Below are 57,671 nucleotides of genomic sequence, written 5' to 3'. Positions count from 1 at the left end.
TTCGATGCCGGCCGCCGTTTCGGTGCGGTGGTGCCCGACAACGCGATCCTGGGGGCGATCCTCGCGCTGAAGGAGGGCGAACCCGACACGCCGGTGGTGTTCGTATCGAAGGACATCAACCTGCGGATCAAGGCGTCGATCGCCGGCATCGCGTCGGAAGACTACGAGAACGACCGCGCCCTCGACGACTTCGCCCTGCTCTACTCGGGTGCGACCGCGCTGCCGGAGGATTTCTGGCAGGCGCATGGCAAGGACCTCAAGTCCTGGACCGAGAAGGGCCGGACCTACTACGAGATCAGCCGCCACGAAGACGAGGACTGGTACCCGAACCAGTTCCTCTACCTGCCGGGCGACGAGCAGTCGGAAATGAAGGTCGCGCGCGTCGATGGCGACAAGGTCGTGCTGCAGATCGTCGACGACTACCGGCACGGCCAGCACGCGGTATGGGGCATCACCGCACGCAACCGCGAGCAGAACTTCGCGCTGAACGCGCTGATGGACCCGGAGATCGACTTCGTCACCCTGCTCGGCACCGCGGGTACCGGCAAGACCCTGCTGGCGCTGGCCGCCGGCCTGGCGCAGACCATGGACCAGCAGCGCTACCGCGAGATCATCATGACCCGCGCGACCGTCAGCGTCGGCGAGGACATCGGCTTCCTGCCCGGTACGGAAGAGGAGAAGATGACCCCGTGGATGGGCGCCCTGACGGACAACCTGGAAGTGCTGACGCACAACCAGGAAGGCGGCAGCTGGGGCCGCGCGGCGACCAACGACCTGCTCGCCAGCCGGATCAAGATCCGTTCGATGAACTTCATGCGCGGCCGCACGTTCCTGAGCCGCTGGCTGATCCTGGACGAGGCACAGAATCTCACGCCCAAGCAGATGAAGACACTGATCACCCGTGCCGGGCCGGGCACCAAGATCGTCTGCCTGGGCAATGTCGAACAGATCGACACGCCCTACCTGACCGAAACGACGTCCGGCCTGACCTACGCCGTCGACCGCTTCAAGAACTGGGCGCACAGCGCCAGTGTCACCCTGCGACGCGGCGAGCGCTCGCGACTGGCCGACCATGCCTCGGAGGTGCTCTGAGCCTTGGATGCGGACATGCGAGTGCCCAGCGCCCTGACCATCGCCGGCTCCGATTCCGGCGGCGGTGCGGGCATCCAGGCCGACCTCAAGACCTTCGCGGCCCATGGCGTACATGGCCTCAGCGCGATCGCCGCGCTGACGGCCCAGCACACGCGCGGCGTGACGGCGGTGGAGATCCCGCCACCGGATTTCCTGCAGGCCCAGATCGACGCCTGTTTCGATGATTTCCGGATCACGGCGGTGAAGCTGGGCATGCTGGGCACCGGGACGGTGATCGATACCGTGGCGGACGCACTCGCCACCCGCGACGTGCCGGTCGTCGTCGATCCGGTGATGGTCGCGACGTCCGGCGCACGACTGCTGGCCGAGGAGGCGCTGGTCGCCATGCGGACCCGCCTGCTGCCGCGCGCCGACCTGTTGACCCCGAACCTGCCCGAGGCCGAACTCCTGCTGGGCCACCCGATCGGATCGCTCGACGGGATGCGCGCCGCCTGCAACGACCTGCTTGCACTCGGGGCACATGCCATCCTGCTGAAGGGCGGCCATCTCGCCGATGGCGCCGACACCGTGATCGACCTGCTGGCCGATGCCCGTGGCATCGTCGAGCTCCCGCATCCCCGCCTGCGGATCGAAGCGCACGGCACCGGATGCACGCTCGCGTCCTCGGTCGCGGCGCGGCTCGCGCTGGGCCATCCCCTCCGCGAGGCCTGCGAGGTGGCCGGCGACTACGTCCATCGCGCGCTGGCCGGTGGCTATCGACCGGGCCGCGGCGACGTGCGGGTGCTCGACCATTTCGGCGCGGCCACGGCGTGAGTGGGGACGTCGTGCCCGGCGGCAGCCACGCGGCGGCCTTGGAAACCGCCTGCGTGGCCGCCGATGGCCATGCATGGCACCTCATCGTGCGCTCGCCGCCACGGCCGCGCGCGTGCCTGCTGTGGCTGCCGGCGCTGGGCGTGGCCGCACGCCACTACATTCCGTTCGCCGAGGCGCTCGCGAAGGAGGGCATCGCCACCTGCCTGCACGAGTGGCGCGGCAACGGCAGCAGTTCGTGGCGGGCCTCCCGCATGCAGGACTGGGGCTACCGGGAGATCCTCGAGCTCGATATCCCCGCCAGCGAAGCCGCCCTCCCCGCGCCACTGGGCGGGCTGCCGCGCATCGTCGGGGGGCACAGCCTGGGCGGGCAGTTGGCGTGCTGCCGGATCGCGCTTGCGTCCGGGCGCACGCCGCGCCTGTGGCTGGTCGCCAGCGGGGCCCCGTACTGGCGGGCGTTCCCGGCACCGGCGCGCTGGCTGCTGCCGATGGCCTACCGCTTCCTCCCCTGGCTCGCCCGGCATAACGGTGCCCTGCCCGGGCGCCGTCTCGGCTTCGGCGGAAACGAGGCGCGGGGACTGATCCAGGACTGGGCCCGCACCGCCCTCAGCGGCCGCTATGCCGTCGCAGGCCTGGGCGAGGACGTGGATGCCGCACTGGCACGCAGCGTGCCGGCGACGGATGCGGTGTTGCTTGCCCGCGACTGGCTGGCTCCGCCGTCCTCGCTTGATTACCTGCTGTCGAGGATGCCCGGCGCCCACGCCACCCGGACCGTGCTGGACGACCAGGCGCTCGGCGGCAGCGCGGACCATTTCACGTGGATGAAGCAACCGGGCGTCGTGGCGCGTTGGCTCGCGGTCCGGCTGCCCGGCTGATCCGGGACTGCATCGCCAAGTGGCCTTGCCAGAGGCTTTAGGCTCTCAGCGTACGGGGGGCTGATCGGGCACTGCGTCTCCCGTTCCCGTGTACCCGTCGGGGTTACGGGACTGCCAGTTCCAGGCATCCCGGCACATGGCATCCACGTCGTACTCCGCGCGCCAGCCCAGCAGCGCCTGCGCCTGGCCTGGATCGGCGTAGACCTCCGCCACGTCGCCTGCGCGACGCCCCACGATGCGGTACGGCACGGCCTGGCCAGACGCCCTCTCGAACGCGTGCACCAGTTCCAGGACGCTGATCCCCCGACCGGTGCCGAGATTCACGGTCAGGCTCTGGCGCTCCCGCTCCAGGTAATCGATCGCATCGGCGTGCGCGCGCGCGAGGTCGACCACGTGGATGTAGTCGCGTACGCCGCTGCCATCGACCGTGGGGTAGTCGCCGCCGAACACGCTGAGATGGTCGCGGCGCCCCGCTGCCACCTGGCAGACGTAGGGCATCAGGTTGTTGGGGGTATCGCTGGGGTCTTCGCCTATCAGTCCCGAGGGATGCGCGCCCACCGGGTTGAAATAGCGCAGGTTGGCGACGTGGAAACCGGGATCACTCGCCTGCACGTCCGCCAGCAGCTGCTCCACGACCAGCTTGGTCCGCCCGTACGGGTTGGTCACCCGCAAAGGCGCATCCTCCCGCACCGGCACGGCATCCGGCGCCCCGTAGACGGTCGCCGACGAGCTGAACACGAGACGCCCGACGCCCGCCTGCTTCATCGCCTGCAGCAACGTGATCGTGCCGCTGATGTTGTTGTCGAAGTAGGCAAGGGGCTGTTCGCAGGACTCGCCCACCGCCTTGAGGGCGGCGAAATGCACCACCGCGTCGATCGCATGACGCGCGAACAGCGCATCCATGCCGGCACGGTCGCGCAGGTCGACCTCTTCGCAGGCGAACGGCCGGCCTGCCAGATGCGCCAGGCGCGGCAGGACCGCCGCGGAGCTGTTGCTGAAATTGTCGACGATGACCACCTCGTGGCCGCGCTCGGCCAGTACCAGGCAGGTGTGGGCACCGATATAGCCGGCGCCGCCGGTCACGAGGATCCGCATGGTGAGCATCCCGGGCGTTGGTGTCCGGGACCCCGGACATCTGAGGAAACGGCGAATTATAGCCACCCCATTCACATGTTGCCGGTTCCCGGCGCGTTTCGCGTTCCATCAGGTCGAACAGGCGGGGAAGCCGGTGGGAATCGCCACGCAGGCCAGGCCCGTCGCGCCTCATCCCATCGGAGATCTGCACAGGAATGAATGCCCCGCTGCCGCACCGGGACTCGACCCGGCTGGCCATCATCGGACTGGGCTACGTCGGCCTGCCGTTGGCCGTCGCCTTCGGCCGGCAACGCCCGACCCTTGGCTTCGACATCAATCCTGCGCGCGTTTCGGAACTGCAACGCCACGAGGACCAGACGCTGGAGGTCACCCCGGACCAGTTGCGTGCCGCGGCGGGCCTCGCCTTCACGGCCGACCCGGAGCGCCTGTCGGACTGCAACGTATTCATCGTGACGGTGCCGACGCCGATCGATGCCTATAAGCGCCCCGACCTGACGCCGCTGGAATCCGCCAGCCGCACCGCCGGCAGGGCGCTAAAGCGTGGTGACGTGGTGGTGTACGAATCAACCGTCTATCCCGGTGCCACCGAGGAAGTCTGCGTACCGATCCTGGAGCGCGAGTCCGGCCTGGTGTTCAACCGGGACTTCCATGTCGGCTACAGCCCGGAGCGGATCAACCCGGGGGATCGCGAGCACCGCCTTGAAACGATCACCAAGGTCACCTCGGGCTCCAGTCCCGCCGCCGCCGATTTCGTCGACGCCCTGTACAAGTCGATCATCACCGCCGGTACGCACCAGGCGTCCAGCATCCGCGTCGCGGAGGGGGCGAAGGTCATCGAGAACATCCAGCGCGACGTCAACATCGCCCTGGTGAACGAACTGGCGCTGCTGTTCGACCGCCTCGGCATGGACACGCAGGAAGTGCTGGCCGCGGCCGGCACCAAGTGGAACTTCCTGCCGTTCCGCCCGGGACTGGTGGGCGGGCACTGCATCGGCGTCGATCCCTACTACCTGACCCACAAGGCGCAGCAGGTGGGTTTCCACACCGACGTGATCCTGGCCGGACGCCGCACCAACGACGGGATGGGGCCGCACGTGGCCCGTCGCGTGGTCCGCCTGATCCAGCAGCGCGAGGCGCATCCCGCCCATTGCAGGGTCCTCGTGCTCGGCCTGGCATTCAAGGAGAACTGCCCGGACCTTCGCAACACCCGGGTCGTGGACGTGGTCGAAGAGCTCAGGGCCTATGGCGCCGACGTCGACGTGCACGATCCCTGGGTCGACGCCGACCAGGCCATGCACGAGTACGGCCTGCGCCTCGTGGACGCCCCCGAAGCGGGCGACTACGACGCGATCATCCTGGCCGTGGCCCACGACCGCTTCGTTTCACTCGGTGCCAGCGGCCTGCGACGCTGGGGCCGCGAGGGCGCCACCCTGTTCGACGTCAAGGGCGTGCTGCCGCGCGCGGACGTCGACGGACGCCTTTGAGGACACCCGCATGCGCATCCTGGTCACCGGCGCGGCCGGCTTCATCGGTTCCCACCTCAGCACGCGCCTGCTCGAGCGCGGCGACGAGGTGCTGGGCTACGACAACGTCAACGATTACTACGACCCCACGCTGAAGGAGGCCCGCCTCGCACGCCTGCAGGCACACGAGGGTTTCCGGTTCGTGCGCGCCGCACTCGAAGACCGCGAGGCGATGGACGCCGCGTTCAGGGATTTCAAGCCCGATCGCGTGGTCAACCTGGCGGCCCAGGCCGGCGTGCGGTATTCGCTGGAGAACCCACAGGCGTACATCGACAGCAACGTGGTGGGCTTCGTCAACATCCTCGAGGCCTGCCGGCACCACGCCGTGGAGCACCTGGTGTACGCGTCGTCCAGTTCGGTCTACGGGGCCAACGTGAAGCTCCCGTTCTCGGTGGAGGACAACGTCGACCATCCGGTCAGCCTGTACGCAGCGACGAAGAAGTCCAACGAACTGATGGCCCACACCTACAGCCATCTGTTCGGGCTGCCGACCACCGGGCTCCGCTTCTTCACCGTGTACGGCCCCTGGGGCCGCCCCGACATGGCGCTGTTCCTGTTCACGCGGAACATCCTGGCGGGCAAGCCGATCGACGTGTTCAACCACGGCCACCACCGGCGCGACTTCACCTATATCGACGACATCGTCGAAGGCATCGTACGCACCCTGGACCACGTGCCACGGGCGGATCCGGACTACGACTTCGCCCATGCCACCCCGGCCGCCTCCGCCGCGCCCTACCGGCTTTACAACATCGGCAGCAACCGGCCGATCGAACTGATGCGCTATATCGAGCTCATCGAGGAAAACCTCGGGCGCAAGGCCGAACGCCGGCTCCTTCCGCTGCAACCGGGTGACGTACCCGAGTCGCACGCGGACGTGCAGGCGCTCCAGTCCGACGTGGGCTACGCGCCGGAAACGCCGGTGGAGGAAGGCATCCGCCGTTTCGTCGCCTGGTACCGCGATTACTACGGCGCCTGAGTGCCCCGTCCCGGCTCGCCGACGTGGCCGGGGCTTCCATTCATCTGCGTTGTTCTCTGCTGACACCCTGGGGATACCCGCCATGTACCGCACACCCATGCTCCCGACCCGGACGGCCCTCACCCGGACCTTCGCCCTGCTCGCACTGGCCGGTTCACTCGCCCTCGCCGGCTGCGCCAGCAGCGGCGGCGCCTCCACCACGCCACCGCCGGACACCGAGGCGCAGACGGCCGTCGATGCGTACCAGATCGGCGTGGACGACATCGTCCAGGTCACCGTATGGCGCAACCCGGACCTGGGCATCACCGTGCCGGTGCGCCCGGACGGAATGATCTCGGTCCCCCTCGTCGGCGACGTCCGCGCCGGAGGCCTGACCCCGACCCAGGTCGCCGACGACATCCGCGAAAAGCTGTCCGTGTACGTGCGCGACCCGCAGGTCGCGGTGATCCTGACCGACCTGCGCAGCCACGAGTACCTCTCCCGCGTGCGCGTCACCGGTGCGGTGCGCCAGCCCGTCTCGATTCCCTACCGCCAGGGCATGACGGTGCTCGACGCCATCCTTGCCGCAGGCGGCGTGACGGAATTTGCCGCACCGGCGCGTTCGGAGCTGTACCGCAGCGGGGACGAAGGGACCCGCAACTACGCCGTCGAACTCGACCGCATCCTGGATGAGGGCGACCTGTCCACCAACTTCAAGGTCGCCCCCGGCGACGTCATCACCGTTCCCGAGCGTACCCTGTGACATACCCAGCCCTCGAGTGGTCGGGCCAGGAACAGCCGACCTCCATATCCGCGCTGATCCCCGTCGCCATCGAGGAGCTGAAGCGCCGCCAACTGCTCCTGGTCGCCCTCTTCGCCGCCATCGCCCTGCTTGCACTGGCGGTGGGCATCATCCTGCCGAAGAAGTACACCTCCTCCGCCACCATCCTCGTCGAGGACTCCAACATCATCCGGCCCCTGATGGAGGGGCGCGCGGTGCCGACCGGGGTCTCCAACCGCGCCAGCATCACCCGCCAGGTCGCCTTCAGCCAGAAGGTGATGGGGGAGATCCTGCAGACCGGCGGCTGGATGGACGATGCCCCCAGTGCGCTCGAGCAGGACCGGCTGGCCGAAGAGATCGCCAAGCGCACGCGCATCGACAATCCGCGCGAGAACCTGATCCAGATCTCGTACACCGACTCCAATCCGCGCCGCGCCTATGACGTCACCAACCGTTTCGCGGAACTGGTGATGTCGGAGAGCCTGGCCACCAAGGAACGCGAAAGCCGCGACGCGTACGACTTCATCGACTCACAGGTGCGCCAGTACCACCAGAAGCTGACCGACGCGGAAGCCAAGCTCGAGGCCTACCGCCGCTCCAACCCCGATGCGCGGCCCGGCATCGAGACCGACGTGAACTCCCGCATCGCCGAGCTGCGCCGCATGGTGGAGACCTCGCGGATGGACCTGCAGGACCTGCGCTCGCAGGAGGCCGCCCTGCAATCACAACTGTCCGGCGAGAACGAAGTCACCGTGCTCCAGACCCGCACCGGGCAACTGGTCGCCCGCCTCGCGGAACTGGAGGACGAGCAGGATCGCCTGCTCCTCACCTACACCCGGCAGCATCCCGACGTGGTCCGCATCCAGCACCAGCTGGACGACCTCCAGGCGCAACTGCGCGAGGAAGAGTCGCTGGACCGCGCCCGCAGCGCCAACAGCGACGGAGCCATCAACCGCTCGGCGAGCTTCAACCCGCTGTATGGCGAGCTCAAGAGCAAGCTGGCGCAGGTGCGTCGGCAGGCCGCTGCGACCGGTACCCGGATCGGGACGGCGCAGGACCTGCTCGATCAGGAGCTGGAACGCAGCCGGCGCATCGCATCTTCGGAAAGCAGCCTGGCCGAACTGACCCGCGATTACGAAGTCAATCGCGACCTCTACCAGGACCTGTTGAAGCGCCGCGAGAACGCACGGGTATCCATGAGCCTCGATGCCGAGCAACGCGGCCTCAGCTTCCGCATCCAGGAGCCCGCCCGCATCCCGTTGCGCAGCAACGGCCTGCGCCTGCTCCATGTGGCCGGCGGGGGGCTGGGCATGGCGCTGGCCACCCCGATGCTGTTGCTGCTCGTGCTGGTGAAGTTCGACCCGCGCATCCGCTCGCCGCAGCAGATCGAGCGCCAGGCAGGCCTGCCGGTGCTGGGCGCGGTACCCCATTACTACACGCAGGCGCGCCGCAGCGCCTACCGGCGCCGGGTGATGATGGCGGCAGGCCTCTTCCTGCTGGTCCCGATCGTCTACGGCATCGTTCTCCTCATCAAGGTCGCAGGCTCATGAACACGGTCGTCCAGCACCCCAGCCACGACGAGCTCGCGCGACGTGGAAGGGGACGCTCGCTCTCCCTGCGCCACGCCGCACCGTCCCTGACCCCGGCCCAGATGGAGGAGCGCGCACTGATCCGGCGCTCGGCGGTCGCGCGACCGGAGGTCGATGCCTTCCGCGAGATCCGCACCCGCCTGCTGGCGATGACCACCAACAACTTCGTCGCGCTGGTGGCTCCGGTCAGCGCGGGCTGCGGCGGCAGCTTCGTCGCCCGCAACCTGGCCGCTGCGATGGCCTTCGACGAGACCCGCAGCGCGCTGCTGATCGACTGCGACCTGCGCCACCCTTCGCAGCATGCGACCCTGCAGATCGACTGCGCCCAAGGGGGCCTCACCGACTACCTGGAAGACCCGGACGGCCAGATCGAGGACGTCCTGTACGACACGGGCATGCCCGGCCTGTCGGTCCTGCCTGCGGGCGGCGTGCGGGAAGCGGGCGCCGAGTACTTCAGCTCGATGCGCATGCGGCTGATGCTCGACTCCATCCGCAGCCAGCATCCCGACTGCTACATGTTCCTGGACAGCCCCCCGGTCAGGGGCGCCCCGGAGGCCCGGATCCTGGCCGACCTCGCCGACGTGGTGATCCTCGTTGCGGGCTATGGACAGGACTCGCCCGAAGCGATCGCCCAGGCCGCCGCGAATTTCGATCCGGAGAAATTCGCCGGCGTGGTCTTCAACCAGGGCGTCTGAGGAGGCCCGGATGCAGACCCGCCCCCGCATGCAGGCCCCGCGCCACACGTTGCTTTCGCTCGCCATCGTCGGTGCCGCACTGCTGCCCGGCAGGGTGGGTGCCATCGACCTCGACTACGAACTCAGCGTGGGCGTGACCCACAACTCCAACATCATCCTCAGCGAATACGACGAGATCAGCGAAACCACGCTGGCGCCCGGCATCGACTTCAGCTTCGTACACGAGGGCCGCAGCGTCGATGCCACCGCACGCGGCAATGTCCGTTACCTGCACTACACGAGCGGGACGTTCGATGACGAGGTGCGGAGCGGGTTCAGCGGCCACCTGCGCTGGCGCGCGCTGCCCGAGCGCCTCGACTTCATGGTCGACGATTACCTGAGCCAGCAGCCGGTCAACATCCTGTCGCCGTTGACCCCCAGCAATACGCAACGGGTCAACGTGCTGGTCGGCGGGCCGACGCTCTACCTGCGCTTCGGCGACCGCACGCGCGGCCAGCTGGACCTGCGCTACACCCGCAACGAGGCAGAGGAGACGGCTGACTTCGACGGCCATCGCCTCAACGGCGCGTTCCGCGTGCTGCACGATTTGACGCCCACCTCGCGGGCTTCCTTCAATGTCGAAGCGAACCAGGTCGAGTTCGACGACACCACCGTGAGCAGCGACTACGACCGCTGGGATGTCTACGGCAACTATCAAAGGAACCTCAACGACTTCGACGCCAGCCTCGACCTGGGCTATTCCCGCCTGGACGTGGTGGATGGCGCGGGCCATGACGCTCCCCTGGCCCGCCTTGCGCTCGACTGGCGTCTTTCGGCAGAAACCTCGCTGAGCGCGAGCCTCGACTACCAGTTCTCCGATACGGCGCGAAGCCTGGTCGCCACGCCGATCGGACCCGACCTGCCGGTCGGCACCGACATCGACGTGAGCGGCACCATCGTCTCCTCCGACCCCTATCGGCAGAAGCGCGCCGAGATCGGCTTCCAGCACGCCACGCCGCGCTACGCGTTCGACGCGACGGTGTTCCACGAGCAAGCCGAGTACATCGAGGCCGATGACTTCGACAACCGGTTCAGCGGTGCCTATGTCGGGTACACGCACCGCTTCAATGCCCTGACCGACCTGAACCTGACCGCGGACTATCAACGCCGTGAGTACGAGACGCTCGACCGTCTCGACCGCGACCTGACGCTGGGAATCGGGATCGAGCGGCGATTCACGCGCCACCTGACCGGGCGCTTCAACCTGTTGCGCCGCACCCGCGACAGTTCCGTGCAAGGTTTCAGCTATGACGACAATGCCGCCCTGGTCAGCATCGCTTATCGCCGCTGAGCCGGTCGCGCCTGAAGCCGTCCAGCCCGCGCCGGTCCGCCTGCTGCTGCTGACGGACACCACGCTGGAGAACACCGGCGGCAGCGAGCGTTTCCTCCGCAATCTCATCGAGCGCTTGCCGGTCGATCGTTACGACGTGACGGTGGTGCAGTTGGGCGCTCGCGAGGAGAGCGATGTCCAGGCTTCGCTGGGTGCCAGCGGGCGCCCGCTGCGCCTGCTGGGCTGGCCGACCGCGGCGATCTACGGGCGCAGCGGTCGTCGCACCCTGCGGCGCCTGCGGGACTTCGTACGCGAGGGACGCTTCGACATCATCCAGTCCCAGCACGAGAAGTCCGACCTCGCGAACGCAGCGGCACGCGGTGCCGGGGCCTGCCGGCATGTCTCGAACCGGCGCGACATGGGATTCATGAAGAACGCGCGGCTGCGCCTGGCGTTCCGCCTGCTCAATGGCCGTTACGACGCGGTGGTCGCGCCCGCGCACGAGATCCTCGGTGCGCTCGCCCGGCATGAACGCCTGGGTCCTGGCCGGATGGTGTGGATCCCCAACGGCGTGGATACCGCGAAGTTCCGGCCCGCGGCATCCGCGGGTCAACGGCAGGCAATGCGCGCATCGTTGGGGCTTGGGCCTGACGAGATCGCGTTCGGATGCGTCGCCAGCCTGTACCCCGTGAAAGGCCACGCCGTCCTGCTGGATGCCTTCGCCCGCGTGCATGCGCGGAACCCGCGGTGTCGGCTGCTGCTGGTGGGCAGTGGCGAGCTCGCGGGACCGCTCGAGCGGCAGGCTCAGGCACTCGGCCTGGGCGCAGCAGTCACCCAGCTGGGAATCCGCGCGGACATCGACAGGATTCTCCCGGCACTGGATGTCTCGGTCCTCGCCTCGCACAGCGAAGGCATGTCCAATGCCGTGCTGGAAGCCATGGCCAGCGGCCTGCCCGTGCTCGCCACCGCGGTCGGGGGCAACCTGCAACTGGTCCGCGACGGTGTCACCGGCTGCCTGGTTCCCGCCGCCGACGTCACGGAGATGGCAACCGCGATGGACCGGCTCGCCGGCGACGCGGGATTGCGCGAACAGCTGGGTGCCGCGGGACGCCGTCGGATCGAAGCCGAGTTCTCGCTCGAAACGATGGTGCGTGCCTACGAGCGCCTGTACCAGCGCCTGCTGGAGGGCCCATGTCACTGAGCACGCCCACGGACGCACGCCCGCGCGTGATGCAACTGCGATCCAGTGCCGGCCTGTTCGGCGCGGATCGCATGGTGCTGGCACTGAACGGCGCCCTCCCTGGCGTGGGCGTGGACAGTCGACTAGCCAGCATCAACAACTACCTCACCCCGGAACAGGCGCTGCACCGTTCGGCCATCGCCCGTGGCCAGGCGTGCGAACTGTTGCCGTGCAGGAGCCGCGTGGACATGACCACGCTGTCCCGTCTGCGCGAACAGGTCCGCGGTCATCGCATCGACGTCCTGCACGCGCACGACTACAAGAGCGCCACCTACGCGTGGCTGGCCACCCGGGGACTCGCCGTCCGGCGCGTCGCCACCTTGCATGGACAGGTCGAAGCGACCCGTTCCCTGCGTCTTTACAACCGGATCGAACGGGCCGTCCTGCGCGGGTTCGACGCGCTCGCGGTCGTCGCGCACTGCCAGGTCGACGGCCTCTCCGCGGCGGGCATCCCCCGCGACAGGATCCAGGTCATCGACAATGGCATCGAACTGGACGACAACGCGCACGCCCCCTCCCGGGTGCTGATCGAACGGTTCGGGTTGCAGGCCAGGCCGTTCGTGTTCGGCGCGGTCGCGCGGTTCTCGCCCGAGAAAAACCTCGGGCAGCTGGTGGAGGCGTTCGCCCGCATCGCGCGCGCGGAAACGCGTTGCGTGCTGCTCTTGGTCGGGGACGGTCCTGAAGCCGACGCCCTGAAGGCGCAGTGCGACGCGCTGGGCCTGCACGGCCGGGTTCGTTTCACTGGCGTGATGGACGACATGCAACGGGTCTATCCGCTGATCGATTGCCTGGTATTGCCGTCCCTGAGCGAGGGCATGCCGCTGACCGTGCTCGAGGCGATGGACCATGCGCTGCCCGTCATCGCCAGCGACGTGGGCGAGGTGGGCCGCCTGCTCGCGGCCTCAGACGAAGGCCGGCTCGTGCCCCGGCAGGACCTGCACGCCCTGGCCTCGGCGATGGCCGACCGGCTCCGTGCCGGGCGCGCGACCGACACGACCGCCCGGGAGTACGTGCGTTCGCGCCATTCGCCGGAGGCCATGGCGCGACGCTACCGCGACCTGTATCTCGCGGTGAAGGGAGCCTGCGATGACGCCCATGCGGCCTGACGCGAGCCCTCCCGGCCCCGAGCGCTTTCCCCTCGCGGCAAAGGCGATGCTCGCGCGCCCGGTATCGATGGCGCCTCGTACGCGGGTGGCCCCGGATGCAGGCGTGAGGCCCGCTCGCGTGCACCGGCAGAACTGGCCCCTTTACGCCTTCCTGATGCTGTTGCCGCTGCAGAACATCCAGGTTGGATACATTCCGAACCTCGGCGGCGGCCTGAACTTCCTCAACGTGGCCTTCCTCGCCAGCCTCGTCGGTGCCTTGGCCTCGGGGGGGCGCCTGGCCCCCGGTGCGTCCATCAACCGCTGGGTCTTTGCCTATATCGCCTACAGCCTCGTGTCCCTGTTCGTGGCATCGCAGTACGTGGCCGACACCGGCGACCACTTCCAGATGATGAAGGACCATCTCATCGGCATGTCGCTGCTGTTCCTCGTGCAGAAGAGCGTGCAGGACTGGACGACGGCGCGGCGCGTCATCATCGCGATGATGGTCCCGTTGCCGTATATCGCGAAGGTGGCCTGGTCCCAGCACCTCAGCGTGGCCAGCTGGCACTACTCGGACGACCTGCGCATTTCCGGCACCTTCAGCATGCTGGGTGCGAACGAGTTCGCCGCGTTCTGCGTGACCGCCGCGGTGATGGCCTTCGCGCTGCTGCTGGCGGCACGTTTGCCGCGCCTGTGGAAGCTCGGGCTCGGGTTCTGCATCGCGTGCATGGTGATGGGCGTGCTCTATGCCTACTCGCGCACCGCCTACATCGCGCTGATCCTCGGACTGGTGACCGTGATCCTCGTCTGGCGTGGCCGATGGAAGATGATCGCCCCCCTGTTCCTCGCGGCCGTGCTGTTGCCCGCGATCCTCCCCTACTCCGTGATCGAGCGCTTCGACAGCACCGCGGTGGAGGAAAACGAACGCGACGAAAGCACCGAGCTGCGCTTCGTGTACTGGGGCATCGCCTGGGACACCTATACGCGGCACCCGGTCACCGGCACGGGCTACCACTCGTTCCAGCACACGGAGATCAATCCCCATGGCAAGGACACCCACAACCTGTACATCCGCACGCTGGCCGAGGGCGGCACCATCGGCGCCGTGCTGCTGCTGGGCATCCTGCTCTCGATCCTGCTGATGGCACGCAAGGAGATCTCGAACGCGCCGAGCGGCACCCTGCGCTACGCGCTCGCACTGGGCCTGATGGGCGCGTGGATGGCGCTGGTCGTCGGCAACCTGTTCGGCGACCGGTTCACGCACTATCCGATGATGGCGCATTTCTGGGCCTTCGTTGCACTCGTGGCCAAGGCGCGCTTCCTGCCCGCCGAAGCCCCCCGCCCGGGACGCCCCGCATGACTGCATGGATCCGCTACCTGATTGCCATCGGCTGCCACTACAGTGGCCTCGACGCCCTCTACCGTCGCCTGTCCGGTGCCGGCCTGGTCGTACTCATGCTGCATCGCCTGCGCGGCGAGGACGACCCGTTCCCCCTCAGCATCTCCAGCGACACGTTCGGCCAGATCGTGGCCTGGCTGCGCGACGACCGGAAGCTGGTCAGCCTGGACGAAGGGCTGTCACACCTCGACCGGCCACGCGGTACGACCACCCTGTACGCGGTGACGCTCGACGACGGCTACCGCGACAACCTGAACCTGCTGTCCCCGCCCCTGGACGGCGTGCCGGCCACCGTCTACCTCGCGACCGACCATATCGGCGCGGACCCCATCTGGGCCTACCAGCTCGTGACGGCGGTCCGCTGCCGAAGGCAGGACCTGTTGGATCTCGGGCATCTGGGCCTCGGCCGCTTCGACCTGTCCGACGCGCACGAACGGCGGCGCGCCCTGGCGATACTCCCGCCCTTGCTCAAGCAGTTGCCGCATGAACGTTTCCAGGAGGTGCTGGACGGGGTCTTCGCCCAGTTGCAGCCGCGCACGCGAGAGGCGTCGGAGCGCGAGATGATGGACTGGGACGACGTCCGCACCCTGGACCGCAACGGGATCGACCTCGGCGGCCATACGCGCGGCCACGTCCTGCTCAGTCGCGTGGACGCCGCCACCGCCCAGGCCGAGATCGAAGGCTGCACCGACCAGATCGCCCAGGTGCTGCACAAGCGACCACGTCACTTCGCCTACCCCAACGGCACCGCCGAGGACTTCGGTCCGCGCGACGTCGAGCTGGTCCGCCGGGCGGGCTACGTCAGCGCCACCACCTCCATCGAGGGCGTGAACAGGACGCAGACAGACCGTTACCGGCTGCTGCGCTTCAACGTGCACGAATCACGTTACCGCACGCCTTCCGGTGCCTTGTCCCCTGCGCTGTTCTTCAGCGAGTCGAGCGGACTGCTCGGCCTGATGCGGAAGATGGCCTCCGCATGAAGCGCCTGCCCGTCCTCATGTACCACGGCCTGCACGCCGACCCCGGCGCGCGTGGCCGCTTCGATGCGGTCTACAGTGTCACGCCCGTCGCCTTCGCCCGCCAGATGGACTGGTTGCGTTCGCAAGGCTACCGGAGCATCCGGCTGGGCGACCTGGACCGTCCGGATGCGCTTCCTGCGAAACCGGTACTCGTGACCTTCGACGACGGCGACGTCTCGAACCTCGAGGTCGCCACGCCGCTGTTGCTGGAGCGCGGCATGGTGGCCGAGTTCTTCATCACCAGCGACTTCGTGGACCAGCCGGGGATGCTTTCCTCCGAAGACGTGCGGGCACTGTCGGGCGCCGGCATGGGCGTCGGATCCCACGGTCGGACGCATGCCTTCCTCGAGGATCTGTCCGACGCGGCCCTCGCCGAGGAGCTGGACAGCAGCCGCGAGACCCTGGCAGCGCTGTGTGGCGTCGAGATCGATGCGATCGCGTTGCCGGGCGGCCGGGGCGGTGACCGCGAATCGCGGCAGGCCCGGGCGAGCGGTTACCGGCACCTGCTTGGCTCCGTGCCGGGCCCCAACCGGGCGCCGTTCCGTTCCTCCTGGCTGCAGCGCATCGCCGTGACCCGCCAGATGGACGACACGCGATTCGCCCGCCTGGTCGACTGGTCGGGACTTTCGCCCCGCCTCGCGCGCACGCGCTTCCTGGCCCTGCGTGTACCGAAGAAGGTGCTCGGGAACGACAACTACCAGCGCCTGAGGTCGCGCCTGCTATGACCGCGATCGTCGTGTTCTGGTCCTGCCTCGCGCTGGTGGTGTACGCCTATGCCGGCTACCCGGTGATGGTCGCGCTGCTGGCGAGGGCCCGGGGACGCACCCCCGCGCCGCAGGACGTCGCGCCGCCCGTGAGCGTGCTGGTGGCTGCGTGCAACGAGGAGGCGCGGATCGCCGCCCGGGTGCGGGACATCCTGGCCCAGGACTACCCAGGCGACTGCATCGAAGTGATCGTGGCCAGCGATGGCAGCACCGACGGTACCGTGCATGCCGCGCAACTGGATGATCCACGCGTGCGCGTTCTGGACCTGCAACCGAATGGCGGAAAGGCGGTCGCGCTCAACGCGGCGGCGGCGGCGGCGCGCCACGGGGTCCTGGTGTTCGCGGATGCACGGCAGCGCTTCGCACCCGGCGCGCTCCGCGCCCTGGTGGCACCAATGGCGGACCCGCGGGTGGGCGGTGTCTCGGGCGAACTGGTCATCGGCGAGGGCGCGGGCAACCCCGGCCTGTACTGGAAGATGGAGACCCGGCTCCGTTCCGACGAGGCCCGCCTGGGCTGGCTGCATGGAGCAAGCGGCGCGATCCACGCCGTCAGGCGGGCCCTGTACGTACCGATGCCTCCCGGCACCGTGCTTGACGACATGTGGACGCCGCTGCAAACCCTGCGTGCGGGACAGTACACATGGATGGCACGCGACGCCGTCGCGATCGACAGCGCCAGCGCGACGCTGGGCGAGGAGTTCCGGCGCAAGTTGCGCACCCTCGCGGGAAACTGGCAATTGATCGCCCGCCTGCCCTGGCTGCTCCACCCGGCACGCAACCCGGTGTTCCTCGCCTGGGTATCGCACAAGCTGCTTCGGCTCCTGGTGCCGTGGGCGCTGCTGCTCGCGCTGCTGGCCTCGGCGCTCGCGCCGCCCCTGCCCTACCGCCTCCTGTTCGCCCTCCAGCTGGCCGCTTACGCACTGGCAGCCCTGGCCTGGATGAAGCCCGCCCTTGCCCGCCAGGTACCCCTGCTGCCTGCAGCGGGCACCTTCCTCATGCTCAATTCGGCGGCACTGCTGTCGCTGCCCGCGTCATTGGCGGGCAACAGCCAACGCCTATGGAAGAAACACTGAATGGCACGGATCCTCGCCCTGACCAGTCGACTGCCGTGGCCGCCCAGCGAAGGCCACCAGCTCCGCTCGTGGCATCTGCTGAAAGCGATGGCAGGCCGGCACCAGGTGACCCTGCTCAGCTTCCGCCGCGACGATGATGGTCGCGCCGACGATCCAGACTTCCGCAGCACGCTGCACGATGTCCATGTGTTCCCGATCCCGGGCGAACAATCCCGCGTCGCGATGGCATCGGCCCTCGTGCGCGGCCTGTCGGGCCGGCATCCGTTCATCGCCTGCAAGTACAGTTCGCGCCCGTTGCGCGACGCCTTGCGGCGCCTGGCGTTGCAGGCGGACCTGGTCCACTTCGACATGCTGCCGCTGTTCGCCCATGTGGACTGCATTCCGGCGGGGGTCCCGGTGGTCCTCAACGCGCACAATGTGGAGCATCGACTGCTCGCCAAACGCGCGGAGGTGGAGCCGCGGCGTCTCGCGCGCCGTTACCTTGCAGGCCAGGTGGACAAACTGCGGCGCTTCGAGCGTTGGGCCTGCCAACGCGCCGATGCGGTGCTCGCGTGCTCCGAAGACGATGCCGTCCAGTTGCGGGACCTGGCCCCGCGCACACCCGTGAGCGTGGTCCCCAACGGCGTCGACCTGGAGGCCAACCGCCCGGCCGGCACGCCGCCCGGCGCACCGTCACGCATGGTGTTCGTGGGACAGATGGGCTGGTTCCCGAACCGCGATGGCGTCGCCTGGTTCATGCGCGACGTATTGCCGCGCATCGTCGCGCAACGCAGCGACGCGGAATTCGTGGTCGTGGGACGCTCCGAGGGCCTGGACGTACCCGCAGGCCTGGAGCGCCATGTGCGCCTGGCGGGCTTCGTGCCCGACCTGCGGCCCGTCGTGCACGACGCAGCGGTGTATGTCGTTCCGCTCCGCGCCGGCAGCGGAACGCGGCTCAAGGTGCTGGAGGCCATGGCATTGGGCAAGCCCATCGTCACGACGTCCATCGGCAGTGAAGGGATCCGCCTGGACGACGGGATCAGCGCACGTTATGCCGACCAGCCGCAGGCATTCGCCGACGCGGTGGTCTCGCTCATGGAGCAGCCCGCGCTGGCGAGCCAACTCGGCGTGGAGGCACGCCGGCAGGCCGAACGGCACTATGGCTGGGAGGCCATTGGCCGGCACCTGCTGGCACGTTATGATGAACTGCTGCCCGGTGCGGCATGAACGGCCGGGGATGCACCTTCACGCGATGCGCGGTACCGGTAGACATGCTGCCCGAGCCATTCGTGCAGGGCGCGCCGGCTCTTCTCGATGGCCGTCACCTGCGGGATGTAATAGCCCAGCTCGCCGGGAGCCACGTAGTGGCTATGACTGGGGTGCACGCAGACCTGCACGCCGGCCGCGCGGAACGCGGTCACCGCCCGCGGCATGTGCAGGGCCGAGGTCACCAGCCATGCGGGACCGGCTTCCGGCCCGGCCATGGCCGCGTATCCGCTCGCGTTTTCCCAGGTATCCCTCGACCACCGCTCCACCCGCACGTCGCCGGGCGCCATGCCCCAGGCCGCGGCAAGATCCGCCATGACATCGGCCTCCTTGACCGCGTAGGGTCCACCTCCCACCAGCACCAGCGGTCCTTCGCCCTGCGCCCGCCTGAAACGGATGCCCGCCTGGAGGCGGCGCCAGGTTTCCGGTGCCAGCGCGACGTGGTCGTCCACCGCCACCGGCTCGCGCTCCAGCCCGCCGGACAGCACCACCACCGGCGCGCCGCGCGGCGCCTCGCAGCGGTACACGGGATCGATGCTCCCTTCCACATGGCGCACCAGGAGATTGGCGCCCACCGGGGCGCACAGCGCCAGCAGGGCCAGCCATGACAGCAGGCCCACCGCTTTCAGCACACGCGGCAGGGGGCGCCACGTCGCCCACAGGACCAGGCCGCCGAGCACGGCGAGCGTCAAGGGCGAAAGGAAGATGTGCGACATGCCCGGCAGTCTTGCATGCCGCACCGTTCATGCCCAGCATCCATCCCGACCCGGCACGGGGAGCATCACCGCATGTTTGAAACATTGCGCCAGGACTTCGCGCGATACCACCGCGTCGCCCTTGCCGGAGGGCCCCGGCTGGCGCGCCTGCGCGCGGCGCTGACCCACGGCTTCATCGCGGTCGCCATCTACCGCTATGGACGCTGGACACGGAGCGTTCGACCCGGGCTGTTCGCGCTGCCGTTCAAGGTCGTTTACCACCTGCTCCATGTCCCGACCGAACTCCTGTTCGGAATCTCCATTCCCGCCAGCGCACGCATCGGCCCGGGGCTCTATATCGGGCACTTCGGCGGCATCTTCCTGCACGGCGATGCGGGCCGGAACCTGTCGGTGGGCCAGGGCGTGACGCTGGGCTTCAAGGGCGCCGGAAAGTCGACCCGCTGGCCCGACATCGGCGACGACGTCTACATCGGCACCGGTGCCAAGGTGATCGGCGACGTACGGATCGGCAATGGCGTGGTCATCGGCGCCAACACGGTGGTCACCAAGGACGTGCCCGACCGCATGCGCGTGGTCGGCGCGGCCATCCGCATGTCGCCCCTTCCCCCACGGGAGGACGAAGGCGCATGATCGCGCCCGCCGGCCGCCTCCGCTGGATCCTGGTGCTGGGCGGCGGGCTTCTGGCCGCGGGCTGCGTGAACGCGGATCCGGAGTCCACGCCGGCGGCGACGGCGATGGGCGTACCCGCGGCCGCGCCGGCACCTCCCGTCCCCCCGCCCCCCTTCGACTCGACGCCGCATGGAACGGCGTACTACGTCCGCGTCGACGGTGGAGAGGCGGACCAGTGCACCGGCACCGCCGATGCCCCCTACCCGGGGCGGGGAACACGCCAGGCCTGTGCCTGGAATTCGCTGCACCACGCGCTTCCGTCGACCGGAGAGGCGCGCATCAAGGGGGGGGACACGCTCTATGTCGCACCCGGCACGTATCCGCTCGGCGTCCATGCGCCCGGGGCATTGGGGGGACGCTGCTATGCCGACGCCCCCTGGGATTGCCACCTTGCGCCGGTGCCGGGCGGACCGGATGCCCGCACCCCCACCCGCATCCTCGGCCAGGATCCCGCGCGTCCGCCCGTCCTGCGCGGCCACGAACGTGTCAGCCACCTGTTGGACCTCAATGGCAGCGCCAACGTTGAGGTCGCCCACCTGGTCCTGACGGATGGCAGTCCGTGCGTGGAGTTCCACGCGGACCCGACCGCGAAATGCGAACGCGATGCCGCTCCGTTCGGCGAGTGGGCATCGTCCGGCATCAGCGCTTCGGCTTCCCGCAAGGTCTGGCTGCACGACCTCGACATCCATGGCCTCGCGAATCGCGGCATCATCGCCGGCGGGCTCACGGACTGGACCGTCGAACGCGTCAGGATCCAAGCCAACGGCTGGGCGGGCTGGGACGGCGACATCGGCGACGGAAGCTCCAACAGCGGCGACATCGTGCTGCGGCACGTCGAGATCGGCTTCAACGGCTGCGGCGAGACCCTCGACGGCACGCCCTGGGCGTGCTGGGCCCAAAACGCGGGCGGCTATGGCGATGGCCTCGGCACGGCGCGCACGGGCGGCCACTGGCTGATCGAGGACAGCCACGTCCACCACAACACGTCCGACGGCGTCGACCTGCTGTACATGGATGGCAGTGCGGACAGTTCCGTGACGATCCGCCGTGTGCGGGCGGAAGGCAACGCGGGCAACCAGGTCAAGACCCAGGGGCGCGCATTGATCGAGAGTTCGGTGGTCGTGGGCAACTGTGCGTATTTCGAAGGCCAGGGGCGAATGCAGGCGGACGACCTCTGCCGCGCGCGGGGCAACGCACTGTCGATCGGGCTGGTGGAGGGCCAGCCGGCGGAGCTGCGCCACAACACGATCACCGGGGAAGGCGATTGCCTGGTGCTCAGCGAGGGGGGCGACCCTTCCAGCCAGCTGATCCTTGCCAACAACATCCTGCTGGGACGGATCGACTGGCGGCAGTCTCCGGAGCTTGCCTGTGGTCACTATGCGCACCAGTCCCCGGCACGCGTGAGCTACGCGGGCAACCTGTTCTGGCACGTGAAGGGCGGGCAGTGTCCCGGCGACAGTCGATGCGAGGATCCGAAACTCGCGAATGCCGGGTTCGACGCGTTCGACCCGATGCCCCTGGGCGACAGCCCGGTGCTCGGCGCCGGCGTGCCGGACCGTGAAGGGAACCGCTTCGATCTTGAAGGACGCCTGTTCATTGCCGACACCCCGGATATCGGCGCGGTGCAGCGACCGCGCGGGCGCCAGGCACTGAACGCGGGTTCAGAAAAATGAATACGAATCAAGCACTTGTTTGTGTGACGCGGAGCGTCCGCATGTGACCGTATCTGTGGCGGACACGCCAGATTCGCACCATGCCGGGCCTCAGAATTCCAGCACGGTTCACAGGGAAGCGAGCCACTTCCCCTGCATGACCGTTCTGGAGTTCCCCCATGTTCCCTCTTCCCAAGCCCCGTGCGCAGGCGACGCGTCGCCCGCGCAGGTGGACTGTTTCGCTCACGCTCCTGGCCTTGGCCCTGGGTGCCACCAGCGCCGCACAGGCCACGACCTACTTCATCCGTACCGACGGCGGCAGCGCCGCGCAGTGCACCGGCACCTCCGACGCGCCATACCCCGGTAGCGGCAACAACCAGGCCTGCGCCTGGAACTCCCTGCACCAGGCCCTTCCCGCCTCCGGCGCGGCCCGCATCAATGGCGGCGACACGGTCTACATCGCGCCGGGCGAATACGCCATCGGCCTCGATGCGCCGGGCGCCAATGGCGGTCGCTGCTACGCGGTCGGCGCGTGGGACTGCTACCTGCCGCCGGTACCCAGCGGACCCAGCGTCGACAAGCCGACCCGGATCCTCGGCCAGGATCCGGACAATCCGGCCGTGCTCTGGGGCAACGAGCGCGTGCGCGAGATCATCAACCTCAACGGCAGCTCGAACGTCGAGATCGGCCACCTGGAGATCACCGACAAGAGCGACTGCGTCGAGTTCCACAGCAACGCCGCGGCGCAATGCCGGCGCAACAGCGCGCCCTACGGCAAATGGGCGTCGTCCGGCATCAGTGCGTCGAACTCGAGGAACGTCCACCTGCACGACCTCGACATCCACGGACTGGCCAACCGCGGCATCATCGCCGGCGGCCTCACCGACTGGACGCTGGAGCGGGTGAAGATCGTCGCCAATGGCTGGGCAGGCTGGGATGGCGACATCGGCGCGAACAGCTCCAACAGCGGCAACATCGTCATGCGCGACGTCGAGATCGGCTTCAACGGCTGCGGCGAGAAGCTCGACGGCACGCCCTGGGCCTGCTGGGCACAGAATGGCGGCGGCTACGGCGATGGCCTCGGCACCGCGCGCACCGGCGGCCACTGGCTGATCGAAGACAGCTACATCCACCACAACACGTCCGACGGCCTTGACCTGCTGTACATGGACGGTGCCAGCAACTCCTCGGTGACGGTGCGCCGCACCCATGCCGTTGGCAATGCCGGCAACCAGCTGAAGACGTACGGCCGCGCCACCATCGAGAACTCGGTCGTGGTCGGCAATTGCGCGTACTTCGACGGCCAGGGCTCGATGAACGACAGCGACCTCTGCCGTGCACTGGGCAACACCATCTCGGTCGGCCTGGTAGCGGGCCAGAACGTCGACATCCGGCACAACACCATCACCGGTGAGGGCGACTGCCTGATCCTCAGCGAATCCGGCTCGTCGTCCACCAACCTCAACATCCAGAACAATGCGCTGATCGGCCGCACGGACTGGCGCCAGGCCCCCGAGCTCACCTGTGGCCATTACGCCTACAACTCGTCGGCGAAGGTGAACTACGCCGGCAACCTGTTCTGGAACGTCAAGTCCGGGCAGTGTCCGGGCGGCAGTGTCTGCAACGACCCGAAACTGGTCAATGCGAGCATGGCGAACTTCGACGCGACCCCCCAGGGCGGCAGCCCGCTGGTCGACAAGGCACCCTACCTGGCCGCCATCACCCGCGACTTCTTCGGCAACCCGCGTCCCTCGGGCGCCGCCGCGGACATCGGTGCGGTGGAGCTGCAGGAAGGCGGGAACCCCGAACCGGAGCCGGTCTGCGAGCGCAGCGCACCGACGCTGGGCCTCTCCGGTTCCAGCGCGCCCGTCTCGGCTGGCAGCACCATCGCCTACACCGTGACGGTGTCCAACCGCGACAGCGAAGCCTGCGGCACCAGCACCTTCAACCTGGCCCGCAGCGTTCCGGCAGGCTGGAACGGCGCCCTGAGCCGCAACGCCGTCGCATTGGCTCCCGGCGCGAGCACCACCGCCCGTCTTGACGTCACCTCGCCGGCCAGCGCCACTGCCGGCGGCTACGGGATCGGCATTGGCATCGGCAGCAGCGCCGGCAACGTGCACACCCGGAATGCGTCCGCCACCTACACCGTCCAGGCGCCGGCCGCAGTCTGCACCCGCAACGCCCCGGGCGTGAGCCTCAGTGGACCGACCGCCGCCGTCCCGGCGGGCACGACGGTCCGCTACACCCTCACCGTGGCCAACCGTGATACCGCCGCCTGTGCCAGCACCGCCTTCGACGTCGCCGGCAGCGTGCCCGCGGGCTGGAACGTGGCGCTGGGCCAGAGCCGGATCACCCTCGCCGCAGGCGCCTCCACCAGCACCACGCTGGACGTGACGTCCAGCAGCCAGGCCCCGGCAGGCACCCATGCGGTGGGCGCGGGCATCGGCAGCGCCGTGGGCAACGTGCACAGCGCCAGCGATACGGCCACGTACGCGGTCCAGGCCCAGCAGCCCCCGCCGGCCGCCGGTGAGCTGGAACAGGTATTGAGCACGGACCGTTCGACCTATCGCAGGGGCCAGACGGTGACCATGACCTCCCGGGTCGCACTGGGCACCAACGTCCTCTCCGGCGTACCGGTGACCTTCGAAATCACGTCCCCCTGGGGCGCCCGGGAAACCTTCAGCGCACGCACCAACAATGCCGGCGTGGCACGTGCCAGCAAGTCGCTGAGCCGGTGGTGGTGGTGGACCCCGACGGGGACCTGGACCGTGAAGGCGACGGCGACGCGCAACGGCGAAACGGTCACGGACGAGGTGCAGTTCTCCGTCCAATAGATGCCTGGGACCCGCAACACCCCCGGGCGGCGGCCACCACGGTCGCCGCCCTTTTTATGAATGAACAATGAATGACTCTTCACATGAACAAGGGGGAATGTCATTCAGGCATGTGCATTTGCCGTATCTGTGCCCCAATGTGCAGAAGCTGGACAATTTTTGTCCACAATTGGATCCGCCGCATCCCCCGACCGCGGCATCCCCCTGAATCCGGAGTCACCCGCGTGACGATTGGCAGCACCTCGACTTCCCTGCTCTCCTTCCACGGCCGCTCGGTGACGAAGCGGGCCGGCCTGCTGGCCCTGCTCGCCCTGGCCGGGCTTGGCTCGGCCCAGGCCGCCACTTATTACATCCGCACCGATGGCGGCAGCGCCAGCCAATGCACGGGCACGTCCAACGCGGCCTACCCGGGCAGCGGATCGAACCGCGCCTGCGCGTGGAATTCCCTGCACCAGGCCCTGCCTGCGTCGGGAAGCGCCCGCATCAATGGCGGCGATACGGTGTACATCGCGCCCGGCGAATACATGCTGGGCTGGGGCGCGCCGGGCGCCGCCGGCGGGCGCTGCTACGACGGCGGTCGCTACGACTGCTACCTGCCGCCGATCCCGAGCGGCCCCAGCGCATCGCAACGCACCCGGATCCTGGGCCTCGATGCCGCGCGTCCGCCCGTGCTGTGGGGCACCGAACGCGTCAGTTCGATGCTGAACCTCAATGGCAGTTCGAACGTCGAGATCGGCCACCTGGAGATCACCGACAAGAGCGAATGCGTCGAGTTCCACAGCAACGCCGGCGCCCGCTGCCGCCGCGACAGCACGCCTTACGGCCAGTGGGCGGGCGTGGGCATTTCCGCCTCGAACTCCCGGAATGTCTACCTGCACGACCTCGACATCCATGGCCTGGCCAATCGCGGCATCATCGCCGGCGGCCTGACCGACTGGACGCTGGAACGCGTCAAGATCATCGGCAACCCGTGGGCAGGCTGGGACGGCGACATCGGCTCGGGCAGCTCGAACAGCGGCAACATCATCATGCGGCAAGTGGAGATCGCCTGGAACGGCTGCGGCGAGAAGCTGGACGGCACCCCCTGGGCCTGCTGGGCGCAGACCGCCAGCGGCTACGGCGACGGCCTCGGAACGGCGCGCACCGGCGGCCACTGGCTGATCGAGGACAGCTACATCCACCACAACACGTCCGATGGCCTGGACCTGCTGTACATGGATGGCGCCAGCAATTCCTCGGTGACGGTCCGCCGCACCCATGCCGTCGGCAACGCCGGCAACCAGCTCAAGACCTACGGCCGGGCCACCATCGAGAACTCGGTCGTGGTCGGGAACTGTGCCTACTTCGACGGCCGCGACTTCATGAAGGACAGCGACCAGTGCCGCGCGCTGGGCAACACCATTTCGGTGGGCCTGGTGTCCGGGCAGAACGTCGACATCCGCCACAACACCATCACCGGCCAGGGCGACTGCCTGCTGCTGAGTGAAGCCGGCTCCTCGTCCAGCACCCTCAACATCCAGAACAATGCGTTCGTCGGCCAGACCGACTGGCGGCAGCCCTCGGAACTGACCTGCGGCCACTACGCCTACAACTCGTCGGCGAAGGTGAACTACAGCGGCAACCTGTTCTGGAACGTCAAGTCGGGCCAGTGCCCGGGCGGCAGCACCTGCTCCAACCCCAAGCTGGTGGCCACGGCCCTGGGCGGTTTCGACGCGACCCCACAAAGTGGCAGCCCGCTGATCGACAAGGCGCCGTACCTGGCCGCGATCACCAACGACTTCTATGGCAATGGGCGTCCCTCCGGACCCGCGGCGGACATCGGCGCGATCGAGGTGCAGGTGGGGGGTGGCCAACCTGACCCTCAACCCGTATGCACCCGAGTCAAGCCAAGCCTCGCGATTACCGGCCCCAGCGAATCGGCACCGGGCGAGAGCGAAACGTATACGTTGGTTCTCGCGAACAACGACAGCGCGGGCTGCGCCAGCACGTCGTTCTCGCTCGCTCGCACTCTTCCCGCGGCCTGGACAGGAAGCCTGGCGGCCAATTCGCTTGACGTGGCCCCCGGGCGTTCAGGAACCACGACGCTGTCAGCTGTCATACCGGGCAACGCGAGCGCTGGAAACTACGCCCTCGCCGTCGCTTCATCCAGTTCGGCTGGCAGCATTCATACGGCGAGTGACACCGTCACCTTGGCCCTTTCCATCGACGCACCGCCGCCGACCTGCACACGGCGCACACCGTCGATCTCGCTTGATCCACCTTCGGGCTCGGTTGCACCCGGCGGAACAGCCACCCTGACCGGACGTATCACCAACAACGATACCGCTGCCTGCGGCACCACCAGTTTTGCCCTGGCCCGAACGATACCTTCTGGCTGGAGTGGAAACTTCTCTGCCAACACAGTAGCGATTTCGCCGGGAAGCTCGACGTCAGCCACGCTCACGCTGCGGGTGGCATCCGACGCCACGCCTGGATCCCATGCCGTCGCCTTCGGCACCTCCAGCGCGTTGTCGGGACTGCATACCGTTGCCGACGATGCCTCGGTGCGGGTCGCGCAATCGAGCATTCCGGGTTTCAGCTTGGATGTACGCGGTGACTTCGACGGTGACGGGCGCTCGGATGTTCTCTGGCGTCACACTGTTGAGGGATGGAATTCCATCTGGAAGAAAGCGAACCCGACCGAGTACCAGTACCTGTCAGAGGTTTCCAACGTCGACTGGAAGATCGCAGGCATCGCCGATTTCGATGGCGACGGCAAGGACGACATCCTTTGGCGAAACGTTCGCAACGGAAGGAACACCATATGGCGCTCCGCCGATAGCGCGATGCAAACACCGCTCACGACGGTCTCCAACCTGGATTGGGAGCCCGTCGCCGTCGCCGATTTCGATGCCGATGGGCGGGCGGATATCTTCTGGCGCAACGCACGAAATGGCAGGAACGTCCTGTGGCACGGCGGCAGCTACGCCACGCGCACCAATGCAATGCTGGTGGGCAATCTGGACTGGAAGGTCGTAGGCACCAGCGATTTCAATGGTGACGGTCATTCGGACCTGCTGTGGCGAAACGCCCGGTCCGGCGCCAATACCGTATGGATGAGCGCGAATGGCCAGACCCAGAAGCGGCTGACGACCGTCTCCAATACCGCGTGGCAGATCGTCGGTGTCGATGATTTCGATGGCGACGAAGTGCCCGACATCCTTTGGCGCAATCAAAGGAACGGGCGCAACGTCATATGGTATAGCGGCGAATTCGCCTCGAGCACCTCGATCACGACCGTGCCGGGTCTCGCTTGGCAGGTCGCCAGCACCGGAGATTTCGATGGTGATGGGCAGGCCGACATCTTCTGGCGGCACGCGGGCACTGGCCAGGATGTAATCTGGGAAGATGCCGAATACAGCAAACTGCGGCGTCTGGATACCGTGTCCATGTCGTGGGAAGTTGCGAGGCCCTGAGCCTTCTACGTGCAGTGCAGGCTTGGCCCGGTTGTGGTCAAGCCTGCGCGCGTGACGAACTATTGAATCCAAAGGCCGACTTGGCCGCGCCCTTCACCAGAACTCTCAAACGAGCGTCGACGCACAACACGCACGCCAGGTAGATCAGCCCGGCCGCTCCGCCGCCGAACAGGAAGCGGATCCAGCCCGCGGGCACACCGCGCTGGATCAGCCAGCGATCGAAGAGCACTACCGCCGTGGCCGCCAGGAGGGCGGTCCCGACGGTCCGCAGGTCCGGCAGCTTCAACAGCGACCGCTTCACGACCGCGCAATGGGCGATGCCCAGTGCCATCGAACTGAACACCGTCGCCCACGCGGCTCCCATGACGCCGAACCTCGGTATCCACAGCCAGTTCAAGACACCGTTCACCAGCAGGCTGGCGAACACCAGCAGCAGCACTGTGCTCGACCTCTTTTCGAGCAACAGGCCGTAACCGGCCAGCAGCAGCACCGGCTGGAGTACGCACACCACCGCGAGCAGCGCGAATACCGGACCGGATGCCACCTTGTCCGCGCCGCTGGCGACCAGGATGAGGTCGCTCCCGAAACTCCCGAGCAGGACAGCGATGCCGACGGCCGCATAGGTCATCGGCATCAGGACGCGCGCCTTCAGTTCGCGAAGGGCTGCGTCGCCTTCCAGGCTGTAGATGCGGTTGGCGGTAGGCAGGAACGCCTCGAACACCGAAGCGTTCATGAACAGGCTGACCTGCATCGCCAGCGACGAACCGATGCTGTATACGCCGACCAGCGCGAAGTCGCCGGTGATGTCCTTGATCATCCATCGGTCGAGCGACACCAGCGTGACCGAAATCACCTCGCTCAGGGCCATCGGCATGCCGAACATCAGGGCCGCGCGCGTCTCCGACAGGTCGAGCGCCTGCCGCGAGAACTGCAGGTGGCGACGCATCCACACGACATACGCCACGGCGAGGAGGATGCAGGTCGCAAGCTTCCCGGAATAGGCCGCCACTGCACTCGCCTGCACCAGCAGCACGGCACCCAGCATCAGCAGCAGTTCGAGCCAGCGGCCGCCGATCCGCAGGTACATGACCAGCCGGGAGCGCTCGGTGACCTTCTGCACGGTATCGACCAGGCTGGCGAATATCGCCAGCGGCGCCATCGCGACCACCAGCCAGAACATCGCACTTTGCCGTTGCCCGCTGACCGCGTCGACCAGCAGCATTCCGGCCACGACGACGACCCACAGCACGAAGGCGAGGCCGAGCGGCGCGTAGAACAGGTTCGTCGCGAAGGCCCTGAGGCGCTGGGGATCCCGGTCGTGGGGATAGAAACGCAGGATGGCATGCTGCGCGCCGAACTTGCCGACCGCCACGGCCATCAGGATCCACGCGCCGTAGTATCCGAACATCCCGTACTGGGTGTTGTCGAGCAGGCGGGTCAACAGCGGGAACGAAACGAGGCCCGCCAGCAGCGTCAGGGCGTTCCCGGTGGCATAGCGGCGGTAGTGGGTCGCTACGCCCTTGGCATCGCCGTTCATGGGATGGGCGTTGGCCCGGGGCGGCCCTTGCGCGTCCCAAAGGCATCCTGCATCCACCCCAGCGTGTAGGCGAACATCCGGGTCCGGTCCTGCTGCAGGTAGAACGTGTGGTCGCAGTCGCGCCAGAACTCCACCGTGACGGCGGGCGCGCGCGCCGCGTCGCCCAAGGCGGCGGCCAGCTGGCTGCGATGGTTGACGTAGTAATAGCTGCCCGAGGTGTACAGGAACAGCATGCGCACGCCCCGCTCCACCAGCGATTGGAGTTGCAGGCGCGCATCCGCCTGGGGCGGGAAGTCCCGATAGTCGAGCAGGCCCGGCTCATGGGTACGCAACTTGCCGACATGGCCGAGCAACGCGCGCCAGCGCCTTGGGCTGAACACGCGGGGCAGGAGGTGCCGCCACCAGAAGCCCGCTGTCTTGTACCCCGGGCCATCGAGCAGCAACGTGCCCACGACCCGGGAGTCCTGCACGGCGATATGGAAGGCATCGTCTGCGCCGGAACACAGTCCCCCGAGTACGAAGCGCATGTGCCCGGTCTCCGCACCCACGAGCGTCATCGCCGCGCGGACCTCGCGGAGTCGCCTGTCGCCCGCTTCGCGGGAAGCCGAGGCACTGTCGCCCAGACCGGACTGGTCGTAACGCAGCACGGTGAACCCGGCGCGGGCCAGCAGGCGCGCGAGCAATACGTACTGCCGGTAAGGTCCGATGCGACGGACCAGCCCCGCATTCAGCAGGATCACCGCGACGTCCTGCACGTGCCCGTCCTCGTGGCAGGGCCGGTGCAACACGCCCACGAGTCCCGGGCCGAAGCGGTACGCGCTTTCCCCAAGGGCATTGTCGCTTCGGCGGGATCCATCGCAGGCATCCGGACCCGCGATAACGTCCTCGACCGCCAATTGCGCGTTCATGCGGCCCGCCCGGCCATGCGACTCGACAGCGCGGCCACGCTCTGCCGGGGGAACAGTTGCGCTTCGAACAGGCGGGGGGCATCCACGGGCGGTGCTTCGTCGTCCTCGAACACCAGGACATCGACCTCGATGCCCGCCCCGCGCTGGCGCTCGAGCCAGGCATCGAGCACCACATCCCGTTGCCAGGCAGCCACCAACAGGCGACTTCCCTCCGGCAACGTCCAGGCACGGAAATCGAGCGCAGCAAGACTGTCCAGCCACGCCCGCGCCACCCTGAATCCCATCAGGTCATCGTCGGCACCGGCCGGCGCGCCATAGGGATAACGCCCCGCCACGGTCAACTGGTCCACCTGTTGGGCGCGCCAGTCCGCGACCTGTCCGGCGCCGTCCAGACAGGGCTGCCACAACACGAGGTCGACGGGCATGCCCCGCTGCCGTACCCAGGCGAGCACGGGCAACGCGGCACTGCGGAGTGCCAGTACCCGGGGGCGCGCCGACGCACCCCGCCCCAATGCGGCCATGCCCGCATCCAGGTCGCGGGACATGCCGGCCAGCGTGAGGTCCTCGAGGTCGCCGGACGAATCGCCGGTCCCGTACCAGTCGAAATGCATCACGTCATGGCCCGCGCCCGCCAGCGACCGCGACAGCGTCCAAAGGGCACGGTGGCTGCGGATCGCATCCTGCAACAGCGGTGGACACACCAGCCAGGCCGGACGCGTTACCTGCGGGCTGTCTCCGTCAGCTGTCGCGCCATGGTGCAGAAGACCGAAGAGCTCCCGTCCCCGGGGACCGAAGTAGCACGGCTCGGTCACGTCGACTCGCCTTCGCCGCCGATCCAGCGCGCCAGGCGTCTCCGTGCGCGACGGTGCCAGGGCGAAGGCGGCGCACCAGGAGCCGGACCGTGCGCGTCACTGCCGGAGGCCGCCACGCCATACACGTCGGTGGCATCGGGCAGGGCCTCGGCCACCTGCGCCAGGCTCAATTGTGTCAGTTTCATCAGCTTGAGCCGTACGCCGGTATCGCGCGAGACGCGATGGGCCATCTTCACCGCCAGCATCGAGTGCCCCCCCAGATCGAAGAAGTTATCGGTGGGGAGTACGCGCACCTCGAGCAGTTCCTCCCATACCTGCACCAGATAACGGATTCGCGGCGGTGTATCGGACGCCAGACCGGATGCCGGGATACCCGTTCCGGAGGGGCGTGGGGGATCCTCCCTCAGTGCGTCAGGGACGTCAGGGATGTCAGGGATGTCAGGGCCGTCGGGAGCATCGATCGTCAGCACTCCGCCCGGCAGCGGCAGGGCATTGCGGTCGATCTTCCCGTTCGGGAGCAAGGGCAGCGTGTCCAGCACGACGATCCGTTGCGGCAGCATGTAGGCGGGCAGACGCGCGGCAAGATGCCCCTGCAGCGCCGACGTTGCGGGCGCATCGGCCTGCGGCACCACGTACGCCACCAGCCGCACATCACCGGGCCGCGCTTCGTGCGTCGTCACCACGGAACGTACGATCGCAGGGTGCGCCTGCAACGCGGCCTCGATCTCCCCCAGTTCGATGCGGTGGCCACGCAACTTGACCTGATGGTCGAAACGCCCCTGGTGTTCGAGCGTGCCGTCGTGCCGCCAACGGCCGCGGTCGCCCGTGCGATACAGCAGGCCCGGCCCCTGGATGCCATCCCCGTCCGCGAACGTATCCGGCACGAAGCGTTCCGCTGTCAGCGCGGGGCGGTCGAGGTAGCCCAGGGAGACGCCTGCGCCACCGATGCAGATCTCGCCGGAACACCCCACGGCGCAGGGCCGGCCCGATGGGTCGAGCACATGCACGGTGGTGTTGTCGATGGGCCTGCCGATATGGATGGGTGCATCCGCTTCCACCCGGCAACACGTCGACCACACCGTGGTTTCGGTGGGACCGTACATGTTCCAGACCTCGGCGCACATTCCGACCAGCGACTCGGCCAGGTCCGGCGCCAGCGGCTCGCCCCCGCACAACGCGCGGAAACCCACAGGCGCCTGCCAGCCGGTTTCGACCAGCATCCGCCAGGTCGAGGGCGTGGCCTGCATGACGGTCGCGCCACTGGCCGCGATCAGCTGGCCCAGCTCGACGTCGTCCAGCACCGTGTCGCGATCGGCCAGCACGATGCGGGCACCCGCCAGCAGGGGCAGGAACAGCTCAAGCACGGCGATGTCGAAGGAGGTGGTGGTCACCGCCACCAGCACGTCATCGCTGTCCAGGCCGGGTACCCGCTGCATCGAAAGCAGGAAGTTCACGACGGCGCGGTGCGGCACCTGCACGCCTTTCGGCTTACCGGTCGAACCGGACGTATAGATGACGTACGCGACGGATTCCGGTGAGGCCTCGTCCGTCCCGGGAGCGAGCGGGGCGATCGCCGCCAGCCGTGCCCCCGATGCATCCACGTCGATCCGGCGTGCCGCGCCGAGCTTGAGGTCGTCGCACGATCCGCGCTGGCCCAGGACAAGCCGCAGGCCAGCGTCGTCCACCATGAACTGCAGGCGGTCGGTCGGGTAGTCGGGATCCATGGGCACGTATGCGGCGCCGATGCGCAACGCCCCCAGCATGCTGGCCAGCATGTCCGGTCCGCGCGCCATGCAGATGCCGACCCGGTCCCCGGCACGCACGCCCTCCTCCCGCATGCACGCGGCGATGCGCAGGCTGCGTTCGTGCAGGGCGGAATGCGTCAAGGATTGGCCCGCGTGGTCGAGTGCGACACGCGCGCCATGCACGGCCAGCGACGAATCCAACAGGGACCCGAGCGTGGCCGGGGACGGCAGGGCCCGGCGCGTTGCATTGGCCTGTCGCGGCACGTCGATATCGGCGTCGCAGCGAATGTCGAGCGCAGCCAATGGCCGGTCGGGATGCTCGAGCACCGCCTCCAGCAACCGGGAGTAGCGCTGGCTGAAGCACCGTGCGCTGTCGGCACCGAGGACGTCCGTGTTGTAGGTCATCACCCCGGACAGGCCCTCGCCATGCTCGAGGAACCACAAGCCCAGGTCGCCGGAGCTGGCTTTCTGGAACACCAGCAGGTGTTCGTGCTCCAGGTCGCCCCAATGGGTACGGCGGGCCCGCACGTCCTGGAACGAGAAACTGGCCTGGTACACGGGGGCGATGCTGGGATCGCGCGGGGCCTCCAGCGCCCGGACCAAGCGGTCGAATGGCACGTCGGGATGGGAGAAGGCGTCGAGTACCGCACGCCGCACCTGGCGCAGCAGGTCCAGGAACGACGCATCCGGATCGACCTGCACGCGGGTCGGCAGCATATTGACGAAGAAGCCCATGATGGGCTCCAGCGCCTCGCTTTCGCGATTGCGGACCGGCAGGCCGACGACCAGGTCGTCCTGGCCGCTCAAGCGGTGCAGCAACAGGTAGTACGCCGTCAGCAGGGCCATGAACAGGGTCGCGTCGTTCCGCGTCGCCAGCGCACGTGCGCGGTCGGTGGTGTCGCGCCCGATGGCCATCCATTCGGTACCGCCCGCGCCGCTGGCCTCGGATGGCCGGGGCGTGTCCAGCGGCAGCTGAAGGGGTGCCGCATGACCGGCAAGGTGGTCCGACCAGAAGTCGAGCTGGCGCTTGAGTTCATCGCCATCCAGCCATGCGCGATACCACGCGGTGAAGTCCCTGTAATCAACATCCAGTGCGGGCAAGGGCGAGCGTTCGCCGCGCAGGAACGCGGGGTAAAGCGTGGCCATCTCGGTATAGAAAACGTCGAAAGACCAGCCATCCCAGATGATGTGGTGCGTCATGAAGAACAGCACGTGGTCTTCGTCGTCCAGCCGGAACAGGCGTGCACGGAACAGCGGGCCGGCTTCGAGGTCGAAGGGCTCGGCGATCATCCGTTCCATTGCGGCACGCAGTTCGGTTTCCCGGTCGCCCTCGGGGAGGCTGCGCAGGTCCTGGACGGGGAGCGCCGCGTCGATGTCATCGCGAACGCGCTGGAACGTGCCCTGCTCGTCCTCGCCGACCACCGTGCGGAGCGTGGCCTGTCGACACACCATGGCCTGGAACGCGCGCTCGAAGGCGGCGTGATCGAGTGGCCCGCGCAGCCGGTGGGCCGACGGCGTGTTGTAGGTCACCCGCCCGGGCTGCATCTGCTCGAGTACCCAGAGCCGCTCCTGCATCGGCGAAAGGGGAACGCGGGCATCCTCCGGCAGCCGTTGGATGGGCGGTCGTGCCGCCAGGCCGTCATCCCCGGTGGATTCGACATGCATTGCGAGCCGAGCCACGGTCGGCGCGTCGAACAAGGTCCTCAAGTGCAGGTTCGCGCCGAGTTCGCGATTCAACCGGGCCACCAGCTGGGCGGCGAGCAGCGAATGCCCACCGCTGGCGAAGAAGTCATCGTCCACACCGATGGCCTCGACGCCCAGGACGTCCGCCATGGTGGCGGCGAGGTGCGCTTCGACGGCGGTCGCCGGGGGACGTGCCTCGTGCAGTTTGGCATGCCCGCCGGTCACCGGGGCCGGCAACTGCCCACGGTCCAGCTTGCCGTTCGGCAACAAGGGCAGGCCATCGAGCATGACGAAATGCTGCGGCAGCATGTACTCGGGCACTGCCTGGCGCAGGTGCGCCAGCAACGCCCCCTCGTCCGGCCGTGCGTCTTCCCGCGGCACCACGTAGGCCACCAGCCGCGCATCGTCCTTGCGGTCCTCGCGCACGATCACCACGCAGCGCGCCACCGCGGGGTGCGCGGCGAGGACGCTTTCGATCTCCCCCAGCTCGATGCGGTAACCGCGCACCTTCACCTGGTGGTCCAGCCGGCCCATGTGCTCGATCCGGCCATCCTGTCGCCAGCGTCCACGGTCACCGGTGCGGTAGACCTGCTCCGGCCGTCCATCCGGCCGCACCGGCAGCGAGATGGCTTCGATGAAGCGATCCGCGGTCAGCTCGGGGCGTCCGAGGTATCCCAGGGTCACGCCTTCGCCGGCGATGCAGATTTCGCCAGGCACGCCCAACGGGCAGGCTTGCCCCCGTGCATCCAGGATCCAGACGCGGGTGTTGGCGATCGGCGTGCCGATGTGGATATCGAGGTGACCCGCGGCATCGGGCTCGACGCGCGTCCCGGTGGAGTAGACGGTGGTCTCCGTGGGCCCGTACATGTTCCACAGGGAGTCGCACCGGGGCAGCAGGTCGCGCGCCAGGTCCACCGGCAGCGGTTCGCCGCAGCACAATGCCTTCAGCCCCGGCCGCCCCGCCCAACCCGCCGCGAGCAGGAGCCGAAAGGTAGCGGGCGTGCCCTGCATGCAGGTCACGCCGGCGGACTCGATCAACGCCGCGATCGCTGCGCCATCGACCGCGACCTCGCGGCCGGCGATGACGACGCGTGCGCCGACGCTCAGCGGCAGCAGCAGCTCCAGGACTGCGATGTCGAAGGACAGCGTGGTCAGTGCCAGCATGCGGTCGTCGGCGACAAGCCCGGGCTCGCGCTGCATGGCGACGACCAGGTTGGCAACGGCCCGGTGCGGTACCTGGACGCCTTTCGGCCGCCCCGTCGAACCGGAGGTATAGATGACGTAGGCGACGGAGTCCGGTTGCAGGCTGCCGGGCTCGAGTCGCGGCCGCGCGGTCGGCATGGCCTGGAGCGTAGGCTCCAGCTGGTCCAGCACCAGCACCGGCCGGCCGCGCAGGTCGAACAGGCCGGCCGAGGCTTCGTGCGTCACCAGGGCCGCGAGGCCCGCATCGCCCGCCATGTAGGTCAGGCGATCCACGGGGAAGGCGGGGTCGAGCGGCACGTAGCCGGCGCCTGCCTTCCAGATGCCCAGGACTGTCGCGAGCATGTCGGTGCCGCGCTGCAGCCCGAGGCCCACCAGGTTGCCCGCGTGCACGCCGTTCTCGCGCAGCAGGTGCGCAATGCGGTTCGCGCGCGCGTCCAGCTGCGCATACGTGAGGCGTGCATCGCCGTGGCACGCGGCGATGCGGTCCGGCGCGGCATCGCAGCATGCTTCGAAGAACGCGTGCGCCGGCTGCGTGGGATCGTACTGCACCGGCGCGGGCTGCAATGCCTGCAGCGCCTGCCATCCCCCTGCATCCACGAGGCCCAGCTCGCCGAAGGGCCGGGTCGGCTGCTCGATGGCGGCCCGCAGCAGGGTTTCGTAGGCCCGCATCCAGCGTTCGATGGTGGCGTGGTCGAACAGGTCGGTGTTGTATTGGCACTCCAGGCGCAGCGCACCGTCGACCTGGACGGCGTTGACCGACAGCTCGAAGGTTTCGTGGGCGCGCGGGTTGGTCTCGAACGCGAGGTCCAGCCCCGGGAAGCGGTTGCTTTCCTGGTCGAGCGCCTGGTCGATGTTGAACATCACGTTGACCAGCGGCAGTCGCGCCGGGTCACGCTCGACCCTCAGGTGCTTGAGGAGGCTGCCGAAGGTCAGCCGGGGGTGGTCGAGCGCATCCAGCAGGACCTCCTGCGCATGCGCCAGTACCGTCTCGAACGGGGCATCAGGATCCGCCCGGAAGCGCAACGGCAACACGTGCACGCAATGGCCCACGAGCTGGTCCTGCCCTTCCACCGACTGGCCCGCGGCCGGTATGCCGACCACGATGTCGTCCTGGGCGGTCAATCGGGCCATCAGGCCTGCAAAGCCGGCCAGGAGGGTGCCGAACAGGCTGCAGCCCCGGCGCGCGCCGAACTGCCGGATGGCACTGACGAGGGAGGCGTCGACCACGTGGTCGTGCCGGCGCGCGCTCGAGGTGCGCCGTGCAGGCCTGGGCCGGTCGAGTGGCAGGTCGAGCGGCTCGGGCAGCGTCTGGAAGCGCGTGCGCCAGTAGGCCTCGTCCGCCTCCTGTTCGGCCGACCGCCCGGCCGCCAGTGCGCAGGCATGATCGGCGAACGAATCCGGCTCGGGCAACCAGCCCGGGTCCAGCCCGCACTCGCGCGCATACAGGGCGCCCAGCTCGCGGACCATGACCCACCACGACCAGCCGTCGCAGACGATGTGGTGTGCGCTCAGCAGCAGCCGGTGGCGGCGCTCCGAGAGGCACAGCAACTCGGCCCTGAACAGGGTGCCATCGAGGAGCTCGAAGGGCGTTTCGACGCTCGCACGCAGACGGGCTTCCACGGCCGCGTCGCGTTGCGTGCCCTCCAGCAGCCCAAAGTCGTGCACCTGCACGGGCATCGAGGCGTTCGCCTCGCCCACGCACAGCGTTTCGCCATCGGGACCGAAGTTCGCCCGCAAGGCGTCATGCCGGGCCTGCAACTGCTGGACCGCACGGCACAGCGCCTCCCGCTCCAGCGGGCCTTCGAGGAGCAGCGACACCGACTCGTTGTAGGCCAGCGAAGCCTCGCGCCCCAGACGGTCCGCCAGCCAGATCTCGCGTTGCGGCTCGGTGGTCGGCACCACCCGTTCCAGTACGCCACCGGCGAAGGGATCGTAGTCAACCGTACGTCGCGCACCGTCCTGTCGTATCGCGGATGTCGCCATGCCCCCTTACCCCACCTTCACGTACTGGTCGGGACGGTCCGGGTCGGCGAGGTACCAGGCAGGTCGGCCTTCCGGATCACGCCCGATGCGGGCACCCGGGACGGGCGGCGCCGCCGCATCCATGGCCGGCACGCCGGACGTCACCGTACCGGGAAGGAAGCCGGCCTCCTGCAGTTCCACGATGGACGCCTTGAAGGCATCGACGATCGCGCGCCGCTCCGCCTCACCGTGGGCCGTGGTGAGGAAACACGGGAAATTGTCGAGGATGTGCACGCCCCGGGTCCGCATCATGGCGAACAGCAGGTCCTGCAACGGATGGTCCTCCAGGAAGAACGTCTTCCAGACCGAGGCGAAGTGCCTGACCTCGACCGGTGCGCCCCGTGCACGGCAGAACCGGTTGATCTCGTCGGCCATCGCGTCCATGCGTGCGTTGAGGTCTTCCTGCAGCGCCGGGCCCTGCCGCTTCATTTCCACCAGCACCGCATGCGCGGCCGCCAACGCCATGGGATGGCGGACGAACGTGCCGGCGAAGTAGGTCACCCCGACCGTCGGCACCGAATCGTCGCCGAAGTCCCAGGCGCCGCCGTCGAGTGCATCCATGAACTCGCGCTTCCCGGCGATGGCGCCGATCGGCTGGCCACCGCCCACCACCTTGCCGTACGTCGCGATATCCGCCTTGACCCCGAACATGGCCTGGGTGCCACCGGGATGCGCACGGAACCCGGTGATGACTTCGTCGAAGATCAGCGCGGCGCCTGCCTCGGCGGTCACCTGTCGCAGTTCCCTGAGGAACTCCACCGGCCGGAAATCGGGGCGGCGGCTCTGGACCGGCTCGACCAGCACCGCCGCGATCTCGTGCGCGCGCTCGCGGATCACCTGCATGGCCTCGGGCGTCCCGTAGTCGAGCACCAGCACGTGCTCGGCGGTGTTGCGCAGGATACCGGGCGCGGCAGGCACCGACTTCAGCTTGCGCGTCCCGCGCACGATCACTTCATCGATGATGCCGTGGTAGGAACCGTTGAACACGACCAGCGTCTCCCGACCGGTCACCGTGCGGGCGATGCGCAGCGCGCCCAGCACGGCTTCGGAGCCGGTGTTGCACAGGGCCGCGCGGTCATGGCCGGTCAGCTCGCAGATCATGCCGGCCACCTCGCCTGCCAGCGGATGCTGGGGCCCGATGTCGATGCCCCGGTCCAGCTGTGTGCGCACCGCGTCCATGATGAAGTCGGGCTGCCATCCGAACAGGCTCATGCCGAAGCCGTTCAGTGCATCGACGTATTCGTTGCCGTCCAGGTCCCACATGCGTGCGCCATGGGAGCGCTCGATGACGATCTGGTAGCAGATCTCCTTGGTCAGCGGGCGGAACCCGTTGACGACCCTCGGGTCGGCCATGTGGGCGCGATGCTTCCGGGTGTAGGCCTTCGACTTCGCGGTCCTCGCCTGGTAGCGGTCGATGAATCGGGAGAGGCTCGTTCGTTGCGAATCTTCCAGGACCAGCTGGCCCGTGCTGTCGATGCGTGCGATCGCACCGAAGGCCTTTTTCAGGTCGTAGCGGGTATGGGCAAGGGCGGCCTCGTCGTCGATGTCGGAGGCCCCGATGGCCACCGCTGCCTCGCCCTCGTTCGGTGCGGCGGGCGCGACCACCGCCGGGGCCGACACCGCAGCCATGCCGGACGGCGGCGCCGGGACCGCGATCGTCGGGGCCGCCATGGCGCCCATCGAACCCTGCCCGCCCAGCAGCGCCAGCTGCTGCGACATCAACTGCATCTGCTGGGCGATGAGCTGCTGGAGGGCATCTCCTCCCGCCCCCGCCTGGAACGCAGGAACGGTGGGCGCCAAAGACGCCTGGGCCGGCGCGGTTGCCACCGTGGCAATGGCGGCCGGCGCCACGGGCGCGGCTGGCGCTGCCACCGGCGCAGTCACCGGCTCGGGCGGCAGTTGCGCGTCCAGATGACCGGCCAGCGCCGAGAGACTGGACGCATCGCTCATCAACTGGCGGAACGTCACCCGGGTTCCGAACGACTTCTGCACCTGCAGTGCGACCTGGGTCAACACCAGGCTGTCGAGACCGAGCTCGATGAAGTTCGCATCCGCTTCCGCATCCGCCATGTCGATGCCCGACACGTCTTCGATGACGTCGCGCAGGCGCGCGACGAGACCGGGAATGCGATCGGCGACGGGCGTGGGGGCGGCCGGTGCATCGGTGGCCGGTGCAAGGTGCGGCATGGGGTTCTCCCGGGAGATCGCGGCCGCCGGGTGGGGCAGCACGCTCCGTTGTGCAGGGGGTGCATCGAGCCAGTAGCGCTGGCGTTCGAAGGGGTAGGTCGGCAGGCACACACGGCGGCGCGCCGTGCGCGTGTCCAGCGTCGACGGTTCCAACGCGATTCCGCAGCTCCACAGGTCACCGAATGCCTGGTGCAGCAGCGAGGTCTCGCGCTCCGGACTGTCCGCCAGGCTCGCGATCACCGGTACGTGGGCCTTGCCGACCTGGGGATGCAGGCGCGCCAGGCTGGAGAGGTTGCCGCGCGGCCCGGCTTCAAGCAATGCGAGGCCGGGCATTTCCAGCGCGGTGAGGAGCGCCTTCGAGAACCGCACCGGCTCCCGGAGGTGCGAGGCCCAGTACGCGGGATCGCGTGCCCGTTCGGGATCGAGCCAGTCGCCCGTCGTGGTGGAGACGATCCGTGCTTCCGGCGCACGCGGGCCCGCCGCTTCGACGGCGGCGCGGAACGGCTCCACCGCGGGGACCATCATCGCGGAGTGGAAGGCATGCGAGGTGTGCAGCATGCGGCATGCGACCCCCTCGCCTTCCAGAACGTCCTGGAACGCCGACAGCGCATCCGACGGACCGGCCACCACGCAGGCCGCGGGGGCGTTTTCGGCGGCCATCGACACTCCGGCGGGCAAGCGCGACGCCAGCGTGCCCCAGTCCGCGCGCACCGACAGCATGCCGCCCGGTGGCTGCGCCTGCATCAGGCGGCCACGTTCGGCCACCAGGCGGATGCCCGCTTCCAGCGAGAACACGCCGGCCAGGGTTGCCGCGACGAACTCGCCCACGCTGTGGCCGATCATCGCCACCGGCTCGAGTCCGCGGCCCTGCCACCACTTCGCCAGCGCGTACTCGAGCGCAAACGTGGCCGGCTGCATGATGGAGGTCGGGATCAACGCATCGGGGTCTTCGCTGTGGAGACGCTCCAGCAGGTCGAAGCCGAACGCATCCCCCAGCGCGGACGCACAGGCGTCCAGCGCGTCCCGGCAGGTGCGGTCGGCGGCATACAGGCCCGCCCCCATGCGCGGATACGTCGCACCCTGCCCGGGGAACATCAGCACCACCTGTTGGCTGCGCGCAGGCCGTCCCCGCGCGATCCGCCCGAGGAACGAAGCATCCCCGAGCGCCGCGATGGCCGCCGGCACGTCGTCCGCCACCACGCTGGCGCGATGGGCAAACGCCTTGCGGCCCTTTGACAAGGTCCACGCCACGTCTTCAAGTACGGTGTCAGGGTGGCGCTCGAGGTGGCCGGCGAGGCGGCGCGCCACTTCGGCGAGGGCCGCGGGCGTGCGCGCGGAGACCGGCAGCACGGCCGGGCCTTCCTGCCGAACGCTGGCAGCGCGTCCGGGCGCTTCCTCCAGGACCACGTGCGCGTTGGTCCCCCCGACCCCGAAGGAACTCACGCCGGCGCGGCGCGGTGTTCCTTCGCGCGGCCATGGCGTCGCCGACGCGTTGACCACGAAGGGGGATGACGCGAAGTCGATCGCGGGATTGGGCTGGACGTAATGGAGGGTCGGCGGGATGCACTCGTGCTCCAGCGACAGGGCGGTCTTGATCACACCGGCCGCACCCGCCGCGATCAGCAGATGTCCCATGTTGCTCTTCAGCGAACCGATGCGGCAGAAGCCGGTGTCGCGCGTGCCCCGCCGGAAGGCCCGGGTGAGGCCCTCCACCTCGATGGGGTCGCCCAGCGGGGTCGCCGTGCCGTGGGCTTCCACGTAACCGATGCTGCGGGGGTCGACCCCGGCATCCTCGTGCGCCATCGCGACCACCGCCGCCTGCGCGGCGGCACTGGGCGCGGTGAAGCTGGCCTTGTCCGCCCCGTCGTTGTTCAGCGCCACCCCGCGGATCACCGCATGGATCGGGTCTCCATCCGCCAGCGCTTCGTCCAGCCGGCGCAACAGCACCACCGCGGCGCCATCGCCGAACACGGTGCCCTTGGCATCGGCATCGAACGTGCGGGTGTGGCCGTCCGGGGACAGCATCGCCCCCTCCTGGTAGCGGTAGCCGCTGTTCGGCGGGCAGGTGATCGACACCCCGCCGGCCAGCGCCATGTCGCAACGTCCTGCCCGCAGGCTGTCCACCGCCTGCGCGATCGCCACCAGCGAGGTCGAACACGCGGTATGCACGCTGATCGCCGGGCCGTCCAGGTCGAGCTTGTGGGCCACCCGGGTGGCGATGTAGTCCTTCTCGTTGTCCAGCATCACCTGGAACGCGCCCAGTCGTTCGATCCGGTCCGGGTGCGCGCTGACGTGCTTCTGGAAATAGCTGGCGTTGTACATGCCCGCATACACGCCGACCGACGCTTCGTGGCGGCCCGGCGCATGTCCGCCCCGCTCCATGCACTCCCAGCAGAGTTCAAGGAACAGGCGCTGCTGGGGGTCCATCAACTCCGCTTCCCGCGGACTGATGCCGAAGAACGCGGCATCGAAGCAGTCATGGCCCTCGATGACGCCGCGCGCGGCAACGTAATCCGGATCATCGCGCTCCGACAGGGGGATGGACGGATCCAGCTCGTCCGGCGTGAAGAAACGGATGCTGTCCCGGCCCTCGCAGAGGTTCTCCCAGAACGACTCCACGTCGTTCGCCCCGGGGAAGCGCCCGGTCATCGCGATGATGGCAATGGGCACGTCGTCGTCGCCACGGCGACGGGCGCGGGTACGCAGCGCCGGCGTCGCCGGGTCGCCGGCGAGCACGCGCGCGACGCCGGCAGGCGTGGGCGCGGCGAACAGCGCGGTGACCGCGACCTCGCCCAGTCCCGCCTTTCGTATCGCCTGCAGGAGGCGCAGGGCGAGCAGCGACGTGCCGCCCAGCGTGAAAAAGCTGTCGTGCCGCCCCAGGCCTTCGAGCCCCAGTGCCTCGGAGAACAGCGCGCACAGTTGCGATTCGACCTCCCCCACGGGCGGGTGGAACTCGCCGATCCAGTCCGGGCGCGCCTGTCCCGGCGACGGCAACTTGCCGCGATCGAGCTTGCCGTTGGGCGACAGCGGCATGGCTGGCAGGGGCACATAGGCTGCCGGCACCATGTGTTCGGGAAGGCGGTTCGCCAGCCGCGTGCGCATGGCGTCGATGTCGACCGGTCGTTCCGGGTCGATCGGCGTGAAGTAGGCCACCAGGCGCTTCAATCCGGGCACGTCCTCGCGCACCGTCACGCCCGCCTCGCGGACGCCGTCGCAGGCCATCACCTGGGCCTCCACCTCACCCAGCTCGACCCGGAAGCCCCGGATCTTCACCTGGAAGTCGCGACGGCCCAGGAACTCCAGCGCGCCGTCCGCGCGCCAGCGCGCGAGGTCGCCGGTCCGGTACATGCGGGCCGCCGGGTCGTTGTCGAAGGGATCGTCGAGGAACCGTTCCGCACTGAGTTCATCGCGGCCCAGGTAGCCACGCGCCAGCACCGGTCCCGCCAGGTACAGCTCGCCGACCATGCCGTCCACCACGGGCTGGCCTCGCCGGTCCAGCAGGTAGACGCGTGCATTGTCGATCGGCCGGCCGATGCTGGGCAGCAACGGCCAGTCCGCGGGCGCGCCTTCCAGCGCGAAGGCCGTCACCACGTGGCTTTCCGTGGGGCCGTAATGGTTGTGCAGGCGGCACTCCGGCAAGGCATCGAAGAATGCGCGGATGCGCGGCTCGATGCGCAGGGGTTCACCGGCCGTCACCACTTCGCGCAGCGCGAAGCCCTGCGGGTCCTCGCCGGCGTTGGCATGCGCCTCGGCAAGCATTTGCAGGGCGAAATACGGCAGGAACAGCCGTTCGATCCGACGCGCACGCACGAAGGCATGCAGCCGTTCGCCGCTGAGGCGGCTGTCGGCGTCGATCATATGGAGCTCACCGCCCGTGCACAGCGTGGCGAACATCTCCTGGAACGCCACGTCGAAGCCCAGCGCAGCGAACTGCAGGGTGCGCAACGGACCCTCGTGGCCGGGCTGGCGGGTCTGCCACTGGATCAGGTTCACCAGCGGGGCGTGCGGCATCGCCACGCCCTTGGGCGTGCCGGTGGAGCCCGAGGTATACAGCACGTACGCCAGATGCGCGGGTGACACGCCGGTTTCGCCCGCATCGATCCGCGTCGCCGGCAACGCGATCCACGGCGCCGCAGGGTCGTCGAGGCGCAGTACCGGCACACCGTTCGCCGCGTCCGCCAGTCCGGCCCAGCCCTCTGCCATCGCAGTACCGCTGATCACGGCCGTGGGCGCGCTGTCGCCGAGCGTCAGGCGAAGGCGCTCGGGCGGATAGCCGGGATCGAGGGGGACGTAAGCGGCGCCGGCTTTCAGGATGGCCAGCACTGCGACCAGCAGATCGGGGGTTCGATCAAGGAACACGGCCACCCGGGCATCGGGGCCGGCCCCGAGCAACCGCAGCTGCCGGGCCAGGCGATTGGCGGCTTCGTCAAGGCTGCGATACGTGAGGGCGTGTGTGTCGCCTGCCACCGCGGTGGCATCAGGCGTGCGGTCCACCTGCGCTTCGAACAGCGCATGTACCGTGCAGTCGGGTACATCCCGTGCGACGTGCCCGCGCCGGCAAAGCGCCTGTGCCGCTTCCGGCGCCATGAGCGGGAGCGCACGCCAGGCCATCTGCGGTGTATCGAGCGCCTGTTCCAGCCATGTCGCGAACAACGCGGCCCACCGTGCAGGCATGGCGACATCGTCGGCGTCGGCGGATACGACCAGCTCGCAGGCCGGGGTTCCTTCGCCGGAACCCACCACGCAGGCGAGATCGCAACGCGCCACCCAGGCGGCGCTGTCGGGATCGTCGGGATCGCCGAAATGGAACCCCAACTGCCAGACGGGAAGCTCCGGGAACAACGCGTCGAACGCCGCCTGCGGCATGGCGTGTGCGTCCGCGTCGGCGAGCGCACGTGCAGCGGTGCCGACGGGCTCCCCGCCCTCGCCTTCGCCCCCGCCGAAGCGCAGCACGAGCGGTTGCAACGGCATGGACGCGTCAGTGCGGGCCTGGATCCGCGCCACCTGCACGGCGTCCGCATCGGCCATGCCGGCCATGAACGTCGCCCAGAGCGCCAGCCAGGCCGCCTCGATCGAAACGCCCGCACGACGGGCCGTCGCCTCGAGCGCGGCTCCATGCGACGCCGCGAGGGGCACCACGGCCCGCAACGGCCGTCCCGCACGGCCCGGCCCGAGGGGCAGGTCGAGTCGCGCGGGTGCCGCGGCCACCTGTGCACGCCAATGCTCTTGCTGCTTCTGCAACGCCTTCACCCAATCCGCTCCATGATGTCGCGCGACAACGTCCCGTCACCTGCATTCATACGGATCGAGGCCTGATTTTCGGCCAGCCGACGTATTGGTATAACGTGCCGGAACGGCAGGGGCTGGCGACGCGAAGGAAGCGCGCGTTCGAGGGGACACTATGGATTCGGACTTCACCCAACTGTATTCGCAACTCGCGTTGCGCCCGGACTGCACGCTTGACGAGTTCAAGCGGGCCTACCGGCGCCGTGTCGCGGAGTTGCACCCCGACCGCTCACCGGGATCCAGCGCGGCGTCGCCCGAGGGCGGCATGTCGCTGTCGGAGCTGACCTCGCTCTACACGACCGCCACGCGCTTCCATCGGACGCATGGCCGTTTGCCCGGCGCCGCCGTGCCGCCCCGCAGCTCGCGGACGCCACCCTCGCCCTCGCCGCCCTCCGTGCCCTTGCGACCGGCGAACGCGAACGGCGCCGGCGGCCCCGAACGCGGGCGACGCCTGCACACCCGGCTGGCGATCCTCGCGGTGCTGCTGGTCATCGCACTGATCGTGATCCTCGAAGCCAGCGCGCCCCCCGCACCGCCGACCGGGGTGCCCGGTCGGCACGACGCCGTGCCGGATGCGCCCCCGACGCCGGCGGACGACGCGAAAGGCGTCCGTCGCTGAGACCGGCGCTCAGCGCGAACCGCGCTGGAACACGACCACCTCCACCGTCTGCAGCAGGATCATCAGGTCGAACAGCAGGCCGTGGTTCTTCACGTAGAAGAGGTCGAACTTGAGCTTCTCCTCGGCATCGCGGACCGACGCCCCATACGGGTAGCGCAACTGGGCCCAGCCGGTCAGGCCGGGCTTGACGCTGTGGCGCACGGAGTAATAGCGGAGCTCCTGGTCGAGCATGTCCACGAACTGCGGCCGCTCCGGCCGGGGCCCGACGAAACTCATGTCGCCGCGGATGATGTTGAACAGCTGCGGCAGTTCGTCGAGTCGCGTGAGGCGGATGAAACGTCCGACGCGGGTGGTCCGGTCATCGCCGGCCTTGGCCCAGCGGGCCACGCCATCGGCCTCGGCGTCCGTGCGCATGCTCCGGAACTTGAAGAGGTCGAATTGCCGTCCACCCTGGCCGACGCGAGTCTGCCGGTAGAGGATCGGCGCTCCGGACTCCAGCCAGACGCAGATCGCCACCACCAGCATCGCGGGCCAAGCGATCGCGAGCAGGACCAGCGCACTGGCGAGGTCGAAGAAGCGCTTGCTCAGGCGACGCGGCATCGAATGGTCGAACCCCCCGGAGAACACCAGCCACGACGGATCCGCCACCTGCATCTTGACGATGCCGGCCTCCCGCTCGAAGAAGCTCGACAAGTCGGTGACGGCGACGCCGCGCTGCGCGCACGCCAGCATCTGGTCCATCGGCATCGCGCCGCGGCGCTCATCGGCGGCGACCACGATCTCGTCGACCTGCAACCGGTCCACGCGATCCAGCAACGACGCCCCATCCACCTCCAGCACGCCCTCGGACACGAGCACGTCCTGCCCGGGGAACGGCAGGAAACCCACGATGACGAAGGACTGCCTGTCGCTCTTGCGGCGCAGGCGCTGGTTGATCAGTTCGGCCCTCTGGCCGGCGCCCAGCACCAGCACGCGGCGTCGCAGGGCGTCGCTGCTCACGAGGCGACTCAGCAGGACGCGTCCCAGCAGCAGGACGACGAAGCCCAGGGTCAACGCGAGCGCCAGCACGCCACGGCCGATGTAGACCAGCGGCACCACGTAATACAACACGAGAAGGGCGATACCGCCGAACGCGAACGACAACAGCATCCGCAGGACCAGGTCCACCCACTTGTGACGGACGTGGACCTGGTACAGGCCGAACGCGGCCATGGCGCCGGTCACCGCCAGTCCTACCAACCCCGCACGAAGCCCCAGCCATTCGGAGAACAGCGCATGGCCCTCGGGGTCGTCAAGGAAGCGCAGGTGGGCCGCCAGGAACACCGCCAGCATCAAGGCCGCCATCTCCAGGAGCCACAGGGCGAACAGCGTCCGGCTCTTCCGGCTCCGCATGGCCGCACTCATCGCAGCGCCCCTCCACGCGGAACCGCGCCGGCGTGTCCGTGCTTCCCGTATCCGTCATGCGGCCGTGCGGACGCTCCCCATCCCTGTCGCGACATCACCTGCGTGCCCCTTGAATATGCCCTTGTGATGGCAACAAACGGCAACGTGGCGTGAAACCGGCCTCAGGGCCGCCACCAGGGGACGTGCCTGATACCGTCGGGGCCGGGGCTGGCCAGCGCGGCGACATGCGCCGCCCCGACGGGCAACATGGCGACGTGGACGCGACGTCCGTCGCGCGGCAGCACGCACGACGCCCCGTCCGGCACCTCGATCCCGCTCATCTCGACCCCGAGCCCCCATCCGCACGCCTTGAGCACCGCCTCCTTGCGCACCCACAGCGCCAGCAAGGCCTCCGGTCCCATGGCGGCATACCGCCGGAGCTCGGCCGGCGAGCAGATCCGCTCGGCCAGCTCCGGCATCAGGCCTGCGCGGGCACGTGTCTCCAGGTCGATGCCGACCGGGCCCACCCGGCTGGCCGCGATCGCCACGGCGCCATCCGCATGGCTCAGGCTGGTGTGCCACGCGGTGCCGGGCACACGGGGGCAGCCGCGCGCGTCACGCGTAAGGGGCACGGCTTCCGGCGCCCGTCCGAGGCAAGACGCCAGCAACAGCCGGTGGGCGGCGTAGGCGATGGTGAGCATTTCCCGGTCCGCGGGCCGGCGCATGCGCTCGACGCGCGCGCGCTCAGCCGCATCCAGCAGGGCGGTGGCCCGTCTTCGCCACGGGCTCCAGTCGGCCACGTCCAGCCACAGGGCACAGGTATCCGCGTCTTGCGCGCCTGCCAGGGTGGCCCACCCACCGCCTTCCGCAACGCTTTCCGGGGCCTCGGCCCGGGTCTGCGGTGCAACGGCATGGACAGTGGGTACCGATGGAGGCATGCGTCTCTCCGCTACGCGCAATCGATGCGTGCTTGAACGTCACCGGACAGCGGGGCCGGACAATCATCGACGATGCCATGGCCGGCGCCGCGAGACACGCGCGCACAAAAAAACCGGGCGCTCTCGCGTCCGGCTTTTCCGCTGTTTCCGATGGCGCGCCCGGAAGGATTCGAACCTCCGACCCCCAAGTTCGTAGCCTGGTGCTCTATCCAGCTGAGCTACGGGCGCGTAGTCGAAAAATTATGACGACGAGGGCTGTTTTCGTCAAGCCTTTTCCGTCGAAAGGAACTGGCGGAGAGTGAGGGATTCGAACCCTCGATAGAGCTATAAACCCTATACTCCCTTAGCAGGGGAGCCCCTTCAGCCACTCGGGCAACTCTCCGCGATGTTGCAAGCCCACGCTACTGCAAACCGGCGCGGGCGGGCATGATAACCACTCGCTCCGCGCGCGGCAAACCTTTTCGATCAGTCTGCCTGCTTGCCAGCGTCGTCCACGCCTTCACCGCGCTGGATACGCTGGTAGATCTCTTCACGGTGCACCGCTACGTCTTTCGGCGCAGTGATGCCGATACGCACCTGGTTGCCCTTGACGCCGAGCACGGTGACGGTCACCGAGTCGCCAATCATCAGGGTCTCACCGACGCGACGCGTCAGGATTAGCATTGAGAACTCTCCTCATGTCGGCGGTTTCAGGTGCCGACGGTTGCACCAGTCCGTTGAAGGTACACGGTGCGCTGGTTGAAAAACAATTGACAATTATCCTATTGAGAAGTCCACGCCACAAGCGTATACAACGCTGGCAGCACTTCAACTCAGTTGCCGTTCAACCCATCCGGGCACGCCGGACAGTGCTGAAAGCAGGTTCGGGCCATCCTCGCCCCCTCCCTGGGCCATGTCAGGTCGCCCGCCCCCCTTGCCGTTGATCTGACCGGCCACCTGGGCCATCAGTTCACCCGCCTTGATCCGCCCCAGCGCGCTGCCGCAGACGCCCGCGACCAGCGAGGCCTTGCCGTCGCGCGTACCGGCGAGGAGGATGACGGCATCGCCCAACTGCGGCTTCAGCCGGTCCATCGCCTCGCGCAGCGCCTTGGCATCGAAGCCCTCCAGGCGCTCGGCAAGCACGCGGATGCCCGCCACGTCGACGGCGCGCGCGCCCAGGTCGGAGGTGGCGCCCGCCGCGGCCTTGGCCTTGAGCGACTCCAGCTCGCGCTCCAGCTTCTTCTGGCGATCGATCAGTGCCCGCAGCTTCTCCGGCGCCTCGGCCTGGGTGCCGCCCAGCAACCGGGCCACATCACCCAGGCGGCGCTGCTCCTCGTTGACCTGGGCCAGCGCGCCTTCGCCCGTCACCGCTTCGATGCGACGCACGCCGGCCGACACCCCGCCTTCCGACAGGATCTTGAACAGCCCGATGTCGCCGGTCCGGACGACGTGGGTGCCGCCGCATAGCTCGGTGGAGGCGTCGCCCATCCGCAGCACGCGCACCTCGTCGCCGTACTTCTCGCCGAACAACGCCAGCGCACCGAAGTCCAGCGCCTCCTGCATGCCCATGTGATGCTCTTCGGCAGCATGGTTGCGGCGGATCTCCGCGTTGACGCGGTCCTCGATCAACGCGAGCTCCTCCGCGGTGACCGGCTGGAAATGGGCGAAGTCGAACCGCAGCCGGTCCGGGGCGACCAGCGAGCCCTTCTGTGCGACGTGGTCGCCCAGCACCGAGCGCAGCGCCGCATGCAGCAGATGCGTCGCGGAGTGGTTCAGGACCGTGGCGGCCCGGCGGGCCGCATCGACCTCGCCCGCGAGGCGGTCACCGCGCGCCAGCGCGCCGGTCACGAGGCGCCCCACGTGACCATGGAACTGGCCGGCGACCTTGACCGTATCGCGCACTTCGAAGGCGGCACCGTTGCCCGACAGCACGCCGGCATCACCCACCTGGCCACCGCCCTCCGCGTAGAAGGGCGTCTGGTCGAGGATGAGCAGCGCCTCCCCGCCCGCCTCGAGGCGATCCAGCGGCTTGCCGTCGCGGACGATCGCGAGCACCTGCAGGCCATCGGCCGCAAGCCCGGTGTAACCGAGGAAGCGGGTGGCCGGGAGCTGGGCGGCCAGTTCGGCGGGCAGGCTGATACCGCCCCCGAACTTCCCGGCCGCGCGCGCGGCTTCCCGCTGCGCTTCCATGGCGGCCTCGAAACCGGCCATGTCGACGTCGAGCCCGCGCTCGCGGGCGATGTCCGCGGTCAGGTCGACCGGGAAGCCGTAGGTGTCGTACAGGCGAAACGCTTCCTCGCCGGCAATGGCGCCGCGGCTGCGAGCCGCGACCTCATCGAACATGCGCATGCCCGCGTCCAGCGTTTCAGCGAAACGCTCTTCCTCGGCACGAAGTGCGCGCTCGATGAAGTCCTGCTTTCCCGCCAGTTCCGGGTAGGCCTCGCCCATGGCCTGGACCAGCGACCCGGTCATGTGATGGAAGAAGGGCTGCTTCTGGCCCAGCATCCAGCCATGGCGCAACGCCCGCCGGATGATCCGGCGCAGCACATATCCCCGCCCTTCGTTGGAGGGCAGCACGCCATCGATGATGAGGAAAGCGCAGGCACGGATGTGATCGGCGATCACCCGGAGCGACTTGTTCGACAGATCCGACGTGCCGGTCAGCCGGGCCGCCTCGGCGATCAGGAACTGGAACAGATCGATCTCGTAGTTCCCGTGCTTGCCCTGCAGGATCGCGGCGACGCGCTCCAGGCCCATGCCCGTGTCCACGCAGGGCGCCGGCAACGGCAACAGGGTACCGTCCGGCTGCCGGTCGAACTGCATGAAGACCAGGTTCCAGATCTCGATGAAGCGGTCACCGTCCTCGTCGGGAGATCCGGGAGGCCCGCCGGGAATGTCCGGCCCGTGGTCGTAAAAGATCTCGGTGCTCGGGCCACAGGGCCCGGTGTCCGCCATCTGCCAGAAGTTGTCCGAAGCGAAAGGCGCGCCCTTGTTGTCGCCGATCCGGACGATACGGTCCTCGGGAACACCGATCCGGTCCTTCCAGATGGCATGGGCCTCGTCGTCGGTGTGGTAGACCGTGACCAGCAGGCGCTGGGGGTCCAGCTTCCAGACGCCGGTGAGCAGCTCCCAGGCCCATTCGATCGCCTCGACCTTGAAGTAGTCGCCAAACGACCAGTTGCCGAGCATCTCGAAGAAGGTGTGGTGCCGCGCCGTGTAGCCGACCTGGTCCAGGTCGTTGTGCTTGCCGCCTGCGCGCAGGCAGCGTTGCACGTCGGCCGCACGCACGTAGCCGGGCTTCTCCGAGCCGAGGAACACGTTCTTGAACTGCACCATGCCCGAGTTGGTGAACAGCAGCGTGGGATCGTTCGCCGGCACCAGCGGCGCGGACGGCACGATGGTGTGCTGCTTTTCCCGGAAGAACTCAAGGAAATCGCTGCGGATCTGCTGGGTACTGGGGTGGGCGGATGTGCTCATGCCGGGCGCGGGATCGGTGGGCTGGGCGGGGTCGTCGTGACCCGTCGGTGCCCACAGCATGCGGGCATCGATCCGGCCGGACAACCAAACGGGAGCCGATTAGGGTATCAGGCCTGACCCGTCCGTGCCGTACGGAACGCACCGTTCCGTTCATGCCGCCGGCGGACCCACCTGTTCCGGCCCTGCCCTGTCATCAGCCGCGGACCCGGTGCGGGGCCTCCCACGACCTTGGACCCGCTTACTCGACGTCGAGCGCGCTCCGGGTCAGGTGGCTGACCTGCCGCACGACGTCGCCTCCGAATCCCCGTCTCATGAGGAGGTCGGCGATCTTGCGCTGAGCGGTCAGCGAAGGGCTGTTCTGGCGCTGGCTTCCCAGTCGCCGACGCACCAGTTCCTGCGCATTCTCGACCCAGTCGCCTTCAAAACCGTCCAGCGCTTCGGCGATCTCCACGTCATCCAGGCCGTGGCGCGCCAGTTCGGCGCGGATGTAGAGCGGTCCGTACCCGCCAGCGGCCCGGTTCCGGACCACCCCTTCCGCGAAACGGCGATCATCCTGCCACCCCTCACCCGCCAGTCGCTCGACGGCTGCATGGACCTCGTCCGGATCCAGTCCACGGGCCACCAGCTTCTCCACCAGCTCCTTGCGGGAGTGTTCGCGCCTGGCCAGCAGGCCCAGGGCCCGTTGCACGGGCGTCTGGGATTGCCGGCGTGTGCGCTGTCCGTGTCTGGGCCGCGAGGGCTGTACAGCCTCATCGCCCTCGGTCACCGCGAAAAGCGGAGGGCCGTCATTGCGCATGTCTCAACCCGCGTCGCCCGTGCGGGCGGACAGGCGTGCGCACGGGCATCCAGCGAGCGGTGGGCTCACCCTTCGTCTCCGTCCTCTTCATCCTTGCTGGCCTCTTCGGGCACGAACTGGGCACGCAGTGCGGCCTCGAGGGTCGCGGCCACCTGCGGGTTCTCCTTGAGGTAATTGCGGGCATTCTCTTTGCCCTGTCCGATACGCTCGTCACCGTAGCTGTACCAGGCGCCGGCCTTGTCGACCAGCTTGGCCGATACGCCCATGTCGATCAGTTCGCCCTCGCGCGAGATGCCTTCGCCATAGAGGATTTCGGTGATGACCTGCTTGAAGGGGGGCGCCATCTTGTTCTTGACGACCTTGATGCGGGTCTGGTTACCGATGATTTCGTCGCCCTTCTTGACCGCACCGATGCGGCGGATGTCCAGGCGGACCGAGGCATAGAACTTCAGCGCATTGCCGCCGGTGGTGGTCTCGGGACTCTGGCCCGGCATCATGATGCCGATCTTCATGCGCAACTGGTTGATGAAGATCACCAGGCAGTTGCTGCGCTTGATGTTGCCGGTCAGCTTGCGCAGGGCCTGGCTCATCAGGCGGGCCTGCAGGCCGGGCAGCTGGTCGCCCATCTCGCCCTCGATCTCGGCCCGGGGCGTGAGCGCCGCGACCGAGTCGACCACGACCATGTCCACGGCCCCCGAACGCACCAGCATGTCGGCGATCTCCAGCGCCTGCTCGCCGGTGTCGGGCTGGGAGAGCAGCAGGTCCTCGACGTTGACGCCGAGCTTCGCGGCATAGATGGGGTCCAGTGCATGCTCGGCGTCGATGAAGGCCGCGGTGCCGCCCTTCTTCTGGCATTCGGCGATGGCCTGCAGGGTCAGGGTGGTCTTGCCGGACGATTCAGGCCCGTAGATTTCCACGACCCGCCCCTTGGGCAGTCCGCCGATCCCAAGCGCGATGTCCAGCATCAGCGAGCCGGTGCCGATCACTTCGGCCGCCTCGACCACGCGGTCGCCCATGCGCATCACGGAGCCCTTGCCGAACTGCTTTTCGATCTGGCCCAGGGCAGCGGAAAGGGCGCGCTTCTTGTTCTCGTCCATCAGGGTGTCCTCAAGGTCGCTGAAACAGGTATGGATACAGGCTACGGGTGGCGGGTCGCACAGCATGAGACCGCCCGGGAAAGGGTCGCCTGCCACATGCCCGGGCGGTATCGGGCAAGGACCCGCTCGCGGGTCGGAAAACTGCCCACCGCCTGCGGCGGGATGGACGCGCCGCCCCGGTCAGGGGGCTCAACGGCTCGGCCTCACCAGGCCGCAGTAGAGCCCTTCGATGGCGAACTCCTGGCCGGGCTGGACGTCGATCGGAGCGAAATCAGGGTTGCGGGGCAGCAGGCGAATACGGTCCTTCCCCAGCTTCAGCAGCTTGACCGTGATCTCGTCGTCGATGCGGGCGACGACAATCTGTCCGGAGCGTGCATCACGTGTGCGGTGCACGCCGATCAGGTCACCCTCGAAGATGCCTTCGTCGCGCATGGAGTCCCCCTTCACCCTCAGCAGGTAGTCCGGCGATGGGGAAAAGAACTGGCGGTCCAGCAGGACCATCTGGTCGGAGCCGATGTCTGCCCCGATCGGCACCCCCGCCGCTACCTGCCCGAGTACAGGCAGGCAGAGCGCGTCCTCGCGGGCCGTGGCCGGCGCCAGAACGCCCAGGGGTGGAGAAGCCTCCGAGGCCCCGGCGTCGTCGCCCGGCGGTTGCTGGCGGAGGCGCAGGCCCCGTGCACGCCCCGGCACGCGTTCGACGATGCCGGCGGCCTCCAGCGCCTCGAGATGGTATTGCGCCGCGCGGACGCTGTTGAAACCCATCGCCCGCGCGATCTCGGTCTGCGAAGGCGGCATGCCCTCGATCTGGAGCCGTTCGGCGATCAGGTGCCAGATGGCGCGCTGGGTATCGGTGATGTCCATGTTAGTAGCAATGCTACTAACGATGATCCGGCACCGTCAACCCATCAGTTCGACCAGCCCGTGCAGGGCCGCGGCGACGGTCTGCCGGCGGACGGCATCGCGGTCGCCATCGAAGTGGAAGACCACTGCGGTCGGGTAGCCACCCCGCCGCTTCCACGCGATCCAGACAGTACCGACCGGCTTGTCGTCGGTCCCGCCGCCGGGCCCGGCAATGCCCGTGACCGCCACCGCGGCGGATGCACCCGACTGCACCAGCGCGCCGGACACCATTTCCATGACGGTCTCCCGGCTGACCGCTCCGTGCTCTTCCAGCGTATGGGGCTGGACGCCGAGCAGGGCCTGCTTGGCCTCGTAGCTGTACGCCGTGATCCCGCACTCGAACCATTCCGACGAGCCGGCGATGTCGGTCAGGGATTTCGCGATCCAGCCGCCGGTGCAGCTCTCGGCCGTAGTCAGGCGGTGGTGCTGCGCGATGGCGGTCTGCGCGACCTGCCCGGCCAGTTCGCGCAATGCGATATCGGTGATGTCGGCGTTCATGGCGCCACTATACGCCCGGGCAATGCCCGCCCGGGATGCAGGGGACGGGCGGTGGCATCAATACTCGAGGCGCAGGGTGACGCCCCAGGTGGCCGGCGCGCCCAGATAACCGTTGTAGGAATTCAACGGGTCACCGGGGGCCGGCGTGCCAGGCGTCTGCAGTGGCGCATCGAAGGCGACCTGCACGTAGGTTTCGTCGAGGATGTTCTGCCCCCACAGCTCGACCATCCAGCGCCGGTCACGTGACCCGATGCCCAGCCGCGCGTTGAAGACCGCGTAGCCGTCCTGCATTTTCTCGGCGTCGAGGTCCGTCCCGGTGTTGAAGTCCGACATGTACTTGCCGCCGAGGTTGAAGCGGCCCAGCAGGTTGGCGCCGAAGTCCCATTCGTAGGTCACCGCGGCCGAGCCGGACCACAGCGGCGCGAAGCTCATGCGGCTGCCCGGAAGCTTGTAGAGCGCACCCGGATAGACGAAGTCCGCCGTGGGGGTCTCGTCGCCGTAGCGGGTGTCGGCATAGGTCAGCCCGGCCTGCAGCATCAGGCCGTCCAAAGGTGTCTGCCACAGCAGTTCGGTATCGATGCCCTTGGACACCACCTCGGGAATGGAGCGGACCACGAAGCTGGTGCCGAGGAAACTGTTCGCCTGGAAATCCTCATAGGTCTGGTGGAACAGCGTGGCATTGGCCAGCAGGTTGCCCCCCATCCAGGTGGTCTTGGCCCCGAGCTCGTAACTGTCCACGTATTCGCCCGGGAACGAGGTGTCGTCGACCGGCACGATGCCGGAACCACTGCTGGAGAGGCCGTCGGCCGACTGCACGCGATCGAGGTTGAACCCGCCGGCCTTGTAGCCCCGTGCCGCGGAGGCATAGGTCATCAGTGCATCGTTCCAGCGGTAGGCGGCCTTCAGCGTGCCCGACCACGCGCCCTCGTCGCGCTCCTGCCGCGTCATGCGCCCGTCATGCAGCGCGTTCGCCCAGGGCAGGCACATGAACCCCACCACCTGCGGCGCCAGCTGGCCCAGCAGGGCGGCCTGCTGGGGCGGCGTCAACGCCCCCAGGGGAACGCCCCGCGCGAGCAGCGCCTGCGCCACGCCACCCGCCGGGTTGGCCAATGCCGCGGCGCAGGCCTGGCTGCCGTTGGGATTGCCGTAGCGCGCATCCAGGGCCTTGTCTTCACTGGTGTAGCGCAGTCCCACGGTGATATCGAGGGCGTCGGTGGCGTGCCAGGTGCCGTTGCCGAACACCGCATGGCTGGTCGCCTCCTGCCGGTAGCGATCGAGCGCCGACAAGCCGACGAATCCCGTGTTGTAGGGCTGGCCGGTCACCTGGGAGAAGAACGACGCAGGGTTCGAGGTGTCGATCGGCAGCCCCAGCCCACTGACGGCGGCGGCGACGCGCTGGAACACCAGCGTGGAGACATAGGGCTCATAGGCCCCGCCGACCCGGTAGGAGTCGTTGCGATCCAGGGTCTCGTCCGAGTAGAACGCGCCGAGCATCCAGTCGAGGCGATCGGTCGATCCGGTCAGCCGGAGTTCCTGGCTGAACGTATCGAACGCGATGAGCGACTCGTCGGCGTCGGCATTGCGGTAGATCAGGTCGGCGGTGCTGTAGTCGAAGTCCAGCCCGTTGATCGCGTCCCAGTCGCGGCTGGCGGTGATCGACGTCAGGGTCGCGCCGCCGAGCCATGGGGTGTCCCAATCGACCTGCAATGAGACGCCCTTGTCCTTGAAGTCCTGCTCCGTGCTGCGGTTGCTCCAGGCTTCGCGCGCCTCCAGGTCGACGACCGGCGCCACGCCGTCGTCGGGCGACAGCGCATCGATGAGGGGCGCTGTGCCGCCGCGGACCAGGGTCACCGCCGTGCAGCAGTTCTCCTCGCGACTGGTGTAGTCGGCGATGACGCTGACATCCAGCGCATCGGTGGGTTCCAGCAGCCATTGCGCCCGCAGCGTGTGGAAATTCTGGTCGTTGTCGCGGGTCTCCCGGCGGGGCCCGTCGCCGACATGCACGTCCATCCAGCCGTCGCGTTCGCGCTTGGCCGCGTAGACGCGCATGGCAGCACTGTCGCCCAGGGCCGAGTTGAAGGTGCCCGCGACGCCGAGCGCATTGTAGTTCCCGACCGTCAGCTCGGCGCCCGCGTAGGTGCCGTAGTCGGGACGGCGGGTGATCACGTTGATGACGCCCGCGGACGTGTTCTTCCCGAACACCGTGCCCTGCGGCCCTTTCAGCACTTCGATCCGCTCGATCTCGCCGAGATCGCCAAAGCCCACGCCGTTGCGCGGCCGGTACACCCCGTCGATCACCACGCCGACGGACGATTCGAGGCCGGGATTGTCGCCGACGGTCCCGATGCCGCGGATGCGCGCCGTCGTCTGCGCATCGCTCTGCGTACTGGTCACGGTCAGGCCCGGGACGAGCACCTGCATGTCCTTGATGTCGCGCACGCCGGTGTCGCGCAGCAGCGCTTCGGACAGCGCGGTGATCGCGATCGGCACGTCCTGCAGGGCTTCCTCCCGCTTCTGCGCGGTGACGACCAGCGCGGACAGCGTGGTGGTGTCCTCGTCCGGTGTCGCCTGCTGGGCGTGCGCGGGCATGGCCAGGGCCAACAGGACGGACAACGAAAGGACCCGTCGGGCGGGCGGCAGGCGGGCGAGGCGGACAGGCGTCATGGGATTCCCGGGGTTCTCAGCGGCTCTTGCGGTTCCAATGGCGTGATGCGCGTGCCACG

Annotated in this window: 37 protein-coding genes and 2 tRNA genes (1 of these 39 running past the window's edge); 21 read left to right on the top strand and 18 right to left on the bottom strand. The window is 68.5% G+C overall.

What is annotated here, in order from left to right:
- The 3 genes in view from H4F99_RS02850 to H4F99_RS02840 are tightly spaced (at most 15 nt apart) and all read left to right on the top strand, a layout consistent with a single transcriptional unit that may run on beyond the window.
- Positions 1-1,092, top strand: the 3' portion of a protein-coding gene (locus tag H4F99_RS02850) for a PhoH family protein (RefSeq protein WP_182668223.1). It extends 312 nt beyond the left edge of the window; only the last 1,092 of its 1,404 coding nucleotides appear in the window; the start codon falls outside the window, past its left edge; it ends in the stop codon at positions 1,090-1,092.
- A gap of 15 nt (positions 1,093-1,107) precedes the next feature.
- Positions 1,108-1,905 (top strand): bifunctional hydroxymethylpyrimidine kinase/phosphomethylpyrimidine kinase, encoded by a 798-nt coding sequence (gene thiD / locus H4F99_RS02845; RefSeq protein WP_182668222.1) that lies wholly within the window; start codon positions 1,108-1,110, stop codon positions 1,903-1,905.
- Complete coding sequence (locus H4F99_RS02840; protein ID WP_343064122.1) at positions 1,902-2,777, top strand: alpha/beta hydrolase family protein; 876 nt, start codon at positions 1,902-1,904, stop codon at positions 2,775-2,777. Before thiD ends, H4F99_RS02840 begins: the two co-directional genes overlap by 4 nt.
- 45 nt (positions 2,778-2,822) lie before the next feature.
- On the opposite strand, the gene galE is transcribed toward H4F99_RS02840, so the two are convergent.
- A complete protein-coding gene (gene galE / locus H4F99_RS02835; protein ID WP_182668221.1) occupies positions 2,823-3,872 on the bottom strand; it encodes a UDP-glucose 4-epimerase GalE in 1,050 nt (349 codons plus the stop codon).
- Positions 3,873-4,066: 194 nt separating this feature from the next.
- Between galE and H4F99_RS02830 the strand changes: the two genes are divergently transcribed.
- The 13 genes from H4F99_RS02830 to H4F99_RS02770 all read left to right on the top strand — a co-directional run bounded on the left by H4F99_RS02830 (position 4,067) and on the right by H4F99_RS02770 (position 18,513).
- Positions 4,067-5,356 (top strand): nucleotide sugar dehydrogenase, encoded by a 1,290-nt coding sequence (locus tag H4F99_RS02830; RefSeq protein WP_182668220.1) that lies wholly within the window; start codon positions 4,067-4,069, stop codon positions 5,354-5,356.
- A gap of 10 nt (positions 5,357-5,366) precedes the next feature.
- On the top strand, positions 5,367-6,374 hold the full coding sequence (locus tag H4F99_RS02825) for an NAD-dependent epimerase (RefSeq protein WP_182668219.1): 1,008 nt from the start codon (positions 5,367-5,369) through the stop codon (positions 6,372-6,374).
- 82 nt (positions 6,375-6,456) lie between these two features.
- Entirely contained in the window at positions 6,457-7,116 is a 660-nt protein-coding gene (locus tag H4F99_RS02820; RefSeq protein WP_246371208.1) for an XrtA/PEP-CTERM system exopolysaccharide export protein, read from the top strand.
- Positions 7,113-8,684: an XrtA system polysaccharide chain length determinant gene (locus tag H4F99_RS02815; protein ID WP_182668218.1), complete on the top strand. Its 1,572-nt coding sequence runs from the start codon at positions 7,113-7,115 to the stop codon at positions 8,682-8,684. The genes H4F99_RS02820 and H4F99_RS02815 overlap by 4 nt, the downstream gene beginning before the upstream one ends.
- Positions 8,681-9,418 carry a P-loop NTPase family protein gene (locus H4F99_RS02810; RefSeq protein ID WP_182668217.1) on the top strand — a complete coding sequence of 246 codons (738 nt, stop codon included), beginning with the start codon at positions 8,681-8,683 and terminating at the stop codon, positions 9,416-9,418. The genes H4F99_RS02815 and H4F99_RS02810 overlap by 4 nt, the downstream gene beginning before the upstream one ends.
- A gap of 10 nt (positions 9,419-9,428) precedes the next feature.
- The gene (locus H4F99_RS02805; RefSeq protein ID WP_182668216.1) at positions 9,429-10,748 is read left to right on the top strand and encodes a porin family protein; all 1,320 of its coding nucleotides are present in this window, start codon (positions 9,429-9,431) and stop codon (positions 10,746-10,748) included.
- Positions 10,705-11,928: a glycosyltransferase gene (locus tag H4F99_RS02800; protein ID WP_182668215.1), complete on the top strand. Its 1,224-nt coding sequence runs from the start codon at positions 10,705-10,707 to the stop codon at positions 11,926-11,928. Before H4F99_RS02805 ends, H4F99_RS02800 begins: the two co-directional genes overlap by 44 nt.
- Complete coding sequence (locus tag H4F99_RS02795) at positions 11,919-13,073, top strand: glycosyltransferase (protein ID WP_182668214.1); 1,155 nt, start codon at positions 11,919-11,921, stop codon at positions 13,071-13,073. Before H4F99_RS02800 ends, H4F99_RS02795 begins: the two co-directional genes overlap by 10 nt.
- Before the next feature lie 103 nt (positions 13,074-13,176).
- Positions 13,177-14,412, top strand: a complete 1,236-nt coding sequence (locus H4F99_RS14600; RefSeq protein ID WP_182668213.1) for an O-antigen ligase family protein — start codon at positions 13,177-13,179, stop codon at positions 14,410-14,412.
- The gene (locus tag H4F99_RS02785) at positions 14,409-15,431 is read left to right on the top strand and encodes a polysaccharide deacetylase family protein (protein WP_182668212.1); all 1,023 of its coding nucleotides are present in this window, start codon (positions 14,409-14,411) and stop codon (positions 15,429-15,431) included. The genes H4F99_RS14600 and H4F99_RS02785 overlap by 4 nt, the downstream gene beginning before the upstream one ends.
- A complete protein-coding gene (locus H4F99_RS02780; protein WP_182668211.1) occupies positions 15,428-16,195 on the top strand; it encodes a polysaccharide deacetylase family protein in 768 nt (255 codons plus the stop codon). The genes H4F99_RS02785 and H4F99_RS02780 overlap by 4 nt, the downstream gene beginning before the upstream one ends.
- Positions 16,192-17,307: a glycosyltransferase family 2 protein gene (locus tag H4F99_RS02775; RefSeq protein WP_182668210.1), complete on the top strand. Its 1,116-nt coding sequence runs from the start codon at positions 16,192-16,194 to the stop codon at positions 17,305-17,307. Before H4F99_RS02780 ends, H4F99_RS02775 begins: the two co-directional genes overlap by 4 nt.
- Positions 17,308-18,513 carry a glycosyltransferase family 4 protein gene (locus tag H4F99_RS02770; RefSeq protein WP_182668209.1) on the top strand — a complete coding sequence of 402 codons (1,206 nt, stop codon included), beginning with the start codon at positions 17,308-17,310 and terminating at the stop codon, positions 18,511-18,513.
- Here the strand turns inward: H4F99_RS02770 and H4F99_RS02765 are convergent.
- A complete protein-coding gene (locus H4F99_RS02765; protein ID WP_182668208.1) occupies positions 18,483-19,268 on the bottom strand; it encodes a YdcF family protein in 786 nt (261 codons plus the stop codon). The genes H4F99_RS02770 and H4F99_RS02765 overlap by 31 nt on opposite strands.
- Positions 19,269-19,340: 72 nt before the next feature.
- On the opposite strand from H4F99_RS02765, the gene H4F99_RS02760 reads away from it, so the two are divergent.
- The 4 genes from H4F99_RS02760 to H4F99_RS02745 all read left to right on the top strand — a co-directional run bounded on the left by H4F99_RS02760 (position 19,341) and on the right by H4F99_RS02745 (position 27,878).
- The gene (locus H4F99_RS02760; RefSeq protein ID WP_182668207.1) at positions 19,341-19,898 is read left to right on the top strand and encodes a serine acetyltransferase; all 558 of its coding nucleotides are present in this window, start codon (positions 19,341-19,343) and stop codon (positions 19,896-19,898) included.
- The gene (locus tag H4F99_RS02755; RefSeq protein ID WP_182668206.1) at positions 19,895-21,610 is read left to right on the top strand and encodes a right-handed parallel beta-helix repeat-containing protein; all 1,716 of its coding nucleotides are present in this window, start codon (positions 19,895-19,897) and stop codon (positions 21,608-21,610) included. Before H4F99_RS02760 ends, H4F99_RS02755 begins: the two co-directional genes overlap by 4 nt.
- Positions 21,611-21,768: 158 nt before the next feature.
- Positions 21,769-24,423: an NEW3 domain-containing protein gene (locus tag H4F99_RS02750; protein WP_182668205.1), complete on the top strand. Its 2,655-nt coding sequence runs from the start codon at positions 21,769-21,771 to the stop codon at positions 24,421-24,423.
- Between the two features lie 83 nt (positions 24,424-24,506).
- Positions 24,507-27,878: an FG-GAP-like repeat-containing protein gene (locus H4F99_RS02745; RefSeq protein WP_182668204.1), complete on the top strand. Its 3,372-nt coding sequence runs from the start codon at positions 24,507-24,509 to the stop codon at positions 27,876-27,878.
- Between the two features lie 37 nt (positions 27,879-27,915).
- On the opposite strand, the gene H4F99_RS02740 is transcribed toward H4F99_RS02745, so the two are convergent.
- The 5 genes from H4F99_RS02740 to H4F99_RS02720 are packed head-to-tail and all read right to left on the bottom strand — an operon-like array spanning position 27,916 to position 45,225.
- Entirely contained in the window at positions 27,916-29,415 is a 1,500-nt protein-coding gene (locus H4F99_RS02740; protein WP_182668203.1) for a lipopolysaccharide biosynthesis protein, read from the bottom strand.
- The gene (locus H4F99_RS02735) at positions 29,412-30,323 is read right to left on the bottom strand and encodes an alpha/beta hydrolase family protein (protein ID WP_182668202.1); all 912 of its coding nucleotides are present in this window, start codon (positions 30,321-30,323) and stop codon (positions 29,412-29,414) included. Before H4F99_RS02735 ends, H4F99_RS02740 begins: the two co-directional genes overlap by 4 nt.
- Positions 30,320-31,135: an alpha/beta hydrolase family protein gene (locus H4F99_RS02730; RefSeq protein WP_182668201.1), complete on the bottom strand. Its 816-nt coding sequence runs from the start codon at positions 31,133-31,135 to the stop codon at positions 30,320-30,322. Before H4F99_RS02730 ends, H4F99_RS02735 begins: the two co-directional genes overlap by 4 nt.
- Positions 31,132-37,749 (bottom strand): non-ribosomal peptide synthetase, encoded by a 6,618-nt coding sequence (locus tag H4F99_RS02725; RefSeq protein ID WP_182668200.1) that lies wholly within the window; start codon positions 37,747-37,749, stop codon positions 31,132-31,134. Before H4F99_RS02725 ends, H4F99_RS02730 begins: the two co-directional genes overlap by 4 nt.
- A gap of 6 nt (positions 37,750-37,755) precedes the next feature.
- Complete coding sequence (locus tag H4F99_RS02720; protein ID WP_182668199.1) at positions 37,756-45,225, bottom strand: polyketide synthase; 7,470 nt, start codon at positions 45,223-45,225, stop codon at positions 37,756-37,758.
- Positions 45,226-45,376: 151 nt separating this feature from the next.
- Here H4F99_RS02720 and H4F99_RS02715 point away from each other — a divergent pair, with 151 nt between their 5' ends.
- Entirely contained in the window at positions 45,377-45,880 is a 504-nt protein-coding gene (locus H4F99_RS02715) for a J domain-containing protein (protein ID WP_182668198.1), read from the top strand.
- A gap of 9 nt (positions 45,881-45,889) precedes the next feature.
- Here the strand turns inward: H4F99_RS02715 and H4F99_RS02710 are convergent, their stop codons facing one another.
- The 11 genes from H4F99_RS02710 to H4F99_RS02660 all read right to left on the bottom strand — a co-directional run bounded on the left by H4F99_RS02710 (position 45,890) and on the right by H4F99_RS02660 (position 57,612).
- Entirely contained in the window at positions 45,890-47,272 is a 1,383-nt protein-coding gene (locus tag H4F99_RS02710) for a TIGR03013 family XrtA/PEP-CTERM system glycosyltransferase (protein ID WP_246371207.1), read from the bottom strand.
- Positions 47,273-47,445: 173 nt separating this feature from the next.
- Positions 47,446-48,201 (bottom strand): 4'-phosphopantetheinyl transferase family protein, encoded by a 756-nt coding sequence (locus H4F99_RS02705; RefSeq protein WP_182668196.1) that lies wholly within the window; start codon positions 48,199-48,201, stop codon positions 47,446-47,448.
- Between the two features lie 151 nt (positions 48,202-48,352).
- Positions 48,353-48,429, bottom strand: a tRNA-Arg gene (locus H4F99_RS02700).
- A gap of 61 nt (positions 48,430-48,490) precedes the next feature.
- A tRNA-Ser gene (locus H4F99_RS02695) sits at positions 48,491-48,583 on the bottom strand.
- An 83-nt stretch (positions 48,584-48,666) separates the two neighbouring features.
- The gene (csrA, locus tag H4F99_RS02690) at positions 48,667-48,864 is read right to left on the bottom strand and encodes a carbon storage regulator CsrA (RefSeq protein ID WP_182668195.1); all 198 of its coding nucleotides are present in this window, start codon (positions 48,862-48,864) and stop codon (positions 48,667-48,669) included.
- 144 nt (positions 48,865-49,008) lie between these two features.
- Positions 49,009-51,657: an alanine--tRNA ligase gene (gene alaS, locus H4F99_RS02685; RefSeq protein ID WP_182668194.1), complete on the bottom strand. Its 2,649-nt coding sequence runs from the start codon at positions 51,655-51,657 to the stop codon at positions 49,009-49,011.
- A gap of 238 nt (positions 51,658-51,895) precedes the next feature.
- Positions 51,896-52,453 (bottom strand): regulatory protein RecX, encoded by a 558-nt coding sequence (locus H4F99_RS02680; RefSeq protein ID WP_182668193.1) that lies wholly within the window; start codon positions 52,451-52,453, stop codon positions 51,896-51,898.
- Between the two features lie 65 nt (positions 52,454-52,518).
- Entirely contained in the window at positions 52,519-53,550 is a 1,032-nt protein-coding gene (recA, locus tag H4F99_RS02675) for a recombinase RecA (protein WP_182668192.1), read from the bottom strand.
- Positions 53,551-53,739: 189 nt separating this feature from the next.
- Positions 53,740-54,411, bottom strand: coding sequence for a transcriptional repressor LexA (gene lexA, locus H4F99_RS02670; protein ID WP_182668191.1), 672 nt, complete (start codon positions 54,409-54,411; stop codon positions 53,740-53,742).
- A gap of 36 nt (positions 54,412-54,447) precedes the next feature.
- Positions 54,448-54,948, bottom strand: coding sequence for a CinA family protein (locus tag H4F99_RS02665; RefSeq protein ID WP_182668190.1), 501 nt, complete (start codon positions 54,946-54,948; stop codon positions 54,448-54,450).
- A gap of 57 nt (positions 54,949-55,005) precedes the next feature.
- The gene (locus tag H4F99_RS02660) at positions 55,006-57,612 is read right to left on the bottom strand and encodes a TonB-dependent receptor (RefSeq protein WP_182668189.1); all 2,607 of its coding nucleotides are present in this window, start codon (positions 57,610-57,612) and stop codon (positions 55,006-55,008) included.
- Between the last annotated feature and the right edge of the window lie 59 nt (positions 57,613-57,671).

The organism is Marilutibacter penaei (assembly GCF_014145395.1).
Lineage (GTDB): Bacteria > Pseudomonadota > Gammaproteobacteria > Xanthomonadales > Xanthomonadaceae > Marilutibacter > Marilutibacter penaei.
This window is presented reverse-complemented; position numbering and strand designations above follow the sequence as displayed.

Bases quoted from the DNA above. Each gene is read 5' to 3' on its own strand.
- thiD (WP_182668222.1), top strand. From the start codon at position 1,108: ATGCGAGTGCCCAGCGCCCTGACCATCGCCGGCTCCGATTCCGGCGGC.
- galE (WP_182668221.1), bottom strand. From the start codon at position 3,872: ATGCGGATCCTCGTGACCGGCGGCGCCGGCTATATCGGTGCCCACACC.
- H4F99_RS02830 (WP_182668220.1), top strand. From the start codon at position 4,067: ATGAATGCCCCGCTGCCGCACCGGGACTCGACCCGGCTGGCCATCATC.
- H4F99_RS02825 (WP_182668219.1), top strand. From the start codon at position 5,367: ATGCGCATCCTGGTCACCGGCGCGGCCGGCTTCATCGGTTCCCACCTC.
- H4F99_RS02820 (WP_246371208.1), top strand. From the start codon at position 6,457: ATGTACCGCACACCCATGCTCCCGACCCGGACGGCCCTCACCCGGACC.
- H4F99_RS02810 (WP_182668217.1), top strand. From the start codon at position 8,681: ATGAACACGGTCGTCCAGCACCCCAGCCACGACGAGCTCGCGCGACGT.
- H4F99_RS02805 (WP_182668216.1), top strand. From the start codon at position 9,429: ATGCAGACCCGCCCCCGCATGCAGGCCCCGCGCCACACGTTGCTTTCG.
- H4F99_RS02800 (WP_182668215.1), top strand. From the start codon at position 10,705: ATGACGACAATGCCGCCCTGGTCAGCATCGCTTATCGCCGCTGAGCCG.
- H4F99_RS02795 (WP_182668214.1), top strand. From the start codon at position 11,919: ATGTCACTGAGCACGCCCACGGACGCACGCCCGCGCGTGATGCAACTG.
- H4F99_RS02785 (WP_182668212.1), top strand. From the start codon at position 14,409: ATGACTGCATGGATCCGCTACCTGATTGCCATCGGCTGCCACTACAGT.
- H4F99_RS02780 (WP_182668211.1), top strand. From the start codon at position 15,428: ATGAAGCGCCTGCCCGTCCTCATGTACCACGGCCTGCACGCCGACCCC.
- H4F99_RS02775 (WP_182668210.1), top strand. From the start codon at position 16,192: ATGACCGCGATCGTCGTGTTCTGGTCCTGCCTCGCGCTGGTGGTGTAC.
- H4F99_RS02770 (WP_182668209.1), top strand. From the start codon at position 17,308: ATGGCACGGATCCTCGCCCTGACCAGTCGACTGCCGTGGCCGCCCAGC.
- H4F99_RS02765 (WP_182668208.1), bottom strand. From the start codon at position 19,268: ATGTCGCACATCTTCCTTTCGCCCTTGACGCTCGCCGTGCTCGGCGGC.
- H4F99_RS02760 (WP_182668207.1), top strand. From the start codon at position 19,341: ATGTTTGAAACATTGCGCCAGGACTTCGCGCGATACCACCGCGTCGCC.
- H4F99_RS02755 (WP_182668206.1), top strand. From the start codon at position 19,895: ATGATCGCGCCCGCCGGCCGCCTCCGCTGGATCCTGGTGCTGGGCGGC.
- H4F99_RS02750 (WP_182668205.1), top strand. From the start codon at position 21,769: ATGTTCCCTCTTCCCAAGCCCCGTGCGCAGGCGACGCGTCGCCCGCGC.
- H4F99_RS02745 (WP_182668204.1), top strand. From the start codon at position 24,507: ATGAACAAGGGGGAATGTCATTCAGGCATGTGCATTTGCCGTATCTGT.
- H4F99_RS02740 (WP_182668203.1), bottom strand. From the start codon at position 29,415: ATGAACGGCGATGCCAAGGGCGTAGCGACCCACTACCGCCGCTATGCC.
- H4F99_RS02735 (WP_182668202.1), bottom strand. From the start codon at position 30,323: ATGAACGCGCAATTGGCGGTCGAGGACGTTATCGCGGGTCCGGATGCC.
- H4F99_RS02725 (WP_182668200.1), bottom strand. From the start codon at position 37,749: ATGGCGACATCCGCGATACGACAGGACGGTGCGCGACGTACGGTTGAC.
- H4F99_RS02715 (WP_182668198.1), top strand. From the start codon at position 45,377: ATGGATTCGGACTTCACCCAACTGTATTCGCAACTCGCGTTGCGCCCG.
- H4F99_RS02710 (WP_246371207.1), bottom strand. From the start codon at position 47,272: ATGCGGAGCCGGAAGAGCCGGACGCTGTTCGCCCTGTGGCTCCTGGAG.
- H4F99_RS02705 (WP_182668196.1), bottom strand. From the start codon at position 48,201: ATGCCTCCATCGGTACCCACTGTCCATGCCGTTGCACCGCAGACCCGG.
- csrA (WP_182668195.1), bottom strand. From the start codon at position 48,864: ATGCTAATCCTGACGCGTCGCGTCGGTGAGACCCTGATGATTGGCGAC.
- alaS (WP_182668194.1), bottom strand. From the start codon at position 51,657: ATGAGCACATCCGCCCACCCCAGTACCCAGCAGATCCGCAGCGATTTC.
- H4F99_RS02680 (WP_182668193.1), bottom strand. From the start codon at position 52,453: ATGCGCAATGACGGCCCTCCGCTTTTCGCGGTGACCGAGGGCGATGAG.
- recA (WP_182668192.1), bottom strand. From the start codon at position 53,550: ATGGACGAGAACAAGAAGCGCGCCCTTTCCGCTGCCCTGGGCCAGATC.
- lexA (WP_182668191.1), bottom strand. From the start codon at position 54,411: ATGGACATCACCGATACCCAGCGCGCCATCTGGCACCTGATCGCCGAA.
- H4F99_RS02665 (WP_182668190.1), bottom strand. From the start codon at position 54,948: ATGAACGCCGACATCACCGATATCGCATTGCGCGAACTGGCCGGGCAG.
- H4F99_RS02660 (WP_182668189.1), bottom strand. From the start codon at position 57,612: ATGACGCCTGTCCGCCTCGCCCGCCTGCCGCCCGCCCGACGGGTCCTT.